This is a genomic window from uncultured Caldilinea sp., from assembly GCF_937128415.1.
GTDB lineage: Bacteria > Chloroflexota > Anaerolineae > Caldilineales > Caldilineaceae > Caldilinea.
Genome location: NZ_CAKZMJ010000066.1, coordinates 1 through 57,671 on the forward strand (window position 1 = coordinate 1; position 57,671 = coordinate 57,671).

At 60.2% G+C, this 57,671-nt stretch carries 52 protein-coding genes (1 of these 52 running past the window's edge); 28 read left to right on the top strand and 24 right to left on the bottom strand.

Annotated elements, in window-relative coordinates; translation table 11 throughout:
• Both Q0367_RS10795 and dnaA read right to left on the bottom strand, forming a co-directional pair.
• Positions 1-431 (bottom strand): ATPase domain-containing protein (locus Q0367_RS10795; RefSeq protein ID WP_298982202.1); only part of this gene is annotated, 431 nt, incomplete at its 3' end.
• A gap of 180 nt (positions 432-611) precedes the next feature.
• Entirely contained in the window at positions 612-2,171 is a 1,560-nt protein-coding gene (dnaA, locus tag Q0367_RS10800; protein ID WP_298982204.1) for a chromosomal replication initiator protein DnaA, read from the bottom strand.
• Positions 2,172-3,182: 1,011 nt separating this feature from the next.
• Between dnaA and Q0367_RS10805 the strand changes: the two genes are divergently transcribed.
• From Q0367_RS10805 to rpe, 5 genes are all read left to right on the top strand, one after another.
• Positions 3,183-4,304 (top strand): GNAT family N-acetyltransferase, encoded by a 1,122-nt coding sequence (locus Q0367_RS10805; RefSeq protein WP_298982206.1) that lies wholly within the window; start codon positions 3,183-3,185, stop codon positions 4,302-4,304.
• A 6-nt stretch (positions 4,305-4,310) separates the two neighbouring features.
• The gene (locus tag Q0367_RS10810) at positions 4,311-4,685 is read left to right on the top strand and encodes a DUF971 domain-containing protein (protein ID WP_298982207.1); all 375 of its coding nucleotides are present in this window, start codon (positions 4,311-4,313) and stop codon (positions 4,683-4,685) included.
• Positions 4,686-4,810: 125 nt separating this feature from the next.
• The gene (locus tag Q0367_RS10815) at positions 4,811-5,983 is read left to right on the top strand and encodes a site-2 protease family protein (protein ID WP_297635349.1); all 1,173 of its coding nucleotides are present in this window, start codon (positions 4,811-4,813) and stop codon (positions 5,981-5,983) included.
• Positions 5,976-6,806, top strand: a complete 831-nt coding sequence (locus Q0367_RS10820; RefSeq protein ID WP_297635352.1) for an alpha/beta fold hydrolase — start codon at positions 5,976-5,978, stop codon at positions 6,804-6,806. Before Q0367_RS10815 ends, Q0367_RS10820 begins: the two co-directional genes overlap by 8 nt.
• Positions 6,807-6,846: 40 nt before the next feature.
• The gene (rpe, locus tag Q0367_RS10825; RefSeq protein WP_297635355.1) at positions 6,847-7,527 is read left to right on the top strand and encodes a ribulose-phosphate 3-epimerase; all 681 of its coding nucleotides are present in this window, start codon (positions 6,847-6,849) and stop codon (positions 7,525-7,527) included.
• Between the two features lie 8 nt (positions 7,528-7,535).
• Here the strand turns inward: rpe and Q0367_RS10830 are convergent, their stop codons facing one another.
• The 9 genes from Q0367_RS10830 to Q0367_RS10870 form a co-directional block, all read right to left on the bottom strand.
• Positions 7,536-8,402 (bottom strand): phosphatidate cytidylyltransferase, encoded by an 867-nt coding sequence (locus Q0367_RS10830; protein WP_297635359.1) that lies wholly within the window; start codon positions 8,400-8,402, stop codon positions 7,536-7,538.
• 52 nt (positions 8,403-8,454) lie between these two features.
• Entirely contained in the window at positions 8,455-9,204 is a 750-nt protein-coding gene (gene uppS, locus Q0367_RS10835; protein ID WP_297635363.1) for a polyprenyl diphosphate synthase, read from the bottom strand.
• Between the two features lie 19 nt (positions 9,205-9,223).
• Complete coding sequence (frr, locus tag Q0367_RS10840; protein ID WP_297635372.1) at positions 9,224-9,781, bottom strand: ribosome recycling factor; 558 nt, start codon at positions 9,779-9,781, stop codon at positions 9,224-9,226.
• A gap of 195 nt (positions 9,782-9,976) precedes the next feature.
• The gene (gene pyrH, locus Q0367_RS10845; RefSeq protein WP_297635375.1) at positions 9,977-10,696 is read right to left on the bottom strand and encodes a UMP kinase; all 720 of its coding nucleotides are present in this window, start codon (positions 10,694-10,696) and stop codon (positions 9,977-9,979) included.
• A 105-nt stretch (positions 10,697-10,801) separates the two neighbouring features.
• Complete coding sequence (tsf, locus tag Q0367_RS10850; protein WP_297635377.1) at positions 10,802-11,401, bottom strand: translation elongation factor Ts; 600 nt, start codon at positions 11,399-11,401, stop codon at positions 10,802-10,804.
• Between the two features lie 17 nt (positions 11,402-11,418).
• Positions 11,419-12,297, bottom strand: a complete 879-nt coding sequence (rpsB, locus tag Q0367_RS10855; protein WP_297635380.1) for a 30S ribosomal protein S2 — start codon at positions 12,295-12,297, stop codon at positions 11,419-11,421.
• Between the two features lie 240 nt (positions 12,298-12,537).
• Entirely contained in the window at positions 12,538-13,263 is a 726-nt protein-coding gene (locus Q0367_RS10860; protein WP_297635382.1) for a response regulator transcription factor, read from the bottom strand.
• A 159-nt stretch (positions 13,264-13,422) separates the two neighbouring features.
• Positions 13,423-15,792: a glycoside hydrolase family 2 TIM barrel-domain containing protein gene (locus tag Q0367_RS10865; protein ID WP_298982212.1), complete on the bottom strand. Its 2,370-nt coding sequence runs from the start codon at positions 15,790-15,792 to the stop codon at positions 13,423-13,425.
• 83 nt (positions 15,793-15,875) lie between these two features.
• Entirely contained in the window at positions 15,876-16,889 is a 1,014-nt protein-coding gene (locus Q0367_RS10870) for a LacI family DNA-binding transcriptional regulator (protein WP_298982214.1), read from the bottom strand.
• A gap of 370 nt (positions 16,890-17,259) precedes the next feature.
• Here Q0367_RS10870 and Q0367_RS10875 point away from each other — a divergent pair, with 370 nt between their 5' ends.
• From Q0367_RS10875 to Q0367_RS10930, 12 genes are all read left to right on the top strand, one after another.
• Entirely contained in the window at positions 17,260-18,618 is a 1,359-nt protein-coding gene (locus Q0367_RS10875) for a sugar ABC transporter substrate-binding protein (RefSeq protein WP_298982216.1), read from the top strand.
• A 351-nt stretch (positions 18,619-18,969) separates the two neighbouring features.
• Positions 18,970-19,899, top strand: a complete 930-nt coding sequence (locus Q0367_RS10880; RefSeq protein ID WP_298982218.1) for a carbohydrate ABC transporter permease — start codon at positions 18,970-18,972, stop codon at positions 19,897-19,899.
• Between the two features lie 35 nt (positions 19,900-19,934).
• Positions 19,935-20,861: a carbohydrate ABC transporter permease gene (locus tag Q0367_RS10885; RefSeq protein ID WP_298982220.1), complete on the top strand. Its 927-nt coding sequence runs from the start codon at positions 19,935-19,937 to the stop codon at positions 20,859-20,861.
• 70 nt (positions 20,862-20,931) lie between these two features.
• Positions 20,932-22,977, top strand: coding sequence for a beta-galactosidase trimerization domain-containing protein (locus Q0367_RS10890; protein WP_298982223.1), 2,046 nt, complete (start codon positions 20,932-20,934; stop codon positions 22,975-22,977).
• An 8-nt stretch (positions 22,978-22,985) separates the two neighbouring features.
• Complete coding sequence (locus Q0367_RS10895) at positions 22,986-24,377, top strand: alpha-L-fucosidase (protein ID WP_298982225.1); 1,392 nt, start codon at positions 22,986-22,988, stop codon at positions 24,375-24,377.
• 193 nt (positions 24,378-24,570) lie between these two features.
• Positions 24,571-25,626, top strand: a complete 1,056-nt coding sequence (gene argC, locus Q0367_RS10900) for an N-acetyl-gamma-glutamyl-phosphate reductase (RefSeq protein WP_298982227.1) — start codon at positions 24,571-24,573, stop codon at positions 25,624-25,626.
• 41 nt (positions 25,627-25,667) lie between these two features.
• Positions 25,668-26,471: a [LysW]-aminoadipate kinase gene (locus tag Q0367_RS10905; RefSeq protein WP_297635388.1), complete on the top strand. Its 804-nt coding sequence runs from the start codon at positions 25,668-25,670 to the stop codon at positions 26,469-26,471.
• Between the two features lie 27 nt (positions 26,472-26,498).
• Positions 26,499-27,725, top strand: coding sequence for an aspartate aminotransferase family protein (locus Q0367_RS10910; RefSeq protein WP_297635391.1), 1,227 nt, complete (start codon positions 26,499-26,501; stop codon positions 27,723-27,725).
• A 3-nt stretch (positions 27,726-27,728) separates the two neighbouring features.
• Complete coding sequence (locus Q0367_RS10915) at positions 27,729-28,985, top strand: M20/M25/M40 family metallo-hydrolase (RefSeq protein ID WP_297635394.1); 1,257 nt, start codon at positions 27,729-27,731, stop codon at positions 28,983-28,985.
• Positions 28,986-29,325: 340 nt separating this feature from the next.
• Positions 29,326-30,405 (top strand): glycosyltransferase family 2 protein, encoded by a 1,080-nt coding sequence (locus Q0367_RS10920; RefSeq protein ID WP_297635397.1) that lies wholly within the window; start codon positions 29,326-29,328, stop codon positions 30,403-30,405.
• Positions 30,406-30,417: 12 nt separating this feature from the next.
• The gene (locus Q0367_RS10925) at positions 30,418-32,163 is read left to right on the top strand and encodes a chloride channel protein (RefSeq protein ID WP_297635400.1); all 1,746 of its coding nucleotides are present in this window, start codon (positions 30,418-30,420) and stop codon (positions 32,161-32,163) included.
• A 51-nt stretch (positions 32,164-32,214) separates the two neighbouring features.
• A complete protein-coding gene (locus Q0367_RS10930) occupies positions 32,215-32,991 on the top strand; it encodes a sulfite exporter TauE/SafE family protein (protein WP_297635403.1) in 777 nt (258 codons plus the stop codon).
• A 392-nt stretch (positions 32,992-33,383) separates the two neighbouring features.
• On the opposite strand, the gene Q0367_RS10935 is transcribed toward Q0367_RS10930, so the two are convergent.
• A complete protein-coding gene (locus Q0367_RS10935; protein WP_297635406.1) occupies positions 33,384-35,681 on the bottom strand; it encodes a YfhO family protein in 2,298 nt (765 codons plus the stop codon).
• Between the two features lie 188 nt (positions 35,682-35,869).
• On the opposite strand from Q0367_RS10935, the gene Q0367_RS10940 reads away from it, so the two are divergent.
• The 3 genes from Q0367_RS10940 (at position 35,870) to Q0367_RS10950 (ending at position 38,006) form a co-directional block, all read left to right on the top strand.
• Entirely contained in the window at positions 35,870-36,238 is a 369-nt protein-coding gene (locus Q0367_RS10940) for a Trm112 family protein (protein ID WP_297635409.1), read from the top strand.
• Between the two features lie 398 nt (positions 36,239-36,636).
• Positions 36,637-37,122, top strand: a complete 486-nt coding sequence (locus Q0367_RS10945; protein WP_297635412.1) for a MaoC family dehydratase — start codon at positions 36,637-36,639, stop codon at positions 37,120-37,122.
• A gap of 8 nt (positions 37,123-37,130) precedes the next feature.
• On the top strand, positions 37,131-38,006 hold the full coding sequence (locus tag Q0367_RS10950; protein ID WP_297635415.1) for a CoA ester lyase: 876 nt from the start codon (positions 37,131-37,133) through the stop codon (positions 38,004-38,006).
• On the opposite strand, the gene Q0367_RS10955 is transcribed toward Q0367_RS10950, so the two are convergent.
• The 11 genes from Q0367_RS10955 to Q0367_RS11005 all read right to left on the bottom strand — a co-directional run bounded on the left by Q0367_RS10955 (position 37,999) and on the right by Q0367_RS11005 (position 50,903).
• Positions 37,999-38,487, bottom strand: coding sequence for a biotin/lipoyl-containing protein (locus Q0367_RS10955; protein ID WP_298982232.1), 489 nt, complete (start codon positions 38,485-38,487; stop codon positions 37,999-38,001). The genes Q0367_RS10950 and Q0367_RS10955 overlap by 8 nt on opposite strands.
• Positions 38,488-38,501: 14 nt before the next feature.
• Positions 38,502-40,076, bottom strand: coding sequence for a bifunctional GNAT family N-acetyltransferase/carbon-nitrogen hydrolase family protein (locus tag Q0367_RS10960; protein WP_297635420.1), 1,575 nt, complete (start codon positions 40,074-40,076; stop codon positions 38,502-38,504).
• Positions 40,073-40,708, bottom strand: coding sequence for a RecX family transcriptional regulator (locus Q0367_RS10965; RefSeq protein WP_298982234.1), 636 nt, complete (start codon positions 40,706-40,708; stop codon positions 40,073-40,075). The genes Q0367_RS10960 and Q0367_RS10965 overlap by 4 nt, the downstream gene beginning before the upstream one ends.
• Complete coding sequence (locus Q0367_RS10970; RefSeq protein ID WP_297635425.1) at positions 40,708-41,961, bottom strand: MFS transporter; 1,254 nt, start codon at positions 41,959-41,961, stop codon at positions 40,708-40,710. The genes Q0367_RS10965 and Q0367_RS10970 overlap by 1 nt, the downstream gene beginning before the upstream one ends.
• A 165-nt stretch (positions 41,962-42,126) precedes the next feature.
• The gene (locus Q0367_RS10975; RefSeq protein WP_298982238.1) at positions 42,127-42,741 is read right to left on the bottom strand and encodes a hypothetical protein; all 615 of its coding nucleotides are present in this window, start codon (positions 42,739-42,741) and stop codon (positions 42,127-42,129) included.
• Positions 42,742-43,021: 280 nt separating this feature from the next.
• On the bottom strand, positions 43,022-43,948 hold the full coding sequence (locus Q0367_RS10980) for a PD-(D/E)XK nuclease family protein (protein ID WP_298982240.1): 927 nt from the start codon (positions 43,946-43,948) through the stop codon (positions 43,022-43,024).
• 16 nt (positions 43,949-43,964) lie between these two features.
• Entirely contained in the window at positions 43,965-45,146 is a 1,182-nt protein-coding gene (locus Q0367_RS10985) for a glycosyltransferase family 1 protein (protein ID WP_297635434.1), read from the bottom strand.
• Positions 45,139-45,783: a uridine kinase gene (gene udk / locus Q0367_RS10990; RefSeq protein ID WP_297635831.1), complete on the bottom strand. Its 645-nt coding sequence runs from the start codon at positions 45,781-45,783 to the stop codon at positions 45,139-45,141. Before udk ends, Q0367_RS10985 begins: the two co-directional genes overlap by 8 nt.
• A gap of 103 nt (positions 45,784-45,886) precedes the next feature.
• Complete coding sequence (locus Q0367_RS10995; RefSeq protein ID WP_298982242.1) at positions 45,887-47,482, bottom strand: hypothetical protein; 1,596 nt, start codon at positions 47,480-47,482, stop codon at positions 45,887-45,889.
• Positions 47,475-50,339 (bottom strand): helicase C-terminal domain-containing protein, encoded by a 2,865-nt coding sequence (locus Q0367_RS11000; protein WP_298982244.1) that lies wholly within the window; start codon positions 50,337-50,339, stop codon positions 47,475-47,477. The genes Q0367_RS10995 and Q0367_RS11000 overlap by 8 nt, the downstream gene beginning before the upstream one ends.
• An 81-nt stretch (positions 50,340-50,420) precedes the next feature.
• Entirely contained in the window at positions 50,421-50,903 is a 483-nt protein-coding gene (locus tag Q0367_RS11005; RefSeq protein WP_297635445.1) for a glyoxalase/bleomycin resistance/extradiol dioxygenase family protein, read from the bottom strand.
• Positions 50,904-51,047: 144 nt separating this feature from the next.
• On the opposite strand from Q0367_RS11005, the gene Q0367_RS11010 reads away from it, so the two are divergent.
• From Q0367_RS11010 to Q0367_RS11040, 8 genes are all read left to right on the top strand, one after another.
• Positions 51,048-52,109, top strand: a complete 1,062-nt coding sequence (locus Q0367_RS11010; RefSeq protein WP_297635448.1) for a glycosyltransferase — start codon at positions 51,048-51,050, stop codon at positions 52,107-52,109.
• A 116-nt stretch (positions 52,110-52,225) separates the two neighbouring features.
• A complete protein-coding gene (locus Q0367_RS11015) occupies positions 52,226-52,714 on the top strand; it encodes a hypothetical protein (RefSeq protein ID WP_297635451.1) in 489 nt (162 codons plus the stop codon).
• 6 nt (positions 52,715-52,720) lie between these two features.
• Positions 52,721-54,508: a M14 family zinc carboxypeptidase gene (locus tag Q0367_RS11020; RefSeq protein ID WP_297635455.1), complete on the top strand. Its 1,788-nt coding sequence runs from the start codon at positions 52,721-52,723 to the stop codon at positions 54,506-54,508.
• Positions 54,505-55,389: a cytochrome c oxidase assembly protein gene (locus tag Q0367_RS11025; protein WP_297635458.1), complete on the top strand. Its 885-nt coding sequence runs from the start codon at positions 54,505-54,507 to the stop codon at positions 55,387-55,389. The genes Q0367_RS11020 and Q0367_RS11025 overlap by 4 nt, the downstream gene beginning before the upstream one ends.
• Complete coding sequence (locus tag Q0367_RS11030; RefSeq protein WP_297635462.1) at positions 55,386-55,574, top strand: hypothetical protein; 189 nt, start codon at positions 55,386-55,388, stop codon at positions 55,572-55,574. Before Q0367_RS11025 ends, Q0367_RS11030 begins: the two co-directional genes overlap by 4 nt.
• Positions 55,574-55,705: a hypothetical protein gene (locus Q0367_RS11035; RefSeq protein ID WP_297635465.1), complete on the top strand. Its 132-nt coding sequence runs from the start codon at positions 55,574-55,576 to the stop codon at positions 55,703-55,705. Before Q0367_RS11030 ends, Q0367_RS11035 begins: the two co-directional genes overlap by 1 nt.
• A gap of 102 nt (positions 55,706-55,807) precedes the next feature.
• The gene (gene vapB, locus Q0367_RS21095; RefSeq protein ID WP_363325857.1) at positions 55,808-56,041 is read left to right on the top strand and encodes a type II toxin-antitoxin system VapB family antitoxin; all 234 of its coding nucleotides are present in this window, start codon (positions 55,808-55,810) and stop codon (positions 56,039-56,041) included.
• Positions 56,038-56,436 (top strand): type II toxin-antitoxin system VapC family toxin, encoded by a 399-nt coding sequence (locus Q0367_RS11040; RefSeq protein ID WP_298982251.1) that lies wholly within the window; start codon positions 56,038-56,040, stop codon positions 56,434-56,436. Before vapB ends, Q0367_RS11040 begins: the two co-directional genes overlap by 4 nt.
• 189 nt (positions 56,437-56,625) lie before the next feature.
• Here Q0367_RS11040 and Q0367_RS11045 read toward each other — a convergent pair whose 3' ends face one another.
• Positions 56,626-57,671, bottom strand: partial view of a glycogen/starch/alpha-glucan phosphorylase gene (locus tag Q0367_RS11045; protein ID WP_298982254.1) — the end only. The gene runs 1,432 nt beyond the window's last position; 1,046 of the gene's 2,478 nt are visible here — the last part of the coding sequence; its start codon lies off the right edge, out of view; its stop codon occupies positions 56,626-56,628.

Sequence of the window (57,671 nt, forward strand, 5' to 3'; positions counted from 1 at the left end):
TCCACCACCACGACGTCCATGGCGTTGGAGCGCACCAGCGCCTCGGCGATCTCCAACGCCTGCTCGCCGGTGTCCGGCTGGCTCACGTAGAGGTTGTTGAGATCCACGCCGACCTTCGCTGCGTAGGTTGGATCGAGCGCGTGTTCGACGTCGACGAAGCCGCAGATGCCGCCGTTGCGCTGCGCTTCGGCGATGACATGGAGACAGATGGTTGTTTTGCCCGAACTTTCTGGACCGTAGATTTCGATGATGCGCCCGCGCGGCAGGCCGCCGACGCCGAGCGCAATATCCAGGCTTAAACTTCCGGTGGGGATCGCTTCCACCTGCAGCCGGGTGGCCTCACCCAGCCGCATCACGATGCCTTCACCGTAGCGTTTATTGAGACCAGCCAGGGTCGTCTCCAGAGCTTTCTGGCGACCATCTGCACCCATGAGCGACTCCAGGAAAGCAGTCGAAAGGCGCTAATAGAACCGGCCGAGCGCCAGACCTTGCAAGCTTTGTCACACGCTTCATTGCTGCTGTAGCGTTAGCCTGTAGTTTACCGAAACGCCGACAATCTTGCAAACGTTCGCGTAGCTATTTTCATTTTCTGTCAAATTGTCCGCTTCGCTTCACGGCAGGTAGAGCTGCTCTCGCAGACGCACGATCGTCTGCCGCACGGTTTCGCTGCGTTGAAGCTCGACAGCGATTTTGTCAATGCCATGGCTGACGGTGCTGTGGTCGCGTCCACCCAGGTGCTCCCCAATGGCGGGCAACGAGAGGTTGTTTTCCGTGCGCAGGAGATACATGGCGACCTGACGCGCATGCGCAATGTCCGCGGTCCGTCGTCTGCCGGTCAGATCGGCGGGCGTCAGCCCAAAATAGGCGGCGACGCGTTCGATGGTGCGAGCGGGCGCACAGACGCTGCGCTGCGGGGCCACTCTATCGAGCACGCTGGCGGCGAGCCTGCTATCCACCGGCTGCGCCTGCATCACGGCGTGCATCCAGACATGATTGAGCGCGCCCTCCAACTCGCGCACATTGCTCTCGATGCGCTGCGCAATCAGTTCCAGCACCTCTTGAGGCACGTGCATCCCCTGACGGTCCGCCTTGGTGCGCAGGATCGCCAACCGCGTGTCAAAGTCTGGGGTCACGATGTCCGTCTTCAAGCCGCCCTCAAACCGGTTGCGCAAACGCTCCTCGATGCGCGGCAATTCGCTTGGCGGGCAGTCGCTGGTGAAAACGACTTGCTTGCCTGCCGCATGAAGGTGGTTGAAAGTGTGGAAAAGCTCTTCCTGAGTGCTCTCCTTGCCCACGATGAACTGAATGTCATCCACCAGGAGCACATCGATCTCTCGATACTTCGCTCGAAATTGATCGGTGGCGCGATCGCGGATGGCGTTCACCAAATCATGGGTGAACTGTTCAGCCGAACAATAGAGCACCTTGCAACCGGTCTCCACGAGTCGGTTGCCGATGGCGTTCAACAGGTGCGTCTTGCCCAGCCCCACCCCACCGTAGATATACAGCGGGTTGAAGCGTTGTCCCGGCTCGCGCACAACCATCTCCGCCGCAGTGAAGGCCAGACGATTGTGCTTGCCCACGACAAAGGACTCAAAGGTGTATTTGCTGTTCAGCATCCCTACGACGCGGGAAGAGGCAGGCGTCGTGGACGGCGTTGGACGTTGCGCCTGCACCGACTCTGCAGCGTGGGGTTGCGCGCTGCTCGACGCTTCATACAACGGCGCAGGTTTATTGGCATGGGCAGGCTGCGACGCCGGCGCCACCCGGAACGAAACATCGACCGAGCTGCGCTGCATGATGCTCGCCAGTTTGCGCTTGATTTTCGAGCGCAGCCTCGCCTGCGCCCAGTCCAGATAATAAGCGTTGGGCAAGCCGACGATGAAATGTCCATCCTCATAATGCAACACTTGGCTCGCCTGAATGCAAGCGTCGAGTTGGCTAGAGGGCATTTCCAGTGCAAATTCAGCCAACACCTGACGCCAAACCCCATGCGGATCTACGGCGGTCTCCGCCTGCGTTGCGTTCGCTGGCGTTCGCAGCGCCTCGCTCAACAGAGAATCGGCGCTGAATCCATCCTTCTCCGGGCTGAGGCTGAGGGAGCCGTCCAGCTCGTGATCACCATGCTCCAGCGCAACCTCTTTGGCTGCGCTGTCCCTGCAGGTGGACAACAAACCTCGAGCAGCGTCATCATGAGGCGCAACTTCAGGAGCTTCTTCCGACCATGAGCGTTTTCGCTCCCAAGCATTGGTGTGTAGAGTGTCCATAAACGACGCCTGATAGTGGAAGTGCGAAAGGATCGACGTCCTGTCGCGCCGGGCTCGGTGCAAACGGTTCGAATGTGCTTTGACAACTTCACGGTTCAGGTTTGCACGGTTCAGGCTTGTTCGCAAAGTCCCGTCCCCTTCTTTGTCGACACAAATCGAGCCAGCTTAAGTTGGTCCCAAATTTCAGGCCGCGATCAGCCTGGCTCTGGAAGCACAGCTTCCTCCAGAGACAAAGAAAGCGCATGCAGACCATACGCTTTGCGATGTTATGTAGATTCGGTGCGCAATGTCCGATATATTACGAACGCTGGCGGTTCGTCTTTGATAGCGACCGTGCGTTGTGGAGATGCATCCCAAGCGACGCATCCCAAATGGCGAAGTTGGCGCCGACTCCGATGTTGTGCTGCTTTGGCGCTAAATATCGTGGGGCGAACTTCGTCGTTTCATTTCATGGTCGTTTCATTTCATGGTCGTCTCATTTCATGTTGGTCAGTGTACCAAAATCCCGGCAAGATGCCAATGCAGGCGAGAGGGCGTTTGAGGGGGGATTTTGCGCATTATCGTCAATCCAAGCGAATCAGAAAGTTTGTGCTACACAAAATGTAGCCTCGCTGCGATCGAACATCTCAATCTGTGTCTATCGGTGTGTCATGAACGGTGCGCAACTTTTAAGGAAGGAATCTTTTTTGCAAATCCGCCGTTAACCTGCTGTTATAATTGTCCACATTGACATTTTCATGTTCCAGCGACAACGCAATATTTCCACAGAGTTATCCACAGATCGAAGCTGTTTTGCAAGAAAGAATACAAAAATGAAGCGCAATTCAATTTCTATTGCACATTCTGTAAACGTTCTTTTAACGAGCGCGGTGGAACCAACCAATTCACCGCTTCTCTCCGTTAACATTGAGGCGTATGGCGTATTTCAACTATAGAACTTACTGGCCCGCGGACTGGGGGGGCCGTCGCGCTTTCAGCGCTGCATGGTGGAAAATCTATGCAGACGATCCGCGCTGGCCTCCTCCTCACATTGCCGCCTGGAACTTCCTTGTGCGCGGGAGCGCTGCTTATCACCGCCGCGTTGCGGCGCGCTTGCTCTATATGGAGGCGCTTCCCCGTCGCTCTCGGTCGCCTGGCGCTTGGCCGTCGCAGCCCGTCATCGCCGGCGCCGTCTTCGAGGAGCCGGTCGCCGCCGCAATTGTACTATGCGAACCCTCTGCACAGGGCGCGCTTTACCTCAGCATGTTGCACTGCGTCAACGATGAAGAGACGCTCGACCGGCTGCTGGGAGCTGCGCTGGAGTACGGCGCAGAGATGAATTGCACTCGCATTGTCGCGCCGGTCGATATTCTTCCAGGGTGGAGCGACGGCGCCCTGACCAACTGTTTTCACTTGCCCCCTCCCTTGCACACGCCGTACAATCCGCCTTATCTGGCCGATCTGTTAGGCGCCAGCATGACCTCTTCCCGGCAGACAGTGCTGCTGCATTTGCCGGTGAAAGCGCAGCCAGAGCCGGTGGAGGGGCCAGCGACGCTGCGGCCGGCGACGCTGGCCGAACTCACCGACGCGTTGTCGCCGCTGCTGGCCGCCGCCATTGCGCCCCATGCGGGAATGCCAGGACTGAGCGCAGACGCCGCCGAACTGCTGGTGCGGTGGATTTCCGTCTATCCGGCGACCGGATGGGTCGCGCTCATCGAAGGGGAGGCGGTCGGCTGCATCTTCGTGCAAGCGGACCTGGCGCCTTTGCTGCAGCGTCTCAAGGGAGGTCGCCCGCTGTGGCTGCGGCCGCTTCTCTCTCTTATGCGGCAGCGGCGAACCACGCGGGGTCGGTTGCTCTTCGGCGCCGTTGCTCCTGCGTGGCGACGTCGCGGCGTCGGCCGGCAGCTGTTGGGGCGGGCATTGAGTTTCGCGGCGGAGGCCGGCTGGCGCACGCTTGTCTGCGGGCCATTTGTCGATTCGTCTCCTGCTGTGACATGCTTACAGAAAGCAGGCGCTCACATTGAACAACGCTATGAGCTCTTTGAACTGGATGGATGAACGAGCATGCTGACGACGAATCCAGAAACGCGGCCTCAGGATATCACCATCGACCGAACCGCCGGTGTGATGAAAATCCTCTGGCTGGATGGCCATACAAGTGAATTTCCCCTGCGCTGGCTGCGCGCCAACTGCCCCTGCGCAACCTGCCGCGAGGAGCGACGCGCAGCCGCCCTGGCGGTCGCCGATCCCCTGCGCCTGACCGCTGCGCCGCCGCCGAGCACGGAGGTGACGGGGGCGGAATTCGTAGGCCAATACGCCATCCGCCTGACCTGGAGCGACGGTCATGCGACCGGCATCTTCCCCTTTGCGGCGTTGCGCGCTTCCTGTCCTTGCCCGGCCTGCAATCCAGAAGGCGCGCCGCCGCTGGTGATGGACTGAGCAGCGGGCGCGATTTGTAGCGCAGTTGACACACTTTCGCCCTCGAATCTGTCAAGATGATTCTGTCGAGAGGATAAAGACAGGCTTAGCTCCTCATCGGCGATGGGCGGGCAGAGGATGCGCACATGAACGTCAACCTGGCGGAATTTAAGCTTCTTGGCATCGATGTGAAGGTGCACTGGTCGTTTGTGCTGGTGCTTGCCTTCGGCGCTTTCCTTTATGGCGCCGGACCCGCCGGATGGCTTGTCGGCGGCCTCTACGGCGCGCTGACGATTGCGCTGCTTTTCGTTTGTGTGACAATGCACGAATACGGCCACGCGCTGGCGGCCCGACGCTTTGGCATCGGCACGCGCAGCATCCTGCTTCTGCCGATCGGCGGCGTCGCCAACCTGGAGCGCATTCCCGAAAAGCCTGCGCAGGAGATCATCATCGTCGCCGCCGGCCCCCTGGTCAATCTGGCGCTGGCGATTTTGCTGTTGCCTCTGGCGTTGGCGCTGGGCGATGGACAGCGCATCTTCAGCCTGAACGCCATGGCCGCCAACATACAAAATCCGGGCGTCTTCAACCTGATCGTTTTTCTGATCTCAACCAACATCCTGCTGGCGCTCTTCAACCTGCTGCCCGCCTTTCCGCTGGACGGCGGTCGCCTGTTGCGCGCAGCGCTGGCTTACGCCATGCCCTATCGCCGGGCGACCCAGACGGCGGTGGCGGTCGGGCGGATGTTGGCGGTGCTAATGGCGGTCTTCGGCATCTTTACGGGGGCCATCGGGTTGTTGTTGATCGCCTTTTTCGTCTATATCGGCGGCTCGGCGGAGCTGGAGGCGGTGAGCAGCCGCGCCGTACTGCGCAATTTCCGCGCCGGCGACGCCCTGACGCACAACGCCGTCAATCTCTACACCAGCGAACGCCTGGAGCGCGCCACACAGTTGATCATGAGCTCTTATCAGACGGACTATCCTGTGCGCGATCTAGCGGGCAACTTCGTCGGCGTGCTGACGCGGCCGCGGCTGATCCATGCGCTGCGCGAGCAAGGGCCTGAGGCGCGCATCGTCGACGTCATGCAGCCTGCCGCCGACGTGCCTCGCTCTTCGCCGCAGGACGACCTGGCCACCGTCTGGGAAATGATGAGCCAGAGCGGCAGTCGCGTCGTCGCTGTGGCGGAGCAAGGTCAGGTGTTGGGCATCATCACCAGCGACGACATTTCCGAGGTCTTTCAGGTGATGGGCGCCATGTTGGAGCGCCGCCCTTCTCCGGCCTCATTCGGCGGCGAAGACCGCGAGCGGGGCACGTATGTCTGAACCCTCCGTCATGCGCGCCTTGGAGACCGACGCAGGCGTCATTGCGTATGAAGTGATCGCTGCGCGAACCGGCGCGCAGGCGCCGACGCTGGTCTTGTTGCACAACTTCATGAGCACGGGGCGCGCCGCCTGGGGTCCTTTGCTTGAGCCGTTGAGCGAGCGGCACCGCATTCTGTTGCCCGACCTGCCCGGACACGGACGTTCGATCGGTCATCCTCCTGGTTTTCACCATCGCGCCATGGCGCGGCAGCTCGCTGCGTTGCTTGAGCATGAAGGGGCGACGAAGGCGCACCTGGCGGGCTGCAGCAGCGGTGGAATGTTGGCGCAATTGATGGTGGTCGAAAAGTTGGCGCAGCCGGCGACGCTTACGCTGATCAGCACGACCTACAGCGTCAACCCCGCCACCACCGGCCACGTCGCTCCGCTGGAGCCTGCGCATTTTCAGGCCGGACGACGCTGGATGGAGGCGACCGCGCGGCTGCATGACCCCTATCGTTACGATGGTTACTATGAGGAGATTCTACTCGCCGGCTTTCGTCGCCTGCGGCCGGAGACATCGATCGATCTACAGCTCGAAGACCTGGCGCGCTTCCCCATGCCGGTCTGCTTGATTCACGGCGCAGAGGATGAATTCTTTCCTGTCGCCATCCCTCAGGCCATGGCGGCTGCGCTGCCTCGCGCCGAGCTGCATATCCTTCCTCGACAGACCCATGCACTTCTTTTTCGCCAGCCATGGCGCGTCGCCGAGATTATGGTACAATTCTTAAACACCCACGCGGCGGCCGATGGTTCTCATCTGCTGCGCGCCGCGCCGGCGACCTGACAAAATCAACCATTCTCTCCGTCGAACGAGGGAGCCTTATATGAGGACGACGAAGCCGATCCGGCTGGCGCCATCTATTTTGACGGCGGATTTTGGCCATCTTGCAGAGCAGATTGCAGCCGCCGAGGCGGGCGGCGCCGATTATATCCATCTTGACGTCATGGACGGGCGATTTGTGCCCAACATCACCTTTGGTCCTTTGATCGTGCAGGCGGTGCGGAAGGTCACGACGCTGCCGCTTGATGTGCATTTGATGATTGAAGAGCCTGAGCGCTACTTGAATGAATTCGCCGAGGCCGGCGCAGACATCATCACCGTGCACGCCGAGGCGACGGCGCACTTGCATCGCACCGTGCAGCAGATCGTTCAACTAGGTCGCAAGGCGGGCGTCGCCATCAATCCGGCGACGCCGGTGGAGGCGCTCCGGGAGGTGGCGCCGTTCGTCGATCAGGTGCTGGTGATGACGGTCAACCCCGGCTTTGGCGCGCAGCGTTTCATCGAAACGATGACGGCCAAGATTCGGCGCATGCGTCGCCTCATGGAGGATCTCTGCCCGCTGGCCGATCTAGAGGTCGACGGCGGCATTCATCCGGAGAACATCGCCGACGTCGTCTACTCCGGCGCCAACGTCATCGTGGTCGGGAGCGCTGTGTTCAACGACAAAGACACGCCGGCCGCCAATCTGGCGCTGTTGCGCAGCCAGTTGCTCGAAGAGGTGTGACGCACTTTTTACAGAAAAAAGCGTTCGTAAAACAACACCGACTGGTAGATGAACGGCAGCGTGAAGAGCAGGCTATCGAGCCGGTCGAGCATGCCGCCGTGCCCGAGGAAGAAGGTGCCGCTGTCCTTGACGCCGAACTGGCGCTTGAGCATGCTGATGGAGAGATCGCCGAAGAAGGCAAGGACGCCGGCGACCAGTCCAATGAAGGCGCCGAAGAATGGGCCGTTGCGCACCGGCAACACCGCCGCCAGGATGGCGCCCGCGACGGCTGCGAAGATCCAGCCGCCGATCGTGCCCTCCCAGCTTTTTTTAGGGCTGAGCCGCGGCGCAATTTTATGTTTGCCGAAGGTGACGCCTACAAAAAAAGCTGCAGAGTCATTGGCCCAGGTCACCAAAAAACCGAACAAGAGATAGGCGAAGCCATTTTCCAGAAAGCGCAGCGAAACGATCTGTCCGAGCATGACGCCCAGATAGATGGCGACAACGCTGGTGGAGAGCCAGGCATTGACCGGGTTCTCGTGCAGAAAGAGGCAATAGGTCAGCGTCACCAGAAAACCTGCAACCAGCACGGCGTCGGTCGGGAAGGAGAGCAGCTCGATGAGGCGCATGGTGGGTTCCGTCAGCAGATTGGTGAGCGGGACCGAAGAGCGCTGAACCTGCACAGGGTCCCACCCCGAAAGAAAGAGCAACACCGCCCACGGCACGCCGATCCAGCGCACAGGGTGATAATCGCCCCTGGAGAACATATGATACATCTCCAGAGCGCCGACGATGGTGACGGCGACGCCGAGCACCAATCCCCAAACGCCACCCAGATAGATTGGAACGACGACAATTGGAATTGCGATCAAAGCGGCGATGATTCGTGTGCGCACAGGGAAGCTCTCGCCAGAGGAGGTCGCCGTCTGGATTGAAAAACGGCGGATGCTATTTGTTCAAGACGCGACCAAAGCGTCGCTCTCGACGGCTATATTCGATCAAGGCGCGGTCTAGCTCGGCTTCATCGAAGTCTGGCCAATAGGTCGGCGTCGTGTAGTACTCGGCGTAGGCGGCCTGCCAGATCAGGAAATTGCTCAGGCGCCACTCGCCGCCGGTGCGGATGATCAGGTCCGGATCGGGCAGTCCCCCGATGTACATGTAATTGCTCAACGTCTCTTCCGTCAGCTTTTCAGGGGGGATGCCGTCGCGGATGATGTGACGAACGGCGTCGACGATCTCGGCGCGACCTCCGTAGTTGAAAGCGACGTTGAGGATGATGCGATCGTTGTTCTTGGTGACCTCCAGCGCATGACGAATCTGTTTTTGCAGATGTTGGTTGATGCCTTCCATGCGACCGCTGTGCAGAATGCGCACGCCGTTGCGGTTCAACTCATCCAGTTGGCGCTGAATCGTCAGCCCAAGCAAACGCATCAGACCGCTGACTTCATCCGGAGGCCGATGCCAGTTTTCGGTGGAGAAGGCGTAGATGGTCAACACCTTGACGCCGCGGCGCACACAGTGTTCAAGAATGCGTCGGATGTTGTCGACGCCCGCCTGATGGCCGGCCAGCCGAGGCAATCCGCGCGCCTGCGCCCACCGGCCATTGCCGTCCATGATGATGCCGATATGATGGGGCACGCTGGTGATTTCAGGCGGCAGCTCAATTTGGCTTTGAAGCGATTCGGTCTGAGTCGTCACAGACGAACATTCTCCTGCGTCAGACGGTCATGATCTCCGCGTCTTTTTCTTTGACGATTTCATCCACGCGCTTGATGTGCTGGTCGGTCATCTCTTGAATTTTTTCCTCGGCGCGTTTGCGTTCATCTTCGGAGATCAGGCTCTCTTTTTCGAGTTCAGCCAGATCCTTGTTGGCGTCGCGCCGGATGTTGCGGATCGCCACTCGGGCCTCCTCCCCGCGCTTGTTGACAACCTTTGTCAACTCACGTCGGCGCTCTTCGTTGAGGGGGGGAATGACGAGCCGAATGACTTGCCCGTCGTTGGTGGGCGTCAACCCCAGATCGGATTTGGCGATCGCCTTTTCAATGGCCGGGATGTCCCCGCGCGTGTAGGGGCGAATCAAAATCTGTTGCGCTTCGGGCACAGAAATCGTGGCGAGCTGTTGCAGAGGGGTTGGAACGCCATAATAGTCGACCATGATGTGCTCCACCAGCGCCGGAGAGGCGCGGCCGGTGCGAATCGTCATCAGGTCATGACGAAGCGCTTCGATCGCTTTTCCCATGCGTTCTTTCGCATCTGCAATGACGTCACTGATCATATGTGCACTCCTCTTCTGGGAGAATCGGTGAAAAGTCTGCTCTCTTCTGGTCGCCGGGCCTGGCCACCAGGGCAGGAAAGACGGTCAATAGCTGCTATTGTAACAAATTCCGCCGGAAGTGAAAACCAGCCATGCGTATTTTTGCAAGGGAGCCGTCAATTCGCCTGGATGACTGCGAGCCGAAGCGGCTTCAGCTCATGCTGTGATGGTGGTGCCGACAGGCTCGCCGAGCACGACGCGTTCCAGCGCCCCTTCTTCCCAAAGATTGATGACCGCAATCGGCAGGTCGTTGTCCATGCACATCGCCATGGCCGTGCTGTCCATGACGCCCAGCCGCATATTGAGCGCCTCGATGTAGGTCAGATGCTCGAAGCGCTTGGCGTCTCGATCTTTCTTCGGGTCACGGTCGTAGACGGCGTCCACCTTGGTGGCTTTGATCAAGATTTCGGCGTCGATCTCCATGGCGCGCAGCGAAGCGGCCGTGTCCGTCGTAAAGTACGGGTTGCCGGTGCCGGCGCCGAAAATAATCACGCGCCCCTTCTCCAAATGGCGCACAGCGCGGCGTTGAATGTACGGCTCCGCCACCGCGCGCACCTCGATGCCGGTCATCACCCGCGTCGGAATGCCGATGCGCTCCAGCGCGTCTTGCAGCGCCAACGCGTTCATCACCGTCGCCAGCATTCCCATGTGGTCGGCGGTGACGCGTTCCATGCCGTGGTCGAGACCATCTTGTTTGCCGCGCCACAGGTTGCCGCCGCCGATGACGATGGCGACCTGCACCCCCATGTTGACGACGTTGCGCACCATGCGCGCCACAAACTCCGCCTGGCGCGGATCGATGCCGAAGCCGCCTTCGCCGGCCAGCGCCTCTCCTCCGAGTTTGAGCAAGATGCGTCGATATTTGAGCTCCGCCATAGCTGTTCCTTTATCACTCTCTCAATCGGGTTTTCAACTCTGCGTCGATCCTCCAGAACCGGATAAAGAAACGCCCAGCCTGCTCAATCGGCTGGGCATCTCCGATTACTCTGCACCGACTTCAAAGCGACAGAATCGCCTGACCTTTATGTTCTCTCCCAGCGAAGCGATGCGGCTGGTCAGCAGATCCTTGATGGTGATCTGGGGATCTTTGATGAAGGGCTGCTCGAGCAGACAGACCTCCTCGTACCACTTCTCGAGCTTGCCGTCGACGATGCGCTCGATGACCTCGGCGGGCTTGCCGCTGTTGGCCATCTGCTCCCGGTACACCTCGCGCTCCTTGGCGATGACGTCGGCAGGCACGTCTTCGCGTGAGATGTATTGCGGGCGAGAGGCCGTCACGTGCATGGCCAGGTCGCGCGCCAGCTGTTGGAACTCCTCGGTGCGCGCCACGAAGTCGGTCTCACAGTTCACTTCAACCAGCGAGGCCACTTTGCTGCCCGGATGCACGTAGGAGCCGATCAGTCCTTCATTGGCCTCGCGACCGGCTTTCTTGGCGGCCGTGGCAAGACCTTTCTTGCGCAGAATTTCGACGGCTGCGTCGAAGTCGCCGTTCGTCTCGAGCAGCGCTTTTTTGCAGTCGAGAACGCCGGCGTTGGTCGCCTCGCGCAGTTGTTTAACCATTTCGGCGGTGATTTCAGCCATAGTTGAGTCCTCTTGATTTATTCTTCTTCGTCTGCAAGTTCTTCTTCAAATTCTTCTTCAGCTTCCTCGTATTCCTCTTCGATCTCTTCGTATGCCTCAAACTCCTCATCGTCGAGGCTCTTGAGTTTGGCCAGCACGCTCGGGCCAAGGTACTGCTCCATCTCCGCCAGCTCTTCGCTGCTGACCTGGCCGGTTTCCACCATTTCGACTTCGCGGATGCGCAGGCCTTCCTCGGCTGCATCGGCGATGGCGCCGACGATCAGCTTAATGGCGCGGATGGCGTCGTCATTGGAAGGAATCACGTAGGTCACCGGCTCCGGATCGGAGTTGGTGTCGACCATGCCGATGACGGGGATGCGCACCTTGTTGGCCTCTTTCACCGCCAGCTCTTCAACGGTGGTGTCGACGACGAAGAGCAGGTCGGGCAGGCTGCGCATGGTCTTGAGACCGCCGATGCGTCGGTTGAGCTTCTCCACCTCGCGCTGGATGCCGAGCCGCTCTTTCTTGCCCAGATTGTTGAATTCCCCGGCGTCGATGCGGCGCTCCAGCTGCAACAGATAGGTGATGCGCTGCCGGATGGTCGTCCAGTTGGTCAGGGTGCCGCCCAGCCAGCGCTGATTCACATATGGCATGCTGCAGCGCAGCGCCTCCTGTTCGATGGTGGCTTGCGCCTGGCGCTTGGTACCGACAAAGAGGACCGTCCCCCCCTTGGCGACCGTGTTGCGCACCACATCGGTGGCCCTGTTGAGCGCCTCCAGGGTCTGCTGCAGATCGATGATGTGAATCCCGCTGCGCTCCGTAAAAATGTAGGGGCGCATTTTGGGATTCCACCGCCGCGTGCGGTGCCCGAAGTGGACGCCCGCCTCCAAAAGCTGTTTCATGGTGATGTTTGCCATACAATCTCCTCTTGGGTTAGACTTCCGCCTTCTTCATTCCGAAGAGCCGACCTCCAGACGCGCTGCTGGGGGCACCCATTCTCCGGTCGGAAGGCGTGATAGATTCTCGAGGCGCCGAAAACGCGCCAAGCAGAAATGATACCATAGCTCAAGAATTGCATTCAAACGGCGAGCGGCGAAAATTGCAACAATTCAAAGGGGCAGAGAGGGAAGAGGCGTGGACGGCGATCGCCAGACGTTTCAGGAGACGTCTGACGCGTTGTCGCGGTTTTTGAAATCGACGAAACGATAGCCCAACCCTCGTTCTGTGAAAATATAGCGCGGATTGCTGGGGTCTGGTTCGATCTTCTGACGCAAGTAGGTGATGTAGAGTCGCAGCAGATGGTTGTCGTTGGCGTATTCGTGGCCCCACACTTTGGTGAGCAATGTTTCGTGAGGCAACACCCAGCCGGCGTTCTGGATCAGATGATAGAGCAGGCGATATTCGGTCGGGCGCAGGTTGATGCGCTTGCCCTCGACGATCACCTGACGCCGTTGGAGGTCGACCTGCAGCCGATCGTCGATCGTGATGATCTGGTCTTCCGGCCGGCCTTGCGGCTCAAAACGGCGCAGCACGGCGCGGATGCGGCTGGCGAGTTCGCGCGGGCTGAACGGCTTGGTCACATAGTCGTCGGCGCCGAGGTCCAGCCCCTTGATGCGGTCGTCTTCATCCGCACGCACCGTGAGCATGATCACCGGCGCATCGGTGATCTCGCGGATGCGTCGCAAGGTCTCAAAGCCATCCATGCCGGGCATCTCCACATCGAGCAAGATCAGGTCCGGCTGATGGTCGCGCACCTTTTCCAGCGCTTGAAAGCCGTTGTTGGCCTCCAGTGTGATATAGCCTTCGAGATCGAGGTTCATCTTCACAAAGCGCACGATGCGCGGCTCGTCGTCGACAATCAGGATGGTTTTGGGCGTGCTCATAGTTCGGTAGTGTACGTCAAAGCCTCAAAATTCGCCAACGATGCTTGCCTGATAATTCTTTTCACCACTGTTGCACGCACCCGCCCCTACGTTGACCCTGAGAACAGAGAAGAGGCGTCAGGGGGTGCGCGACTGCAGCCGCGCACCCTTAGCGGCCATCTATTTCACAGCTTCCATCCTGACCTGGGCGGGCGACATCCCCTCCGATTGCGCCGTGAGGACAATTTCGCCGGGTTCGCCGTTGCTGCGAACCACGGCGAACAGATGTCCCCGGTATGCTCTGCGACGATTGCCCACGTACGGCTCTTCAGAGAGGGGATTGCCTGTCCCGATTGCCAACAGCTCGCCGACGCCGCTGACCGTCACCGTAATTTCCGGCTCGCGGTGTTTCACCAGCCTGCCTTCAGCGTCTCGGACAGTGACATCGACGTAGATGATTTCGCCGATGTCCGCTTTGATGATCGTGCGATCCGCAGCGAGCTGCAATGCAGTCGGCTCAGAGGTGGTCTCAAGCGTATAACGACCGCTTTCTCGACCGTTCTTGTAGCCGATCGCCTCGATGACGCCGGGTTGATAGATGACCTCAAAGCTGACCTTGTTCTCAGCCGCTGCGCCTGCAGGCTTGCGCCCTACATGCTGTCCGTTGAGGCGCAATTCCACCTCATCATCGACGGAATAAACGTCCACGCGCGTGGGTTTGCCCTCTTGTCCTGGGAAAGTCCACGTGTCCAGAACCGGGTCCCACGCCCATGGGTTGAACGCAATGTTTTGGCCGAACAATTCCGGCGGAAGCACGGCGATGAAGGGATCGGTGCGCACGCCCCACAACAACTCGCGATAGTAAGACTGAGGACGCTTTACACCGCAGATGTCGAAATCTCCGCAGCCGTATAGATGATATGGGTACGGCGCGCCCATCGACGGCGAACCGTCGGTCGTAAATGCGCCGAAGCCCGCTTCGCCGATGTAGTCCATGGCGACCCAAATGAAATCGCCGATGACGTGGGGCAGCCGAGCGGTTTCCGTCCAGAAGAAATAAGAGCGATGTCCCCAGCTCTCCGTCCCGACGATAATGCGGCCCGGAAAGCGTCGCTGATCCACTGCATAGCGCTGCGGCATATAATTGTATCCAACCACATCCAGCGGCCTGACGAACGCGGCGGTGAGCTTTCCCCATGCATCCCTGGCCGGGTCTTCGGGGATGGACGGCAACTTGAAAAACGCCCCTGGATCGCCGGACTCGATGAATTCGATGAAGTACGGCATGACGCCGGAGGTGACAGGGCGGGTGTTGTCCAGGCTGCGCACGAAGTCCGCCTGGCGTTGCGCCAGCTCCGCGCCGACGGGCGAGCCGAACGCCTCCAGGATTTCATTGCCGATCGACCACATGACGACCGACGGATGGTTGCGATCGCGCTTGACCATCGCTTCTGTGTCGCGACGCCACCAATCGTTGAAATACAGGTGATAGTCGTTGGGCGTCTTGCTCAGTGTCCACGCGTCGAAGCTTTCGTCGATGACGAGCATGCCTATGCGGTCGCAAGCGTCCAACAGCGCGGGTGCAGGGGGGTTGTGCGCGCAGCGAATGGCGTTGTATCCGGCCGCTTTAAGCAACTCCACCTTGCGTTCTTCCGCACGGTCAAAGCTGGCGGCCCCCAGCGGGCCGTGATCATGATGGATGCAGCCGCCCTTCAGCTTCATGGGTTCGCCGTTCAACCGAAAGCCGCGTTCGGCGTCCACCTGAATCGAGCGAATGCCAAACGGGGTGGTCTCCGTATCAACGACCTCGCCGTCCACAAGCACTTCGCTGAACAGCGTATAGAGGTGAGGCTCTTCCACGGACCAGAGCTTGGCGTCTTTCACCAATAGGGTGTGCTGCACTGCAGCATAGCGCGTCGGCGTCTCTATCTGCGCCGCCACCGCGCCGTTTTCGTCCAGGATGGTGCTGCGCACGAGCACCGGCTTCAACCCATCCACGCCCGTCAGCTCGGTGTTCACCTGCACCACCGAGAGCGCTGGATCGACGACAGGCGTCGTAACGAACACGCCCCATGGCTGGATGTGCACCGCGCCGCCCACGCGCAGCCACACGTGGCGATAGATACCGGTGCCGGTGTACCAGCGGCTATTGGGTTGAGCTGTGTTGTTCGCCACGACGCTGAGCGTGTTTTCTTTTCCGTAGAGAAGGTAAGGGGTGATATCGACGATGAAACTGGTGTATCCGTATGGGTGAAAATAGACGAGCTGGGTGTTCACCGAAATCTCGGCGTTCATGTAAACGCCTTCAAACTCAAGCAGCACATGCTGACCTTGCCACGCCTCAGGCGCCACAAATTTTTTGCGGTAGTGGGCGACGCCGCCGGGGAAATATCCAACGTGGGCGCCGCCTGGGTTGTTGGTGCTGCGCGGCTTGCCGATCATGGCGTCGTGCGGCACATTCACCGGCCGCCATGCCGAGCGATCGAGAATGGCCTGAAAACCTGTCGCCTCTGAAAATTCCCAACCCTGGTCGAAATTGTATTTTTGCATTATCCCTTCTCCAATTCCGTGTTAGGTTGCTGAGTCGATTGAAGGCTGCACAGAGAGGTGCGGCAATTAGCCGCCTGACAGCATTATGTCATGATTGAACGCGTGGACTGTCGAATAATTATCTGAACTGGCAAAATGACATCGCAGACATCGTTCATCTTTGTCGCAGGATGATTAATTTTTTGCAACAGCCGTTGTGCAGCAACCTGCCCTAGTTCATAGGCAGGTTGGACGGCTACGGTGAGCTTAGGCTCGAACACGTAAGGGTCGGGAAGATCATCAAACACTACGACAGAAATATCCTCCGGCGTGCGCAGCCCTGCTTCTCGCATCACTGTCAAAGCGCCAGCGGCAATAAAGTTATTGCCAGCAAAGATTGCTGTGGGTCTTGGTCGTCGGGCCAGTAATGCTTGCATCCTGTCACGGCCGCTCTCAATTGTGAAGTCGCCGAATGTGACCAACGAAGGATCGATGGTCAAACCAGCCTCGTTTAAGGCCTGGGCATACCCTGCCACACGATCTTGGCTGACTGAAAGATTGGCGGGACCTGAAAGAGCAGCAATTTGCCGATGACCAAGATCTATCAGGTGCCGGACAAGTTGATAGGCGCCACCTATCGAATCCCCGCGCACGGTATCAACTTCTATATTTTTCACCTTGCGATCGATCACGACAACACCAACATTTTGGCGCAGTAACATTTGCACGGTTGTTCCGTCATTCGTCACCGGCGCAAGGAGCACGCCATCGACGCGTCTGCGCAGGAGCGCGGCTAGATAGCGGCTTTGTTTGGTTTCATTTTCATCCGTGTTGCAAAAGAAGACGCTGAATCCCTGTGCGCCGGCGACATCCTCGACGCCCCTGGCCACAGTGGTCCAGAAGGGATTGGTAATGTCGGGCAGCACAAGCGCAAGCGTGTTGGTTCGCTTCGATCGGAAGCTATGAGCTAGCATGTTAGGCACGTAGTGAAGTTCAGCGGCGGCTTCCTCCACGCGACGCCGCGTTTCTGGCTTGACGTAGCCAGAATTGTTCATCACCCTCGATACCGTGATCGGCGCTACCCCGGCGCGTTTTGCTACATCTCGAATCGTTGCCATCTTCTCCTCAATTTCCACCTTTCAACAAAGCCAAAAGAAACAACAACATCGTTTGGTTTTTCTATAGCGAAAGAGTTATGAAAAAAACGCTTGACAAAACCTCGTTCTGTGGATATTCTATACACAAATATATGGTACGCGTACCATTAAGTGGTTACGCCAATAGACACTCGTAAAGTTTGCTCCCAAATCCTGGTCAAGCCAGATTCGTTTAAATAGATCGCATATTCCCTTATGTGCGTAAAATGAAGCGCACCTTACGTTTTCAAAATAAAGTTTTTCGTGATCTGTGCTCTTGAATCGGCCTCTTGTCACGCAAGTGCTCTGGTATTTGCATTATCTTCAAACACAAGGTAAGGAGGAAACAACCATGCAATCTCACCAACTATCACGGCGAAGATTTCTGCAGTTAGTTGGGGCCGGTGCCGCCAGTGCCGCTGTATTGGCTGCTTGTCAGGTGCCAGGCGCCGCCCCCTCTGTTGTTGGGGAGACGGGAGCCGCTCCTACTCAGGAAGGGGTGACGCTCAGTTTCGGGCATCACTGGGAGGCAGCCTTCCGTCCCCGGCAAGAAGAATTTGATAGAAGATATGCAGAGAGACATCCTGGCGTCAGATTTGAGTACACTTACAACACTTGGTCTGAACACAATCAGATTGTTCCGACTTGGGCCGCAGCAGGAACACTGCCAGATATCATCTACGTGCATGGACGTTATGCATTCCCCTGGAATCATGAGGGAATCATGATTTCCACTCAAGATTTCATTGACAATGACCCAGAATTCAATGTTGCAGGGATTTGGGAAGAGGCGCTTCGCCTTTACCGATACAACGGGAAGCAATATGAAATCCCTTACGATCATGGGCCCATCATTCTTGGCTACAACAAAGATCTTTTTGACGAGGCAGGCCTTGACTATCCCGGCGAGAATTGGACATGGGACGATTTTTTAGAGGCGGCGATAGCGCTCACCAAGGAAAATCAATGGGGATATGGCGGCTATTATAACCAAATAGTGCAGATCGGAGGGAATGAGCTGGGAATCTCTTTGATTGGACCGTGGGGAGGCGAGGTATTCGACGAGACTGAGACGAAGATCTTAATCGATTCAGATGAAGCTAGAACTGCTATAAAATGGTGGGCGGATTTAATCCACGTTCACAAAGTGGCGCCTCAACCGGCCCAAGCGCAGGCAATTCCGGCGGGGCCGTGGGTTGCTGGCATGGCCGGCATGTTCGCATTGGCCTCGTGGGGAACCCCGACATTGATACAGTCAGCAAACTTTGCTTGGGACGTTGCGCCGTGGCCGATCGGCCCAGTCCGACGCATTTGCGGATCGTTTGGCAGCGGATTTGGCATCACGCGTGATTCCAAACACCCAGAGGCGGCGTGGCAGTATCTGCGCGAATATCTCTCCAAAGAAGGCATGGAGTTTATGTGGGGAGAGTCGGGGCGGGGCAGCCCTGCCCGCAAAGAGGCTTATGAGAGCTGGCTGAATTCACCGGGTGCTCCAGCCCATGCGAAGTATTATCTGGATGCATTGGATAATTACGCTGTGACCGGTCGCCCTTACCAAACGCTGGGTAGCGGTGAGGTGCAAGACGTGTTTAGCAGGAACATGAGCCTTGTAGAGTCTGGCGATATGACGGTCGATCAAGCAATTGAGAACATCATTGCTGAAGGGACTCCAATACTTGAAGCCGCAGCTAAAAGGCTGCAAGGCAGCTAATCGCCACAGATTTAGCTAGCCATGAAATTCGGTAGCATCACCTTGCAGGAGTAACTCTGGCAGGAGTGACTTGCCATGTAGTAATAGGGCTAGGTAAAAAAGCAGCAAGGATGGGGGCAATTGCGTTGGATGTGCTATGACTGCAACCGATCATTTGCTCCCATCCTGGACACAGCAATGTATTGTCTAAACAGGTTCTCAACTTGATCATGGTGGAGCTCAATTCCCTTGATTTTTGTGAAAGCGCGCCTCGCTGCCAGACAACTGCGCCTGATAACAACTGCGCCTGATAGAGGGAGGCGTTAGGAAGGTGAGCGTTTTGCGTTTCTTGACAGCGGAGATGAATATTTCATGAACTCTACAAACCTATTACCACAACGTCCTCGCAGCAAATTTTCGTTGCGTCAACGCGAAGAGAGAGATTTCTATCTTTTTATTGGACTCTGGCTAATCGGTTTCGTTTTGTTTACTGCTGGCCCGATTATAGCGTCGTTAGTTTTCAGTTTCACAAATTGGACTGGTCTTACAACGCAGGAATGGATCGGTCTCGAAAATTACCGCAAACTCCTCCTGGAAGACAAGCTTTTCTGGGTTGCAACTCAAAACACGTTCTTCTATTCATTCGGCAGTGTTACGCTTGGCACCCTAGGTGCACTTTTTGTTGCGCTCTTACTCAATCAAAAGCTTCCCGGCACAACGTTGATGCGCGTTTTATATTATATTCCCTCGATTGCCAGCGGTGTAGCGGTTTCGATTCTTTGGATATGGATGTTCAATCCACAAGTTGGATTGGTTAACTATTTACTGTCACTAATTGGGATACAAGGACCAATGTGGCTTGGTAGTCCGCAATGGGCGTTACCTGCACTGATCATCAAGAGCACATGGGCCATCGGCGGGAACATGATCATATTGTTAGCAGGATTGCAGGCCATACCAACATCGCTTTATGAGGCAGCCAAAATTGATGGCGCTAACCCCTGGAATGAATTTCGTCATGTTACGATCCCCATGCTGTCACCGGTGCTTTTTTTCGTAATCGTGATTTCAACCATCGCCTCTTTTCAGATCCTGACCGACGTTCTTGTCATGACGCAAGGGGGTCCTGGCACAGCCACGCTTGTGTACGTCTACTATATCTATCAGAACGCTTTTCAATATCTCAAAATGGGATATGCATCAGCAGTGGCATGGATTTTGTTCATCATTATCCTCATACTCACGCTCTTGCAACTCTGGGGTAGCAAGAAGTGGGTGTATTACGAAGAGCAAGGTACATAAGCGCAGCGTCGCACTCGCACAGGACAAATTGAACGATGAGCCAGTTAACCGGTCAAGGGCAACAATTTCCACCTACCTCTATGCTCGCAGAACGCGTCATACGGACGACGCCTTGGTATCAAAGACGTTGGATACGGCGGATTGCACATGCAAGTCTCGTCTATATTCTGGCTGTGCCCGGGGCCATTTTATTTACCCTTCCCTTGCTTTGGATGCTTTCGACAGCGCTAAAGGAGTCAAGGCAAATTTTCGTCTATCCTCCACAATGGATACCTGACCCCATCATGTGGAGCAATTTTATTCGGGGATGGAACGACTTTTTACCCTTCAATCGATTTTTTCTGAACACGACGATCATCACCGTCGGCAACATTATCGGCAATTTGATTTCATGTAGCCTGGCCGCCTTTGCCTTCGCTCGACTGCGTGCGCGAGGCAAAAATTTCTTCTTTATTTTAGTGCTTGCCACCATGCTGCTTCCACAGGAAGTGACGGTCATCCCACAATACGTGCTGTTCAGTAGAATCGGTTGGAGCGACACCTGGCTGCCATTGATGGTGCCGCCATGGTTTGGTTGGCCGTTTTTCATCTTCCTGTTGCGTCAATTCTTCATGGGCATTCCACGTGAACTCGACGAGGCCGCGCGCCTCGACGGCGCTTCATCGTTGCGTATTCTGTGGAATATTATTTTACCGCTTTCAAAGCCGGCATTGGCCACGGTTGTGATCTTCGGCTTCATCGGCAACTGGAACAATTTTCTGTATCCACTCATCTATATCCGCACGATGGATAAACAGGTGTTGTCCGTTGCGCTCAACATGTTCCGGGGCGCCTATGGTGCAGCCAACTACGAATATATGATGGCTGTAGCGTTGATTGTTCTGCTGCCGGTGCTGTTGGTCTTCTTCTTTGGTCAACGCCTCTTCGTGCGCGGAATTACGTTGACCGGCCTCAAAGGATAATTCGCTGCTGCGCAATAACAGAGTCTTGACCTGATCTTGAACTACATTCAAAGTTTTACCTGAGGAGTTGATGGTGAACCGTGCAGATTTCTTGCCTTTTCGTGGAATTCATCTCGATTTCCATACCAGTGAACAAATTCCCGATATCGGCGCCGACTTCGATCCAGAGGAATTCGCCGACACACTGGTCAAAGCGCATGTCAACTCGATCACTTGCTTCGCCCGCTGTCATCATGGTTGGATCTATTACGACACCGCACTCAACCCCGAACGTCGCCATCCGCACCTGAAACGCAACCTGCTGCAGGAACAGATCGAGGCTTGTCATGCACGCGGCATTCGCGTGCCCATTTACACAACTGTTCAGTGGGATCATTTTACGGCGCGCCAACATCCTGAATGGCTTTGTACGGATGAGCGTGGGTGCATCATCGGAACGCCCCCTTTTGAAGCCGGTTTCTACCGAGAATTGAATATCAATTCACCCTACGTTGAGGAGTTTCTGAAGCCTCATGTGCGCGAAATCATGACGACGCTGCCCGTGGATGGCTTTTTCTTCGACATTGTGCGTCCTGTCCCATCGACTGACCCATACACCCAGAAGAAAATGCGCGCTACAGGGCTTGATCCCGCCAACGCCCAACATCGAGCGCAATTTGCGCTTGAATCGCTCAACGCTTTCAAGCGTGAGATGAGCGCATTTGTATGGTCGCTCAATCCGGAGGCGAGCGTTTTCTTCAACGCCGGCCACGTCGGCACGCGGCATCGCTCTGTGGTCGATGCGTACTCGCACTGGGAGCTGGAAACGCTGCCGAGCGGCGGCTGGGGCTATCAGCACTTTCCTGTAACGGTTCGCTATGCTCGCACGTTGGGGCTCGATGTCCTTGGCCAGACCGGAAAATTTCACACTTCTTGGGGCGACTTTCATTCTTTTAAGAATTTGGCAGCATTACAGTTCGAGGTCTTCCGAATGCTGGCGTTGAACGCCAAGTGCATGATCGGCGATCAGTTGCCTCCACGGGGTCGCCTCGAACCCCATGTTTACGAGTTGATCGGCAAGGTCTATGCCGAAGTCGAACAAAAGGAGCCATGGTGCCGTGGCGCCAAACCAATCACGGAGATCGCAGTCTTCACGCCGGAGGAATTTGCGGGGGCCAGCGCCGGACAGCTTCCTGATGCTATCAAAGGCGTCACGCGCATGCTTGAGGAATCAGCGCATCAGTTCGACATCGTTGACTCCCATTCCGACTTATCGTCTTATCGAGTTGTGATTCTACCGGATGCGATCCCAGTCCATGCTGAGCTGGCGACGAAACTCAACGCTTATTTGGCCCAAGGAGGCAAACTGATCGCCACCTTCGAATCCGGTCTCAATCCAGAGAAAACTGCGTTTGCGTTAAAGGCTTTAGGCGTCGAAATCGCCAGCCAGGGCCCGCGTGACGCTAACGGTGAACTTGTGCGCGGTCGCTACTACGAACGCGGCGACTATGTTGAATACGTGCTGCCCCATGAAGCGATCGGGCGTGGTGTGCCGCCCACCGAACATGTCATGTACATCCGTGGCATGGACGTGCGGGCGCTGTCTGGCGGCGAGGTGTTGGCCAGCATCGTTCCGAGCTATTTCGACCGTTCGTGGGAGCATTTCTGCTCCCATCGACACACACCTTCGGCCGGGAAACCCGGCAGCCCTGCCATTGTGCGCAATGGAAACGCCGTTTACTTCAGCAGCCCGATCTTCACAATGTATCAGAAGCTGGCGCCTTTATGGTGCAAGCGGTTGTTCCTGAACGCGCTCGACCTGCTGCTGCCAGAGCCATTGGTTCGTCATGCGGGCCCGTCCACACTGCTTGTTGCGCTCAATGAACAACCGTCTCAACGGCGGCAAGTGCTGCATCTTTTGCATTATATTCCAGAGCGGCGCGGCGAATTGTTCGATGTCGTCGAAGATGTCATCCCGCTGCATCATGTTTCGGTTTCTGTACGCGTTCCTCAGCAAGTAAAGCACGTAGCGACAGCGCCGCAGGGCGAGATATTGTCTTTTACAATGCAAGGGGAACGCGTCGAGTTTGTTGTTCCCATCATTCACGGCCATCAGATGGTCGAACTACGTTTTTAAGGTTGCTTATGCACTATCAACCCACCTACGAATCTGTCTCCAGGCATCCGTTGCCTGCATGGTTCGATAACGCCAAATTCGGCATTTTCATTCACTGGGGGCTGTATTCCGTGCCGGGATGGGCGCCGTTGGCCGGCGAACTCAGCGAGACGCTGGCGACGGGCGATTGGGCAAAATGGTTTGCCAACAATCCATACGCTGAGTGGTACATGAACTCGATGCGCATTGAAGGCAGCCCAACTCAGCGTTATCACCAGCAGACCTATGGCGCAGATTTTCGTTATTTTGACTTTGTAGAAGAGTTCAATGCCGCGGCCCAGCAATGGAACCCTGATGCATGGGCGGAGCTGTTTCAACGCGTTCATGCTCGCTATGCGGTGCTCACAACGAAACATCACGACGGCTTTTTGCTCTGGCCAAGCCAGACGCCCAATCCCTATCTTGCCAACTATCACGCCCGGCGCAATCTGGTAAGTGAATTCGTGAATGCAATCCGCAGGCGCGGATTGAAAGCTGGACTCTATTATTCCGGAGGACTGGACTGGACTTTTAACGATACCGTGATTCAGCACATCGCCGACATCCCAAAGGCTGTGCCTCAGACGAGCGACTATGTCAATTACGCCAACGCGCATTGGTACGAACTCATCGATCGCTATGAAACGATGATCTTGTGGAATGATATTGCCTATCCGGCGGCGGCGAACCTGAACGAACTCTTCGCCTACTATTACAACAAATTGCCGGAAGGCGTCGTCAACAATCGCTTCACCCAGCGATTTCAACTAGGAGCAGACGGGAATATCGCTGCAGATAACTTCTATGACTTCGAGACGCCGGAGTATTCCTCTTTCTCTGAAATTCGCGCCAAGAAATGGGAGACCTGTCGCGGCATTGGCGCTTCTTTCGGCTACAATCGCAATGAAGGGCCAGAACACCACATTTCTGTCGAGAATCTAATCCGCCTGCTCGTCGATATCGTGAGCAAGAACGGCAATCTCCTATTGAACGTGGGCCCCATGGCCGATGGGACAATTCCTGAACTTCAGCGTGAGCGCCTGCTGGGTTTGGGTGAATGGCTGGATGTCAACGGCGAGGCCATTTTCGACACGAAACCCTGGATCGTGGCAGATGGTTCCACAGACGATGGAGTTGCTGTGCGTTTCACATGCAAGGAAACGAATCTCTTCGCAACTTTGCTAGATACGCCCAAATCGCATGTTTTCGAGATCAAGGGACTTCGCTGCACGGACGGGACCGTCATCCAGCTTCTGGGTAGCTCGGCGCCTCTCGAATGGCATGCCACCGATGCCGGCATCGTCGTGACGCTACGAGAGAAATTGCCAGCAGCGCCGGCGCATGCACTTCGCATCACCCCAATCCCAACCTATCGAGCGTGATTGCTTTTTCAGATTGCGCGTGTAGATTCTGCGATCTGCCCAATTGGCAAAATTTTGATATATTGGTGACGATTGGAACTGCATCAGGTTCGCCGGAGGCGAGGCTAGACTTCCGGTGGGCTCGATGCAGTTCTCTCGTTGAATTCGGAACTTTTGCCATGGGCAAACACAATCGAGAGTCTGATTACACATCATGCACACTCCAATCTCCGTTTCCATCATCGGCGCCAGCGGCTACACCGGCGGCGAGCTGCTGCGCCTGCTGCTCGATCATCCGCACGTCGTCGTCAAGCAGGTGACAAGCGAGCGCAACGCCGGCAATTTCGTCCATTTCACCCATCCCAACCTGCGCGGGCGCACCCGGTTGCAGTTCGTCAGCGCCTCCGAAGTGGAGCCATGCGATCTGCTCTTCCTTTGTCTGCCGCACGGAGGCGCGATGCAGAAGATCGAGCACTACGCCGCCCTCGCCGAGCGCATTATCGACCTCAGCGCCGACTTTCGCCTGCGCAATCCCGACGACTATGTGCGGTGGTACGGCAAACCGCACGCCAACCCCGCCTGGCTGGAGAAGTTCGTCTATGGCCTGCCCGAACTTCATCGCGAGGAAATGCGCACGGCGCGCTACATTAGCGGCGTCGGCTGCAACGCCACTGCAACGAATTTGGCCATTTACCCACTATTCGCCAATGACCTTGCCGACGCAAGCCGCGACGTCATCTGCGAGGTTAAAGTTGGCTCCAGCGAAGGCGGCAACCAGGCAAGCGAGGCTACGCACCATCCGGAACGCGCCGGCGTGATGCGCAGCTTTGCGCCGACCGGCCATCGCCATACGGCGGAGGTGTTGCAGGCGTTGGCGCGCGTCGGCGCACAACCGCGGGTGCACCTGAGCGCCACAGCGGTCGATAACGTGCGCGGGGTTCTGGCGACGGCGCATGTCTTCGTGAAGCCGGGCGTCGAAGAGAAGGATATCTTCAAGGCGTACCGACAAACCTATCGCAACGAGCCGTTCGTGCGCATCGTCAAGGAGCGCACCGGCGTCTATCGCTACCCTGAACCGAAAATTCTGGCCGGCAGCAACTACGCCGACGTCGGCTTCGAGTTCGACCCTGCCACCGGCCGCGTGGTCGCCCTCGCCGCCATCGACAATCTGATGAAGGGCGCCGCCGGCAGCGCAGTCCAGGCGATGAATATCATGTACGGATGGGAAGAGACGACCGGATTGACTTTCCCGGGATTGCATCCGGTGTGAGGTGGATAAACGTTGAAAGTTTTTGAGCGGAGAGACAGTTCATGATTGTAGTAAAAGTAGGGGGCGGCAAAGATCTGAACGTCGACGCCATCGTCGCCGATATTGTCAAGCTGCGCAGCGAGGGCCGCGAGCTGCTGCTCGTTCACGGCGGCGCAGAGACGACCAATGAAGTCGCCGAGGCATTGGGTCATCCGCCCCAGTTTGTGACGAGCGAGAGCGGTTACGTCAGCCGACGCACCGATCGGCGCACGCTAGAAATCTTCGAGATGGTCTATTGCGGCCAGCTCAATAAGATGTGGGTGGAGAAGCTCCAGATGGCAGGCGTCAACGCTGTCGGGCTGAGCGGACTGGACGGTCGTATCTTTGAAGGCGTGCGCAAAGATACGCTGCGCGTGCGCATCGACGGCAAACGCATGGTGCTGCGCGATGACTGGACCGGCACAGTGGAGCGCATCAACACGCATCTGCTGCGCCTGCTGCTCGACGCCGGCTATTTCCCGGTTTTGACCCCGCCCGGCGCATCGGACAAGGGCGAGGCGATCAACGTGGACGGCGACCGCGCCGCGGCGATGGCGGCGGCTGCATTTCAGGCGGAGGCGCTGGTCATCCTCAGCAACGTGCCCGGCCTGCTGCGCAACTTCCCCGACGAATCGACGTTAATTCGAGAAATCCCCAAGGCGAAGGCCAACGACTTCATGCAATACGCCGAAGGTCGCATGAAAAAGAAGGTCATGGGCGCAGTGGAGGCGATCGAGGAGGGGGTGCGGAAAGTGATCTTTGCCGATGGCCGCATCGACGCCCCGATCTCGGCGGCGCTGGCCGGCGGTGGAACGCAGATCGGATGATCCACTTTGAAATTTTGGACGAATAACATGCCCTACACATCCTCGATATCGAGTTTCCATCTAGAGAGCGACTCATTTTCTGCGCTCGAAGAAGCCATTCTCGGCGGGACGACGGCGCGGCGCAACCAGGCGGTGATGGCGCGCGGCGAGGGCTGCTGGCTTTACGACGTCGAGGGGCGGCGCTATCTCGACCTCGGCTCGGCGCAGGGGGTGACGCTGCTCGGCCATTGTCATCCGGCCTTGAGCAGCGCGATCGCAGAGCAGGCGCAGAGGCTGATCTCCTGCCCCAATTTTTTGTACAACGACATGCGCGCCCGCTTTGCCGCCAAACTGGTGGAAGTGCTGCCGCCCCATCTGCATCACATCTTCCTTGCCAACAGCGGCGCCGAAGCCATCGACGGCGCCATCAAGTTTGCGCGCCTGACGACCGGCCGCACGCGTCTGATCGCTTTTCGCTCTGCGTTTCACGGTCGCACGGTCGGCGCCCTTGCACTGACCTGGGAAAAGAAATATCGCGAGCCGTTCCTGCCGCTGCTGGATGTGGTGCATCTGCCCTACAACAACCTGGCCAAAGTCGATGAGGCGCTGGACGAAAGCGTCGCCGCCGTATTCGTGGAGGTCGTGCAAGGGGAAGGCGGCGTCCACCTCGGCGACGGCGATTTCCTGCGCGGGGTGGAGCAGCTCTGCCGGGAGCGCGGCGCCCTCCTGGTCATCGATGAAATTCAGACCGGCTTTGGGCGCACCGGCCGCTGGTTCGGCTTTGAGCATCATGGCTTGCAGCCGGACATCATCTGCCTGGCGAAGGGGCTGGGCGCCGGCTTTCCGATGGGCGCCATCGCCTACACCGAACGCGTGCAGGAAAAGCTCTACGTCGGCGCACATGGCAGCACCTTCGGCGGCAATCCGCTCGCCTGTGCAGCCGGCCTGGCCGCCATTCAGACCTACCAGCGCGAGGGGTTGATCGAGCGTTCGGCGCTGTTGGGCGACTATTTTCTGCGTCGTCTGCGCGAGGAGCTGACCGGACTGGCGTTGGTGCGCGAAGTGCGCGGCCTCGGCCTGATGCTGGCCGTGGAGCTGCGGCAGAAAGCTGGCCCTTACCTCAAAGCGCTCATGGAAGAGCACGGCGTGATCGCTCTGCCCGCCGGCCCTAACGTGATTCGCTTCTTGCCTCCGTTGATTATCACCGAAGAGGAGATCGAGTTCGGCGTGCAGGCGACGGCCAACGTCCTCCGGCAGGAAACAAGCGCGGAGTGACCTATGGATCGAGCAGCGGCTATTGAATTATTGCGAGGATTGGTGGCCATTCCTTCGCTTTCGCATCAGGAGGCGGAAGCCAGCGCCTGGCTCGTCGCACAGATGGCGACCGGCGGCTTTGAGCGGGCGTTCGTCGATGCTGCGGGCAACGCCGTCGGCGAGCTAGGGCCAGCGGACGCAGCACAGACCGTGGTGCTGCTCGGCCACATCGACACGGTTCCAGGCGACATTCCGGTGCGCATCGAGGCCACGCCCGCAGGAGATGCGCTCTACGGTCGCGGCAGCGTGGACGCCAAAGGGCCGCTGGCGACGTTCGTCGCCGCCGCAGCGCGGCTCGGCGGCGCATGGGCGCACGCCCACAACCTGCGCCTTGTCGTCGTCGGCGCCGTAGAGGAGGAGGCCGCCAGCAGCAAAGGAGCGCGTTTTATTCGCGACCGCTTCAACGGCGTTGGAGAGCCGGAGCCTGTCGCCTGCATCATCGGCGAGCCGAGCGGCTGGAATCGCATTACGCTGGGATATAAAGGACGCCTGCTGGTGGAAATGGAGGCGTCGCAGCCGATGGCGCACACCGCCGGACCGGACGCGGGCGTGGCGGTGGTGGCCGTGGATTTCTGGAACTGGCTCAGCGACTACGCCGCGCGCTTCAACGTTGGCCGCGACAAAGCCTTCGAGCAATTTCAGCCGAGCTTGCGCCGTCTCGCCACCTTCACCGACGATGCCATGCGCGATCACGTGGTTGCAGGCGCGGGCATCCGACTGCCGCTCGATTTTGACGCCGAGGGCTTCGCCCAAGAGTTGCGCAGCTGGGCGCGAGAGAGAGTGGGGGAGCGGGAGAGCGGGAGAGCGGAAGAGCGGGAGAGGGAGCAGGAGCAAGCCCGTGAGAGTCGATTGCGGGTCATCTCTCCCGGAATTCCTGCGGCGTTGACGGTTGCAGGCGCATCGATGAGGATTGCGCTGCGCTTCAGCTCCTATGAACCGGCCTGGCGCGGGGATCGCAGCAATGCGCTCGTGCGCAGCTTTTTACAAGGATTGCGCGAGGTGGCGCCGGAGGAGAAGCTCGGCTTTGTGCTTAAGACCGGCACCAGCGATATGAACGTCGTCGGGCCGGCGTGGCGTTGTCCTGTCGTGGCCTATGGCCCCGGCGACAGCAGCCTCGACCACACGCCGCACGAACATGTGCTGCTGGACGAATACTGGCGAGCGGTGTTGGTGCTGGAACAGACGTTGCGCACGTTGGGCCAGGTGGTTTCCCGGACGTGAAGATAGACGCAGCCCAGAAAGACGCAAAGGCGCCGGGCATTGTAAGAGCGTGCGCTTTCTCACATTCCACCTTGCGTTCCATCGAGAGCGTGCGGCTGCGAGCCGCACCTACGACGTTCCCTTCTCCCCCTCTCCCAGCCTTGGGAGAGGGGGCAGGGGGTGAGGGTCTCCGTCGAGGACGTGCGGCTGCGAGCCGCGCCTACCTGCGGAAGGTGATTCCTGAAAAATAAAGTCAACACGAAGACGCAAAAAAGCCAGAGCGGTCTTTGTAGACAATTGTAAGGCTTCTGTCAGCAGCCTTTAGCTTGACCTTCGGAGAGGCATCGTATACGATACGAGCATGGATCCGCGTGAATCTCAACTCCGACCAACATTCTCGCTCGTCATTCCTGTCTGGAATGAAGAGCAAGTGATCCCTGTGCTGTACGAACGCCTTGTCCAGGTGATGAAGGGCGTGGGCGATTCCTGGGAAGTCATCTTCGTCAACGATGGCAGCACCGATCGCAGTTTAGAGCTCCTACTCGAGCTGCATGAGCGCGACCCGCGCATCAAAGTGCTCAACTTCAGCCGCAATTTCGGTCATCAGATTGCGATCACGGCTGGGTTCGACTACGCCGACGGCGACGCTGTGATCGTCATGGACGCCGATCTGCAGGACCCGCCGGAAGTGCTGTTGCGCATGATCGAGCGCTGGCGCGAAGGATACGACGTCGTGTACGCCGTGCGCACGAAGCGAGAAGGGGAAAGCAAGTTCAAGCTTTGGACGGCGGCCGCCTTCTATCGACTGATTCATAGCATCGCCGATGTGGACATCCCCCTCGACGCCGGTGACTTCCGCCTGATGGATCGCAGGGTGGTGCTGGCGATGCGTCGTCTGCGCGAGAAGAGTCGCTTCATGCGCGGGCTGAGCAGTTGGGTGGGCTTCAAGCAGATCGCCGTTGAATATGAGCGAGCCCCGCGCTACGCGGGCGAGACCAAATATCCGCTGCGCAAGATGGTGCGCCTGGCTTTCAACGCTATCACCAGCTTCAGCCATGTGCCGCTGCAGCTCGCCACCTACACCGGTTTTGTCTTTGCCGGCGTCAGCGGCGTCGGCATCATTATCGCCATCTTTATGCGCCTGATGGGCAACGCCCAACTGCTCGGTCAGGCGACGACGCTGGTGAGCGTGCTCTTCCTCGGCGGCGTGCAGCTGATCTTCCTCGGCATCATCGGCGAATACCTCGGCCGCATTTACGACGAGGTCAAAAATCGCCCGCTGTACATCGTCGCCGATGCCTATGGTTTCGATCCGCCCGCACAGCTTATGTTTCACGCCAGCAGGCGCAGCCAGGTGGTCTCCTCTTCTTCTGAATCTACGCAGAGCGCCGTGCACGCAGAAGCGACAACTAACCGCGCTCCCTCCGCCGATAACGCCTGAGTTTGGGCAGCCATGCGTGGGTCGCTGCTGCGCGCGCTGATCAAGCGTCAAAACCTGTTTCCCCACCATTTTGACCGCCGCGAACAACATCTGGTGATCGCCTCGGTCGTAGTCGGCGCAGTCGTGTGGGCGGTGGTGCACACCCTCAAGCTCTCGGTGCATTTTGTCTTCGAGCATGTCCTCGACTGGGCGCAGCAGGCGGCGACGCCGCTTGTGATTCTGCTTCCGCTGGTTGCAGGCAGCCTTGTCACCGCTTTCCTGGCTTCATGGCGCGCCAGCAACGTCTACTACCGCGATGAAAGCGGCCGCGTCCATGCCTTGAACGATATTGTGGGCGATGGCTTGGAGCGCACAATTGCGCTCTATTACACTTCCGAGCCGGCTCTGGACCGCGCTCTCTACGGCGTCCAGGGCGTGCGCGCGCGTTGGGAGCTGCCGACCTTCAGCCTCGCCTTACGCAAATTCCTCGCCACCTTGGCCACACTGGGAACCGGCGGCTCCGGCGGGCTGGAAGCCAGCGTCACGCTGATCGGGGAGAGCCTGGCCGTGGGGCTGTTCAAGCCGCGCTTTCATCTGCTGCCTCATCGTCTGTGGGTGTTGCGGCTGTGGCGTTGGTGGCGAACGCTTGACCCTGATGAATTGCAGACCGTGCAGTTGAGCGGAGTGGCGGCGGCGGTGGCGACCTTGGTGGGCGCGCCGCTGGCCGGGGCCTTTTTTGCAGTCGAAGCCATGTATCGCCGTCGCCCCGTGATCGAAAAGTTCATCTATGCGCTGGTGGCGGCCCTGACCGCCTTTTTCCTGGGGCGTTTGTTCACTCCTCACGCCGGACCTTTTCTTCGGGTTGATCAGGTCATTGATCCACCTGCGCACTGGCGCTACTATCTTTTTCTGGTGACGCTGGCCGCGCTGGTTGCGCTCGTAGACTTCTATCAACGCCGGCTGCGCAGCGCCATGTCCAACTTTTTTCGCAGCCGGGTCGGACTGAGCTGGCGACGACATGCGCTGGGCGCGCTGCTGACCGGCGTCATCGGCCTGCTGGCGGCGTGGCTCACCGCCGAGCCGCTCGATCTGGCGCTCGGCACAGGCGATCGCATCGTGGCCGAGGCGCTGGGAGGACAGCTGACGCTCCAGGTGGCCATCGTGGCGCTGATCGGCAAATTGTTGACCACCATGAGCACGATCACCTCAGGAGGCTCGGCCGGCATGTTGATTCCTTCCATCTATCTTGGCAGCATGGTGGGCGTGATCGTCGCCCAGATGGGCGGTTACCCCGCCGCCATGCTGGTGATTCCGTCAATTACGGCCAGCCTGGTTTCGCTGATCAACGTGCCGCTCACTGCACTGCTGATGACCGTGGAAATTTTCGGCGTCGGCTATCTGTTGCCTGCGCTGGTGGTTTTGCTGGTCACGCTGCTGCTCTCTCATCCGACCAGCGTCTATCGCACCCAGCGCGATCGGGACGAAAGCCGTGAAATCCTGCCCGGCTACACCGTGCGACGCATCATTGCGCCTCCCGCCTGGGAAGGTCGCACGCTGCGCGACCTGGACTTGCGGGCGCGCTACGACGTCAATGTCATCGGCTATGTTGCACAGCGCGAGCAGACGCAACAGCTTGTGCCTCACATCCCGGCCACGCAGCCGCTGCATACAGGCGACCGGCTGGTCGTGTTGGGGTCAAATGAAGCGATCGGCCGTCTGCTCGCCGATCTCCTCAACGCGCCTCGTCTCCAGGAAGAAGTGATCCAAGAGGAGGCGTGATTTCTCCGCAATCGCTGCGGCGATTCGCCGCCAGATGAACGGAAAGTGGATATGGATGGAGCCTTCAACCTCATCGACTTCGTGCTGATTGCCCTGGCGGCGATGGCGGCCGGATTCGTCAACGCCATTGCGGGAGGAGGCACTTTGATCAGCTTTCCGGCGTTGATCGGCGTCGGCGTTGCGCCGGTGGCGGCCAACGTCACCAACACGGTGGCGTTGGTGCCCGGCTATCTGGGCGCCACATTCGCCCAGTTGAAGGACCTCTCCGGCCAGGAGCGCAGGCTGCGCCTGTTGCTTCCCACCGCCGTGTTAGGGGGCGTGGCGGGCGGCGTGTTGTTGCTCAACACCAGCGAACGGCTGTTCAGCTTCCTGGTGCCTTATCTGATCCTGCTGGCGGCGTTCCTGTTAGCGATCCAGGACTGGGTGCGCAGTTGGGTGGCGCAACGCATCGAAGCGTCGGGTGGCTCTGCAGCCGACGAGGCATGGTCGATCGGGCCAGTCTTCCTTGCATCCATCTACGGCGGCTACTTCGGCGCCGGCCTGAGCGTCATCATCCTCGCTGTGTTGGGCCTTGTGCTCGACGACACCCTGACGCGGCTCAACGGGTTGAAACAGATCGTGGCCTTTGCGGTGAACGTGGCGGCGGCCATCTTCTTCCTCTTTTCCGACCAGGTGGTGTGGCCGGCGGCGTTGGTGATGGCCGCAGGCTCGGTAGTGGGCGGCCTGCTGGGCGGTAAACTGGCGCGCTTCGTGCGGCCGCGCACCCTGCGCATGGTCGTGGTGACAATCGCAGTGATCGTGGCGTTGGTATATCTGGTGAGGAGGTGATCCGTTCGTGAGGCGCCCAGGGGCGGATGGTGCAGGGCTGCACAACTCCATTTCGTGTCCTAACTCCTGGCATATAGTCAGGTGAAACCGTTCTCGGAGAATGCGACCTTTCCGGGATGCGCCTCCTCGAATTCCCCAAGATTTGTGGTCCATCGAGGACGTGCGGCTGCGAGCCGCACCTGCGAAAAACCATCATTGCTCCGTAGGCGCAGCTCGTAGCTGCGCTTCCTTGGATTGCCCGAGACCTTACTGGCTGTCGAGGATGTGCGGCTGAGAGCCGCACCTACGAAAAAAAACGGAGCCGCACCGACGGCGCCCCTTCTCCCCCTCTCCCAGCATTGGGAGAGGGGGCCGGGGGGGTGAGGGCCTGCAGCTGCGAGCCGCAGCTATCCTCACGGAAAGACGGAAGGTCTTCTGAAGCGCGCCGACCAGAGCAGAGCCGCCAGGCCTGCGACGCCTGCACCGGCAAGCGCCAGCCCCCATGTGAACGAAGCAGGCCGATACGTCAAGATCACCTCTGACTCACCGGCCGGGACAGCCAATCCACGAAAGGCGCCGTTCACCGGTACGATGGAGGTCGGGGCGCCGTTCACCTCAGCGCTCCAGCCTGGATACCAGAATTCGCTGACGATCAGCCAGCCGGGTTCATCCGTCTTCACGCGCAAGCGCATCTGCGTCGGCGTATACGTCATCACCTGCGCGGGCGTCGGCTCTGAGGGCGGCAGCACGTTATTCAGGTCCACATCTGCGGGCGCCACCCAGGCGCGCGGCGCAAACGATCGGTTTTCATAGACCTCGATGCCTCTCACCGGCCCGAAGACCTTTGTGAACTTGCCCTCCGGCAGCGGCGTCCCCTCTCGCACCAGCACATACTTGACGTTGAGCAGATCGTAGCGCCGCTCGCCGCGACCGCCGAGCGATTCCCAAAAATCTACAAAGCTGCGCAGCGCCAGTGGATTATCGACGCCGCCGACGTCCTGCAGACCGGCCAGCGCCGCCGTGTCGGGCTGCCAGAGGCCTTGCAGGTCGGTGCGGGTGTCGATGCGAAACAGGTCAGGGTCGCTGCGCAAAAACGCAATGATCTCTTCATGCTGAAACCCCTGCGTGGGATCGGTCTCGCTGATGTCGGTGTAAGCGCCGGCGGCAGCCAACTCGATGAACAACAGCGCCGCAATCAGCGTCGAGAAGGCGCCAAAGGAGAGCGCCCGTCGTTGGCGCGCCGCCAGCAACGCCCAGCTGCCCAGCCAGGCGGCGAAGGCGATCGTCAGCGCCAGCGCAGCCAGGGAAGCGCGCAGAAAGGACGTGGGATCGGCCTGCGTCACGAAGAGCAACGCAAAGCTGAGGAGCGTCGCCGCACCCAGCAACGCTGCGCCGCTGCGCAGAAAGCTCGTCAGGGTGTTCGTGCGCGCCATGCGCGCGGCGATGGCGTCGAAGCCGACGGCGGCGATCACGCTTACGCCGATCGCCCAGAGCACGACGGCGCGCGCCGGTGCACGGAACTGATCGAACATCGGCAGAAGCAACGTCAGCCAGCCGTGCACCACCGTGTAAATCCCGAGCGCCAGCAAAAGGCCGAAGAGCGCCAGCGCGACCCACATCCATATCCGCCGGCGCTCTTCGGGCAGCGCCAGGGCAAGGCCGCAGAAGGCCAGAATGAAGGTGGGAACGCCCAGATAAGGCAGCTCGACGCGCTCCCACAGGCTCCAGTGGAGGCCGGGGCCGCGACCGAAGAGCGAAGGGGTGACCAGGCCGGCAAGCATTTGCGTCGGCGCCAGCGAGAAGGCCACGGTGTCCTGATAGGTGAAATCGCTGCGCACAGCGTAGCGCGTCAGCTCCAACGCAGGCAGCAAGATCGGCGCCAAAAGCAGAGCGGCCAGGAACGCAGTTGCAAGCAACATGCCAAGCGGCCGAGCCAGCATGCGGTCGAATCGCCTTCGCTCCTGAAAATCGGTCACAAGCCAGCCGACGGTCAAAACAGTCAGCGCCAACCCGATGTAGAGGGTGCTCTGGGCGTGCCCGGCGTAGCTGCCGACCGCAAGCAGCGCGGCTGCGACGCCTGTCCATCCCCAGTGTGCGTGCATCACGCCTCTTGCAAACGCCGCCAGCACCCATGGCGCCCAACTGAGCACGGCGATCAGGTTGAGATTGCCAAAGTGGATCAACAGCGGGTCGGCGAAGGCGAAGGCGACCGCGGCGAAAAAAGCGGCGGGGCGGCTGACGCTGCGCATCGGCCAGCGCAACGTGCGCAGCAACACATACATGCCTAGCCCAGCCCAGTACAGGTGAGCGGCGCTCATCCATTGCAACGCTGTATAAGGGAACGTCGGATTGATCAAAAAAAGCAACAGGTTCGGCGGATAGAGAAAGCCCGCCTGAATGTCGCCGATGAACGGCGCGCCTCCATACAGCGTGGGGTTCCATAGGGGCAGGCGGCCCTGGCTCAACTCGGCGGCGGCGAAACGATAGGTGGGGAAGAGAAAACTGACCAGATCGCCGCCGTCCGCAGGCTGAAAGGCTGCGCCGCTAAGCGTGCGCCAGAAAAAGCCGCAGACGAGCAAGGCGAGCACCCCTCCGGCGAGGACATCTTTCCACAGGCCGACGCTGCGCCCCCGCTGCTGCTCACGCCAACGCAGCCAGCCGATGAGCAGCAGCCACAAGACGACCAGAAGAATCAACCAAAAGGAACTCATTCCGCACAACGCCGGATGGATTGACGACTTGTCATGTGTATAGTATACAATTGTCATAAATGCACTGCAAGAGAAGACCTGACGTTCATAGCCCATTCTGACGTCGAAATTTCAACGCGACGTCGATGCTGTGATAACATGCTAAAAGCTGTAGGCTATGCTAAGTCGATGACAAGCGGAGTTGCAACATGAAAAACTTTCTGAAGTTCCTCTTTTTCGCCGTCATTTTTGCGGGCGTGGTCTACGCCCTCAAGCAGATTTTTGCGCCATCGAATCAGGGTTCGGCTGCGACCAGCGGCGTGCTGCCCTCTCAACCGGTCAAGTCGCTCGACGAGGCGCCCCTGGGCGGAAAGATCAGCGAGGAACTGCTCAAAATTCTGGTCTGCCCAGAAGACAAAGGCCCGTTGGAGTTGGTGGACGACGGCAAATTCTTGCTCAACCCACGCAACGGCTATAAATACCCGATTCGCAACGGCATTCCGGTGATGCTGATCGAAGAGGGCAAGAAGTACCGCGATCCCAACTTTGTCCCGAAAAGCGACAGCGCAACCGCCTGAGTGCAATCATCTTCCAGGAAGCTTTCTAGAATTCGACGAAATTACTTCTGGCGACCCGCAGACGCTGTTCATAGCTGCGCTTTCTTGATTCAATCAAAGTCTTGGGGCTGGCAGAAAACGCGCGGCTAGAGCTGTTGCAGCGATTGCCAGATGAGTTTGTGAAAAACCTGGAGCTTCCTGGAAGAAGATGGCGGCGAACACGCCGCATGATCCAGGAACCAGTAAATTCCCAAAAAAGGGGCTAAAGGCGCAAGACATCCATCCTCCTTCTCTGTTTTTCCTGTCTGCGCCGAGGTCGAGGCTTGCGATGGAGACGAAGGCTCCCCTGAATCCTGGCAACGCAGTCCGCTCCATGTTTTCGACAAGCGGCGCCGGAGCGCAATTCCCGAGGTGACATCATGGCCGGGCGCTATTTCGAGGAGCTGCTCGTCGGCGAGGTGATCGAGCACCGTCTGGCGCGCACGATCACGGAGATGGACAACGTCCTCTTCTGCGCCTTGACGATGAACACACAGCCGTTGCACCTGAACGAAGACTACGCGCGTAAACATTCCGAGTTCGGTCGGCGCATCGTCAACGGCATTTTTACGCTGGGGCTGGCCGTCGGCATCACCGTGCCAGAGCTGACCGAAGGCACGCTGGTGGCCAACCTGGGCTATGAACGCGTCGTGCATCCGCACCCGCTCTTTCATGGCGACACGCTCTACGTGACCACAGAAGTGCTCGAAAAGCGCGAGTCGCGCTCGCGGCCCGGCCAGGGGATCGTCCGCTTTCGCCATGTCGGGCGCAATCAGGATGGGGTCGTCGTCATCGAATTCGAGCGCACGGCGCTGATGTGGAAGCGGCGTCCTGTGGATGCGCACGACGCCGCTGCGCCAGAGTAGGAAGGAATATGGCCGTCAGAAACGTGCACTTTCCCCGCAGGTCTCTGCTCTTCATGCCGGGCGACAGCATGCGCAAAATGCAAAAAGCCGCCGGGTGGGAGGTGGACACCGTGATCCTCGACCTGGAGGACGGCGTGGCGCAGAATCGCAAAGTCGAGGCGCGCCTCGCGACGGCGGAGGCGTTGCGCACGCTGGATTTTGGCGGCCGCGAACGGTTGGTGCGACTCAATCCCATCAACACCGGCCTTCCCCACGAAGAGATCGAAGCGACCGCTCCCTGGCGGCCTGACGGGTACATTGCACCCAAAGCCGAAGATGAAAGCGATCTACGCAGCATCGACCGCTTGCTGGAGTTGGCGGAGCAACGGTTGGGCATCGAGACAGGTTCATTTCGTCTCTTCGCCATGATTGAAACGGCGCGCGGGGTGATGAATCTACGCGAGATCGCACGGGCGACCCTGCGGCTGGAGGGGCTGATTTTCGGCGCCGAAGACCTGGCCGGCGACGTCGGCGCCATTCGCACGCCGGAGGGATGGGAAGTCTTCTACGCACGCAGCGCCATAGTCACCGCCGCTGCGGCCTACGACCTGCAGGCGTTCGACATGATCTACGCCGATTATCACGATCTGGACGGACTCGAAAAAGAGAGCCGCTTTGCACGTCAGCTTGGCTACACCGGCAAGACGTGCATCCACCCCAACCAGACGCCCGTCGTCAATCGCGTCTTTTCGCCCACGGAGGAGGAGATCGAGCGCGCTCGACGGTTGGTGCAGGCGTTCGAGGAGCAACAGGCGGCGGGCGCCGGCGCGTTCTCGTTTGAAGGAAAAATGGTCGACATGCCGATGGTGGTGGCCGCGCGCAAAGTTCTGGCGCGCGCTAGGTGATCTCCACCAGACGCTGCCCGCGTTCGACCACCTGGCCGGGACGCACCCACACGCTGCGCACCACCCCTTCCTGCGTCGCCTGGATGCGCAGCTCCATCTTCATGGCCTCGAGCAGCACCAACACCTGGCCGCGTTGGACCGCATCTCCTTCGGACACCAGCACGTCGAGCACCTTGCCCGGCATGGCGGCCTCGAGCGAACCGCGGACGTCGCCCGGCCGCGCGCTGCGTCGACGCAGATCGGTCTTGACCAGCGTGTACGTCTCGCCATCCAGCCAGACATAGACGCGGTCGCCCTGCTGGACAGCGTAGGCGCGGCGACGGCGCCCGTCGATGCACAGGTCCAACCGTCCCAGCGCCCCCTGCTGCGCAGCCACCACGTAGCTCCGCTCACCGACCTGCACATGAAAATGGTCTCCCTCCGGCGTCACCTGAACGCTGCGCACCTGCTCGCCGATCTTGAAATGAACCGTTCTCGGCATTGCATGCTCCTCGCTCATTCGGTTCGCACGATCTTCACCGCCCGTTTGGCGCGCACGTCGTAGAGATCGGTGCGGCGGTCATACAGATGGCGCACCGTCGCCAGGTCGCGCTGCTGCACGAGCGAGGTGAGGTCGAGGTCGGTGATCAGCACCGTTTCGACGTTGGCCTCACTCTCCCCCGCCGTGGCGAAGGGAGGAAAGGCGAAGTCGCTGGGCGTGAAGACGGCCGCCTGTCCGTAGTTGATCAGGTAATTCTTGGCTGCGGGCAGATTGCCCACGTTGCCCGCGATCACCGTGTAGACAAAATTTTCCACCGCGCGCGCTTGCGCCGTGTAGCGAATGCGGTCGAAGGCCTTGCGCTCGTCGGTGGAGTAGGGGATGAAGATCACCTCGGCGCCGGAGAGCGTCTGCAGGCGCGCCAGCTCCGGGAACTCGACGTCGTAGCCGACCTGGATGCCGATGCGCGCCAGCGGCGTGTCGAAAACTTTGATGTCCTCGCCCGGTTCGATGTCGAAATCGGTGCGCTCGATGGGCGGGATGTGCAAGGCGTCCTGGCTGTAGTAGCGACCGCTCGGCGTGAACAGATAGGCGACGTTGTAGATCTCGCCGTCGCGCAGCTCAGGCTGCGAACCGGCGATGATGTAGAGGCCATGTTTTTCCGCCAGGTCGCTGAAGAGGTCGATGTAGCGCTCCGTCATCGAGGCCAGACGCCGAATCGCCGCTCGCGAATCGAGGTCGGAGGGCATGATGGTGAACAACTGCGCCGTAAAGAGCTCCGGGAAGAGCAGAAAATGACAATGGTAGGTGTCCGCCGTGTCGACGAAGAAGTTCACCGTCTGCTCGAATTCGTCCCAGGAATGGACCGGGCGCATGAACCACTGGGCGGCGCAGACGCGGATGCGCCGCACCACGCGCTGCAGCGGTGCAGCGGCGATTTTGCGCTTCTCCGGTTGATAGTTGGGATTGGGCATCTCCAGCAACGTGGAGTAGTTGAGGCTGGAGTCGTCCCATAGAAAGTCGAGCAGCACGCGGCGCACCGTGTAGCCGGCGCGCAAGTGGGCGGAAAGCGCCGGATCGCTCAACTCGCCGGCCACGACCTTTTGCACGTACTCTTCGGCGGTCATCTTGCCGGCGTAGTCGGTGTAGCCGGGGATGCGACCATAGGCGACCATGCGGCGCAGGTTGTAGCGCTTCATCAGCGCAATGCGCTTTTCATAGAGCAACTTGGAGATGCCCATGCGGCGATATTCCGGTCGCACGGCGATGTCGGCGCCGTAGAGCGTGTCGCCCGAAGGGTCGTGCGTGCTGAAGGTGCCGCCCCCCGTGATCTCCTCGTAAGTGTACCAGTGCGCTTCATCATCAAGCTGAACGATCAGGGAAGTGGCGTAGCCGACGATCTTGCCGTCGACCTCGGCCAGAAACTGGCCTTCGGGGAAGGCCGAGTATTGCATTTCGTAGAAACGTTCGGTGTAATAGGCGTTCTTAGGATATTCCGGGTAGGACGCGCGGTGGCATTCCACAATGCCGGGGATGTCCTCCGGCGTCCACGTGCGGACGATGATTTTGGGTTTGCGTTTGCGAGCACTCATAAATCGTTGGGCGATTGAAGCTGCGCCCAGGCGCGGCGCGCAGTGCGTTGCGCAATTTCGTAACCGAAGCCGCGACGGGCGAGATAGTTCATGATTTTCTGCGTAAGCTGCTCTTTTGTCAATCCTCGCCAGCGCTCGAGCCGCTGCGCCACTGCGGCCCAGGCGGCCTCGTCTTCGTCGAGTTCGCCCAGCGCCGAACGGATCGTCTCTGCGTCCACGCCTTTCTGACGAAGCTCATGGCGCACGGCGGCTGCACTGCGGGGACGGAAGCGGCTGCGGTTCTCCACCCAGTAGGCGGCGAAGGAAGCGTCATCCAGATAGCCGTGCGCCTCGAGGCGTTCCAGGGCGGGCGCAATCGCTTCCGCCGCGTGACCTTTCGCCGCCAGCCTGCGCTCGACTTCGGCGCGGCTGCGCGGGCGAGAGGCCAGAAAACGCAGGGCGGCTTGATAGGCTTTTTCCACCGCATCCTGGCTGCGCAGGGCGGCGATTTCGTCGTCGCTCAGGCGCTGTCCCTTGCGCAACGAAGCCGCAACATCCAGCGTCACGCCGAAGGCGAACTCGCCGTCCAGAAAAACATTGATGCGCTGCGGGTTGTTCTTTTGCACCTGCAACCGCGTGATGACGCCTGCCATCAACCGACTCCCACCGTATGGGCTGTGCGACGTTGATTCAACCAGGCCGCCAGCGCCGTAAAGGCCAGCGTCAACGCAAGCCCGACGGCGCCGACGGCGATCATGCCGCCGCCCGCAAAAATGGCGCCGGTCGAAAGGCTGCCCGCGCCCGAGGCCAGCGCCACCAGCATATCGTTGGCGCCTTGAATGCGGCCGCGTTCGATGGGATGCAGGGCTTCGGTGAGCAGCGCCGAGCCGGCGACGAAGCAAAAGTTCCAGCCCAACCCCAGCAAAAAGAGCGCCACCGTAAGCGCCAGCATGTTGGCGGCCACAGCCGACATCACGCTGGAGACCGCCAGCACCGCTGCGCCGAAAGCGATCATCGGCCGCGCGCCCAGCCGACCGACGAGCCAACCGGTGAAGAAGGCGAAGCCGAACATGCCGAGCGTATGCGCCATGAACACGAACGAGATTTCGCCGTTGCTGTGGTTGGCGTGGTGCATATAGACGGGCGTAATCACCATGATCAAAGTCATGACGAGCTGGCCGATCACCATCGAGGCCACGGCGAGCTGCACCACGGGGTGGGCGAAAATGGTGCGCACGGAGCGAGCCTTCACTTGATTTCCCTGCGCATCCACTGTGGGCGAGTCAAACTGTTTGCCGATTTGCAACGGATCGGGACGCAGCAACAACCAGGAAAGCAGCGTCGCAACCGGCAACAACGCAACGCCGAAGAAATAGGGTCCGGCGTTGGCGTCATATCCCAATCTTTCCGCCAGCGCTGCAGTTGGCCCGACCAGAAGTGGACCTCCCACTGCGCCGATCGTGCCTGCAAACACGATCAGGCCGATCACCCGCGCCCGGCTGTCCGCAGGCCAGACTTCGGCGGCCACAAAGCGCGCTTGCTGACTGGCTGCATTGTTGGCGCCGATCACGGCGGCGCTGAGACATAGCAAAACGAACGACGCGCTCTGCACGGCAAGGACGCCGGTCGCCATGCCGAGCGCGCCCAGCGCATAGCCGAGCGTCAGCCCTGCGCGACGACCGACGCGATCCATCAGCCAGCCGATCGGCACAGCCACCGCCGCGCGGCCAATCAGGCCCAACGTCGCCGGAAGGCCGGCCAGGGCGTCGCTTCCGCTCAGGAGCGAAGCGTTGATCGAGAGCAGCGTGAACGTGGCGATAAACGCTGCACTGAACAGGCTCTCGTTCAGAAAGATGCTCCAGGTGATCCGCTGCGAGACGCGCAACGGACTGTTGGTTGTTTGCATACGCTCCTTCGTTCAATTATCGATGAAAGTAAAAAGTCTGCTGGTTTAGTATAGACCAGCCCACGTGGAGGAGGAAACCGGAGAAAAGGAAAAGCTCCGATGTTTCCATCGGAGCTTTTCCTTTAATTCAACCCACACACCACGAAGGAGAAAGGAGAACCCAGATCAGGCGGTGACTGCTTCTTCCGCCGCTTCTGCAGGGGCTTCAAGCAATGCATCAATTTCGCGCAAGACGGTCACGCGGTTCTTGTTGGCGGCTTCGTACTCGCGCAGTTTCCTCAACGTTTCCTTGGAAAGCGAAGGCAACATCGCAATCACGTCCTTCGCCGGCATCTCGTCGTACCCTTCGACGACAGCCTCAATTGCAGCCGCCTTCACCTCGATCGCCACGTCTTTCACCGCCGACTGCACCTGGCCGGCTGCGGGCTGGAAGTGCGCCAGGAACTTTTCAACTTCCGCCACGATCGACTTGGCGTTCTTGCTTACATAGTCCACCTGGTCTTCAACGTAATCGACCACGCGCTTCACTTCGGGCTTTTCTTGCACCTTGTTCAAGCGCTCAAGCCACTCGGCCTCAATGTCCTCGCCGCGCTTTTCGGCCTTTTCCAACAGCTTGGCGCCCTCGTTCAGCATCTCCTGCGCCTTATCGTACGCAAGGCCCCACATCCCCACGTAGGCCAGGATCGCCTTGCGGCTCAACGTGCGCACCTGCTTCACGTTGTCCTCGATTTGCTCCTGCAAATTGCGCAGGTCAATGGTCATCGTCACTTTCTCGCTCATTATCGGCACTCCTTTTTACGTTCAAATTTACGGCCCAAAGGGACCCGTCCACTCGTTTTTCACCTTTCCATCCATAACGCAGTGCGTTACAACTCCCATTATAACGCAATGCGTCATGGATGTCAACCCCTCAATTTGTGTGAAATTCATTAGCGTTGGATGTAGTCTGTGGAGAGGAGGAGTCTGTGGAGAGGAGGAGTCTGTGGAGAGGAGAAGGGAGAGAAAGAGACGCGAGCGAAACAGAACAGGAGAAAGCGAGAGAGAAGAACAGATGCGCCCACTAAAACGCCAGCTCTTCGACGTCGGCGAGCGTGAATTCCAACGCCTTGTCCAGATCGACGGCGAAGAAGGTCTCCGGGTCGTCGAGTTCCTCCAGGTCGCCCGCCTTTTCTCCGCGATTGCAACGGCTGCGATAGACGCAGAAGGCGCAGAAGCGTTTGCGGTTGATCGGCGTGTCCGCCACTTTGGGAAAGTCCGCCTCTGCGCGCCCTGCCAGAATCTGCGCCAGGGTGCGCTCCAGCCGTCGACGATTGGCCTCGTGTTGGGCGGCGTCGTAGCGAAGGACAATGGGCTGGGCCGGCGCAGCTGTGAACCAGTAACGCATTTCAACCTGCTCCGGGCGCACCGGCCCCCAGGGCAAGGCGACGCTCGCCTCCACCAGCACAAAGGGGTAGACGATGCTCTGCCAGCGCAGGCGCAGCGCGGCGGGGTCAGGGCGCCGTTTCGCCGTTTTCCAGTCCACAATGATGACGCGACCGCCCGGTTCGGCGGCGATAAGGTCATATTTGGCGGCGAGACGCCAGGAAAGCGGTTGGGCCTCTGCACGAGGGGCTGCAACGTCGGCGGGCGCCTCATCCTGGACTGCCAGCGTCGCCGACAGCACGCGCTCGATTTCGATAAACGCCTGCGGCAGGTCGGCGGGGCGATGGCGCAGGTAGGCGTCAAACCAGGTGGAGAGCGGCGGCTCCAGGCCGGCGGCCACCACCGTCGGGTCGATGCCGATCTCCGTGCGCTGAATCAGACGATGAAAGCGCTCGCCCAGGCGCAGCAGCGCCTCGTGCTCCTGCACCGGAGAGGCCTCCACCGCCGGCCATGGAAGCTGCTCGACGTAGGCCAGCCAGAAACGGCGCGGGCAGTCTTCATACGCCTGCAGGCTGGATTGAGAAAAGGCGAAAGTTGGCGGCAACGGCGTTGACATGAATTTCATTGTAACACCCATCCTCCTACATGACGCAGCCATCATGCAAGCGCGTCGCCGTACGATACACTTCCACCGTCTCTGCTGCGCAGCGTTCCCAACGAAAGCGCCTGGCTTGAATTGGGCCGCGGCGGCGCAGCGCATCGGCGAGGGCGGGCTGCGCAAGCACCAGGCGAATCGCGGCAGCCAGCGCATCTACGTCGGCCGGCGGAACCAGCAGCGCTGCGTCGCCGACCACCTCGGGCAGGCTGCTGACGTTGCTGCAGACGAGCGGCGCGGCGCACGCCATGGCTTCCAGCGCCGGAAAGCCGAACCCCTCATAGAGGCTGGGGAGCAACACACAATCGGCGGCGGTGTACAGCGGCGGCAGATCGGCGGCGGGGACGTAGCCGGTGAACAATACATCGTCGCGCAGCCCCAGCGCATCGACCAGGCGGTGAATCGGCTCAAACAGCCAGCCGTTGCCGCCGACGATGACCAATATGTGCGGGCGCCCTTCCGCTTTCAGACGGGCCAGCGCCTGGAGGGCGGCGGCGTGATTTTTACGCGGCTCCAGCGTGCCGACCATGAGCAAATAGGGGCGAGTGAGGCGATAATGCGTGCGCACGCGGGCGACTTCCGCCTCGCTCGCGGGTTGAAAGCGAGGGTCGACGCCTTCATAGACGACATAAATTTTGTCGGCGGGCGTCGCATACAGGTCGATGAGATCGCGACGCGTCTGTCCGCTGACGGCGATGATGGCGTCGGCGGCCTGCGTGAAAAGACGCATGCCCACCTTGAGAAACCAGACGTTGCGCCGCGTGTGATGCTCTGGGTGGCGCTCGAAGATCAGATCGTGGACGGTGAGCACGGTCGGGGTGCGCAGCCGCGGCAACAGATGCTCGGTCGCGTGGTAGAGCATCGGGCCCGCTTCCGCAAGGCGTGCAATCGGAGCATAGGGACGGCGAACGATCTGGGTGGCGAGCACGCTCAGCCGCCAGGCGAGCTGCCCCAACGGCAGCGTGTGCACCGGCGCGCCGTGCAACGAAGCCGGGAGCCGATGGCCGCTGTGCGCGTTGTAGAACAGATGGAGATCGACGACGTCGCTATGCGCGTTGCGTAGATGGACGGCGAGCTGCTCCGCGTAGCGCGCCAGCCCGGCGCCTTGATGGACGGCGGGGCCGATGTCGTACAGGACGAAGAATTGCCTCCGGCGTCGCTCACTCATTCAACACCGCTCGAATGCGACTGACGATCATTTCCATCGCCACGCGGTTGTCGCCTCCTTGCGGCACGATGATGTCGGCGTAGCGCTTGCTTGGCTCCACAAACTCCATATGCATCGGACGCACCGTGGACAGATACTGTTTGACCACCGAGTCGAGCGTGCGGCCGCGCTCCACCATGTCCCGACGTAGACGGCGAATAAAGCGAATGTCGGCGTCGGTGTCCACGAAGATGCGCATATCCATCATTTCGCGCAGCGCAGGCTCGACGAAGATCAGGATGCCCTCGACAAGGATCACCCTGGCCGGCTCCACGCGCAGAGTCTGTTTGCTGCGGTTGTGAATCGCAAAGTCGTAGATGGGGATGTCGACCGGACGCCCTGCGCGCAGCTCCTTCAAATGCTCCACCAACAACGAGGTCTCCAGGCTGTCGGGGTGATCGTAGTTCGTCAACGCCCGCTGCTCCGGGGTGAGATGGCTCTGATCCTTGTAATAGTTGTCATGCTGGATATAGGCGATGCGCTCGCGGCCGACGGCCTCCCAAATGCGCCGGCTGACGGTCGTCTTGCCGCTGCCGGTGCCGCCCGCCACGCCGATGATAAAAGCGCGGAAATCTGTGTTGATCGGAATCTCCTCCATCACCCTTCTCTCTTCTCCCGCTCTCACCCTCTCCCGCTCTCACCCTCTCCCGCTCTCACCTTCTCCCGCTCTCACCCTCTCCCGCTCTCACCCTCTCCCGCTCTCACCTTCTCCCGCTCTCACCTTCTCCCGCTCTCACCCTCTCCCGCTCTTTTCCAGCTTCGCTCATCTGGTCGAGCCGTTCTCGCAACGCAGCCAGGAGCGCCAGCCGATTGCTTTGCAACACGACGACGCTGCGCTCCACCGGCCAGGGGCCTGCCTGAACCAGTGCGAAGGCTGCGCTGCGCCGAAAGCCATAGGCGCCTGCGAGCATCAACAACAGGGCAGGGAGCAACAGCCAGAGGTGCGGCGCCGTATACGCATGCACCTGAAACATGGCAATAGGGACGAACGCAAGCGGAACCGGCCGCTCTGTCGTCTCAATGGCGACAACCCGGCTCTCGGCGACCGTGAAACGCTGCGTCGGCGTTTCATCCTCGCCTTGGAACACTTCGACGAGGAACTCGACGCCCGTCGCCCCACTGTCCTGACGAACGATGCGCATGCCCACGCCGTAACGGGGCGCCACCAGCGCCTGCTCGCCGCCTGGATGCGGAAAGCCCAACCCCACCTCGTTGACGCCAAACGCCTGGCCTGGACGCGCCAGCAGGGGAGCCTCGTCCAAAGTGCGCACGAGCAGCGCCGGCGCGCCGGGTCGGACATTTACGATCACGTCGTTGAATCTGACCTCCCCAGGCGCAAGCGGCAGAGTGCGCTGCGTTTCCCCTTTACTCACCTGCAACGCTGGGGCCACCACCCCGGATTCAGGATATAGAAGCCGGTACTCGACCGTGACGCCGAGCGTGGCGTCCGAAGCGCGCTCGCCAGGCGACAAGGCTGGGGGAAGAAAAGAGAAGCCAGCGACGCTGTGCCAACCCACCAATGCCAACGCCAGCGCCATGCCGGCAGGGAGCAAGGGTCGGAGCGCGCTTTCCAGTTGTCCGCGCACGCCCAGCACTCGCTCTTCTTGAACCTCCTGAGAAGGTTCAACGCCGCCGGATGCAAACGCCTCCGCCTGCAAGGCAGACAAAGAAGTGCGCACTGTGCGCCGTTCAATACGCTCCGCCCACTGCTGCATCTGCGCTTCGCACAGCGTTGCGATGGCGAGCGTCGGCGCCGACGCCGTTCCGCGCCAGCGAAAGATGCGTTCGGACAGAACGACCGGCGCCGCTTCGCCGCAAGGGCGTCCGACGTCTTCAAGGGCGTTCGACAGACGATGAAATAAGAACACCGTCGAGGCCAGATGGGCGACCTGCATGAACGACAGAAAGAGCGTCGCCCAAAGCAAAAATCGAAACACCGGGCTACGCAAAACATCAAACGCGCCCAGGCTGCGCAACAGCCCGCCCAGCGCGCCATAGCCTTCCGCCGTCGCCGTCAGCCAGCGGTCGGCGGCGAGCGCCTCGTTGCGCAGCTGACCGGGCAGCTGCGGCAGCAGGACGCCAAACAGTGCAAACGCTGTCAACAGCGCTCCGAACGCCGCCAGGGCGCGCGGGTCGATCAACGCTTGCCAGAGGACGTCCGGCCAGCCTGCGGCCAGGCGGCGCGCCCCTTCCATCGAGGCAATGGTCTGATCGCTGCGTTGAGGCAGCCTGCCTGAAGAGATTTCCGGCGGAGCCGGCGCCTCTTGGTTCGGCGCCGGCGCACTCAAATCACTCATACGCTAGATTGAACCACGTTTCGATGGCCGCCGCCAGATTCGAGAGCGGCGCGCGTCGCAACGTGCACTCCGGCAACGAGTCGAGAAAGGCCTGTCCGTACGCTTTGCGCCAGATGCGACTGTCCAGCAGCACGACGACGCCGCGGTCGCCGGCGCGGCGGATCAGTCGACCAAAACCCTGGCGGAAACGCAGCACGGCGTCCGGCACCATGTACTCATTGAAGGAATCCTCAAAGTCGGCGCTGCGCGCAGCCACCATCGGGTCGCCGGGGACGGCGAAGGGCAGCCGGGCGATCAGCAAACAGCGCACCTCGTCGCCGGGCAAGTCGACGCCCTCCCAAAAACTGCGCGTGCCCAACAAAACGGCTTGCTCGGCTGCGCGAAATTCGCGCAGCAGCCGGCTGCGGCTCCCTTGCCCATGTTGGAGCACGGCGATCCCCAGCCGCTCCAACGCAGGGCGGATCGCCTCCGCCGTGGCGCGCACCTGTTGATGGCTGGTGAAGAGCGCAAGCGTGCGGCCGCGGCAGGCGATCGCCGCCGTCATCACCGCCTGCTCGACCATGCTCTGATAGCGGGCGTCATCGGGCGGCGGCATATCGGTGGGCAAATAGAGCAGCACGTTGCGTCGATAGTCGAAGGGGCTATCGACGGTGGCGACTTTAACGTCCCACAGCCCCAGGCGATCGCGCAGGTAGGCAAAGTTGGCGCCGATGCGCAGCGTGGCGCCGGTGAAAACGATGCTTTTGCAGCGATGCACCAGGCCCTTCTCGATGACGGCGTTGACGGTGCGAGGTGCAGCGGCGATGACGATGTCGTCCTTCTCCTCTGGACTCACCTCGAGCCAGGCGACCAGGTTGGCGTCCCCGCCGCGGGGAGCGAGCACCAGCTCGTCGAGCCGCCTGACCAGTTCACCCAGCATTTCGGTGAGGTTGCGCCAATCGGCGCAGCGTTGATAGGCGCCTTCGCTCTGTCGCCAGTGGGCGGCGTCCAACAAGTCGGCGACTGTGGCCAGCGCGTTGACCAGCCTGCGCAGCGCCTGAATCAGACTGTCGCATTCGATCTCGACCCGGCTCCACATCGGCTGGCTGCGCGTGCGGCCATCCAGGGCCAGGCGCTGCGTGTAGCCTGCGTCGCTGCGCACCTGGTTATGCATGCGGGCAAACGCAGCCAGCGTCGAGACGCACTCGTTCAAGCGCTGTTCGACAGCTTGCGCCGACGCCGCGACGGCGGGGAGCTGCGCCAGCACAGCCTCGTGTCGGCGTTCAGTCGCCAGCCGCTGCACGGCCTCCAACAACTCGCCTCCCTGCATCACCTGCTGCAGCGCGTAGCGCACCTCCGGCCACGCGATGCGATAGGTGAACTGGTCGGTCGCCGCCTCCTCCAGCCGATGGGTTTCATCCACAACGAGATGGGTGTAGGGCGGAAGGATGCGCCCTTCGGTGGCGAGATCGGCCAGCAGCAACGCATGGTTGACGACGATGATATGGGCGCAGTCGCTGCGGCGTCGCGCTTCCAGATAAAAATCGACGTCCGGCAGACCCAGCCACGCGCCGTGCGAGGGGCGATTGCACCGCTCGAAGCTGCACGCGCCTGCGTCGGAGCAGATGCGCTTCCAGATGGCGCGCTCGGCGGCGGTCGCCAGGGTGAGCTCTGCATCATCGCCCGTCTGCGTGAAGGGCAGCCATGCGAGCACCTTCGCCAGCACCGTCAATTCGGTGGGCGAGAGGCGGTGGCTGGTGCGCCACTCGTGGAAGCGTCGCGTGCACAAATAATGTTCGCGTCCCTTGAGCAGGGCGCTGCGCAGCGGCGGCAGCCCCAGCTCTGCCAGCAGCGCAGCGGTCTGCGGCAGGTCTTTTTCCAGGAGCTGCTCTTGCAGGTTGATCGTGTTTGTGGCGACGACGACGCGGCTGTCGTTGGCGACCGCCCACAGCGCGGCGGGCAGCAGATAGGCGAGACTTTTGCCGGTGCCTGTGCCCGCCTCGATCAGCAGATGATCGCCCTGGTTGAAGGCTTCGGCGACCTGCATCGCCATCGCCGCCTGACCGGCGCGAGGCTCGAAGCGATCGCCCAGCAGCCGATGCAGCGGACCGTTCTCGGCGAAGATCTGACCAACCAGGTGCGGCGAGATGGCGATGGCGTTGTCGTCATCTTCAGGACGATTCAATGCAAGAGCACACCCTTCAGAAAGGGCGAAGTGAAACGTGGGCGCCTCGGGCCTAACGGCGAGCGCTTGTCTCGGTCGCGCCCCTTCTTCAGCTTCGGCCTCTGCGGCGACGTCGGCGAAAAGCGTGGCGAGCGCCCATGCGCTCTCCTCGCTGCTTTGGGCGATCAGGCGTAGAATGGTCGGCGGCAACTGCAGCAGGCGACGGTGCAGCGTGCAGAAGAGCTGCGCCGTCGCTTCGGCGTCGCCCGCCGCGCGATGGGCGTCGCTCAGCGGGATGTCCAACCGCAGACAAAGCTCGCCCAGGTTATAGCTGGCCTCGCCCGGCATAAGGATCTGCGCCAGCTCCACCGTATCATAGGCGGGGCGCTGAAAGCGCAGGCCGGCCGCCGTCAAAAAACCGAGGTCGAAGCCGGTGTTGTGCGCCACCACCGCGTATACATCTGCATCGACGAAGGCGCGCAGCTCCGGCAACACGCGGTCGAGCGTCGGCGCATGCGCCACGTCCTCATTGCGGATGCCGGTGATTTGGGTGATGCGCGGCGGAATCGGGCGTCGGGGATTCACGAGCGTGGCGAAGCGTTCGAGCACGCGTTCGGTCGTGAACTTGACTGCGCCGATCTCGATGATGGCGTCCTGATTGGCGTCCAGGCCGGTGGTTTCCAGGTCAAGCGCGACGTAAACGCGCGCGGGCATAGAGATAGGATATCCTTTCAAGCATTTCGCAGAATCTTCGGCGCAGCTCGAACGGGAAGATGACGGAGTCGTTCGTTGCGCTTACGTTTTTGCACTTGGCGTGGGGCGCAGAGGACCTTTAGCCGGAGGGATCAGCACTCCGACCGCCCATTCGTAGCCGTCCGGATCGCGCACATAGGTTTCGCGCCAACCGTGTCCCTTGTCCGTGGCCGGCGCGGCCACCACGGCGCCGTAGGCTCGAGCGCGCTGCTCAACGGCGTCCGGGTCCATCCCTAAAATGCGCACCTGCAAACCAATGCCGCGCTTCACCCCCGCAATTAATTCGGGGTGCCAGGGATGCTCTTCGTGCGTATGGTCGGCGTGCAACATGATCTCCGCCGGCCCCACGCGCAAGGCGGCGAAGTCGACGTCATAATAATGCACCTCCGCAAGAAACACCTCCTGATAAAAGCGCACCGACTGTTCCACGTCGCGCACCAGGAGATTCAGCGCAAGCGGCGGCATCAACGCAGCGTATCGATATCCGGGCATCCAGGGATCGCCCTGGCGCAATTTCTTTCCCATTCGCTTCCTTCCTTACTGCATCAAAGCTGGCGGTTTCGTACACGGTTATCTTATGAAAAAACTTGCATCCTGGGAAATTGTAAATTTCCACTGCTGCTATTTTGTGATTGCCAATTGCGTCGGTTCTGCGGCACAATGGCGCGCATGAACGTATCCGTGATCGCCACCGTCTACAACGAGCGGAAAAGCATCGAACGGCTGCTTGAGTCTCTGGCCAATCAGACGCGACGCCCCGATGAAGTCGTCCTCTGCGACGGCGGCAGCACCGATGGCACGGTGGAGGCGATACGCGCTTTCCTGAACCGACATCGCGATCGTCTGCCCAACGTGCGCGTGATCGAAGCGCCCGGCGCCAACATCAGCCGTGGGCGCAACCTGGCCATCGCCGCTGCGCAGGGCCCGATCATCGCCGCCACCGACGCCGGCGTGCGCCTGGAGCCGACCTGGCTGGAAAAGCTCGTCGACCCCTGGACGCGCGAGCCGGAGACGCTGGCGGTCGCCGGTTTCTTTGCGCCGGACGCAGAGGGCGTTTTCCAGATCGCTATGGCCGCCACCGTCCTGCCGCTGCGCGACGACATCGACCCCGATCGCTTCCTGCCCAGCAGCCGCTCCGTCGCCTTCACCAAAGAGGCGTGGGCGCGCGCGGGCGGCTATCCGGAATGGTTGGATTACTGCGAGGATTTGCTCTTCGACTTCGCCATCAACGCCCAGAAGCCAGATCGCCCGACCGCCTTTGTTTGGGCGCCGGAGGCGCTGGTGCATTTTCGCCCGCGCGAGTCGCTGCGTCAATTTTGGACCCAGTATTATCGTTATGCACGGGGAGACGGCAAGGCCGATCTCTGGCGCAAGCGTCACGCCATCCGCTATGCTACGTACTTTGTAATGCTGCCGCTCTTGCTCGGCCATGCCTTTTGGGGCTTCTTCGCCCGCCCGCTAGGGTGGTTGGGGTTGCTGGCCGGCGTCTTTCTCTATTGCCGACGCCCGTGGCAGCGGCTGCGCGTGCTCGGCGCTTCGCTCCACCCGATGGAATGGATGGCGGCGGCTGCGCTTGTGCCGGTGATTCGCCTGACCGGCGACCTGGCCAAAATGACCGGCTATCCCGTCGGTCTGCTCTGGCGTTGGCGCCATCGCCGCGAGATTCCGGATTGGAAACGCGATCTGGAAAAGGTGAGGCGGATAACGGGAAATTTGGACAAAGTGAGGTAGATTGTAGCTATGCTGCGTGATGCGTGTTTCGTGTTCTGGATTCGAGGGTTCGTAATGGCCCAGGTTCGTAATGGCTTACGCACCACGCAACACGCACCACTTCCTGAGGTGAACGATTGAGCGCTGCAAACATTGAACGCCGAGAAGTGCCCGCCGATCTGATCGAAGCGACGCCTGGCGCGCTGGGAATGTGGCTGCTGGCGTCGCCGCTGTTGCTGTTCATTCTCTGGGCGTGGGTGGACATTTTTGCGTTTCTCAGCCCCATCCCCTGGTACTGGCTCGACGCGTTGATCGGCGCACTCGTCTTTTTGTTTATCGTCGTGCTGCCCTTCGGCTGGCTGGCGCATCGGCTGGTGACCTCTGCGCCAAGGCTCTTTCAGCACGCCGGCTGGGATGTGCAGCCGCTGGAGCCGGTGAGCGAACAGGAGATGTATTTGGTGCGTTACCTCTACCGGGCGAAACATCGCGCACCGGGCGACTGGCGGCGACAGTGGCTGCGTGCGGCGCAAGGATGGGTCTACATCGAAATCGCCGTGATTCTCCTCGGCGGCGTGCTCATGATTCCACTTTTCTTTAGCGCAGTGGATTTTGGGTTTGGACGATAAAACGACATGGCTCTAGTCCGTTGGGCGTGGGTGGTCGCATTGACCTTGATCCTCGCCATTACGCCGCCCAGAATCGTCGAAGCCAATGTGGAAGCCGGCAACGATCCGCCGGCGCCGCCGACCCCCGACGCGCCGCCAGAAGGCGTCGTCGCATCCATCTCCTTCGCCGATCAGGCCGATCTGCAATGGTTGGTCGCCCATTACGACGTCTGGCGCGTCGATCATGCGGCGCAGCGGGCGATGGCGTGGCTGACGCGCGAACAATTGCTTTGGCTGCAGGCGCAGGGGCGTGAGGTCACGGTGGACGAGCAGACGACGCGGGACCTCTATGCGTCCATCGCCGCTGTGAGCAGCGCGGCCAACGAAAGCGGCATCCCCGGCTTTCCCTGCTACCGCACGGTCGAGGAGACGCACGCCGACATGGCGCAGCTCGCCGCCGCCTTCCCCACGCTCGTGCGCGAGGTCAAACTGGGCGAGAGCTGGCGCTACGCGCAGAGCGCAGGCGCAGAGGGCTATGAACTGCGCGGGCTGGCGCTCACCAACCAGGAAAGGCCGGGCCCCAAGCCCATCTTCTTTTTGATGGGCGCCATCCACGCTCGCGAATACACGACGGCGGAGGCGGCCCTGCGCTTCGCCGAGCAGCTCGTGCACGCATACGGGGAGGACCCCGACGCCACCTGGCTGCTCGACTACACCGAAATCCACGTGGCGCCCCAGACCAATCCCGATGGACGCAAGAAGGCGGAGACAGGGTTGCTGTGGCGCAAGAACACAAACAACAATTTCTGTCCGCATGAGAGTGGGCCTCACAATGGCTTTGCTGCCCATTATGGCGTCGACCTCAACCGCAACAGCAGCTTCAAGTGGGCGCAGTGCACCGGCTCAAACTGCTCCAGCGCCGACCCTTGCTCTGTGCTCTATCGCGGCGTCGCCCCCGCCTCGGAGCCGGAGACGCAGGCGCTGGAGAGCTACATGCGCTCGATCTTCGCCGATGTGCGCGGCCCTGAAGACGACGACCCTGCGCCTGAAGATGCATCGGGGCTGATGATCTCGCTGCACAGCTTCTTCCCCAAAATTCTCTTCCCATGGGGCTGGAAGTCGACGCCGGCGCCGAACGGGGCGGCGTTGCAGACGCTGGCGCGCAAATTCGGCTATTACACAGGCTACCCCGCCTGCCAGTCCGGCTCTCCGGGCTGCATCTACATGACCGACGGCACAACCGACGACTTCGCCTACGGCGAGCTTGGCGTAGCCGCCTTCACCTTCGAGCTGGGCTGGGCCTTCTTCGAGTCGTGCGATATGTTCGAGTCCTCGATCCTCACGCCCACGCTGTCCAGTCTGACCTACGCGGCCAAAGCCGCCGTCCGCCCCTACGTTGCGCCCGCCGGTCCGGAGGTGATCAGCGTCACGCTCTCCGTCACGGCGCCCGTTGCAGCCGGCGCGGTCGTCACGCTGACCGCCACCGCCGACGATACGCGCTACTATTCCGGCGGCTACGGCGAGGAGCCGGTGCAGCCGATTCAGGCGATGCGCTATACGCTGAACGCGCCGAGCTGGATCACCGACGTCGTCGCCCACCCGATGACCTCGACCACCGGCGTTTTTACAGCTTCGGTGGAGACGGCCTTTGCACGCATTGACACGACGGGGTGGGCGCCGGGGCGCCATCTGCTCTTCGTCGAAGCCCAGGACGCCGACGGCGTGTGGGGCGTCCCGACGGCCATCTTTCTCGATGTCGATGATGCGCCGGTGGCGGAGGAGCGACGGTATTTCTTCCCGATGGTGACGCGATGAATGTTCTGACGTTTTTGCTCGGGCTGCTGTTGATTGCCGTTGCGTTCTTCTATCTGCGCGGCTGGGTGCGGCTGCGTCAGCGCAAGGTGCGCTTTGCGAGCGCGCCGCGGCTGCTGGTCTTTGTCTTCGCCGTGACGACGACGGCGCTGGTCTTTCTTTCGCCGCTCAACTGGCTCAATCGCGAATATTTCTTTGTGCGCACAGGGCAATATGTGCTGCTCTGCCTCTTCGCCATCCCGGCGTTTTTTATCAGTTGCGCGTTTGACGTTGCGCTGTGGGGGCTGCCGACCTCTATGCGCAAAGCCGTCGTTCGCTGGATGCGCAGCCGCAGCCTGCTGCGCCGCGCCGTGCACAGCCTCACGCGGCCCTGGATTATCTTTTTCTTGTTCATTGCGCTGTTCGCCAGCTGGTACGATGCGCGCGTTGCGAGCTGGCTGTTGCGCGACGACCTGCTCCACACCGCCTCATTGCTGGCGCTAGGCGTCGGCGCCATGCTGACCTGGTGGCATCTGATCGGCACAGGCCCACGCCTGCATTGGGAGCTTTCCCCCTGGCTGGCTGCGCTCGCCATCGTCTTGCTGGAGCTGGTGAACATGTCGGTCGCCGTGCCGCTGGCTTTTTCCACAGAGCCGGTCTATCCTCACTACGCAGCGGCCTCGAATCGTCCCGATCGTCTTCTCATGCTCACCATCGCCGACGACCAATCCTTAGGGGGCGGGCTGCTTTGGGTCGGCGGAAGCGCCGTCTTTCTTTCCAGCATCGTGCTTATTCTCAATCGGCTTTTCGAGCGCCACGGCATGAACCGCGCCGACCCCTGGCCCGATTGGGACGCAGACGAGAAGATGATCATGCCGGGACTGGAGCATCGGGTGAAAAAATGAGAGCGCACATCCCATTCCCTGAACAGGACTGGAAACATCTTTCTCGGCTCCAACCGCTGGCGTTGGAGCGGCTGAGCCGACGCATCCTCGAGGAGGCGCAGGCGATGATCGCCGGCGCAGCGGAAGGCGAACATCATCGCGTCTATCTGGACCTGATCGTTATATCCGCGAGCAGGATCGGGTGATGGCCGACTGTTTTGACCGCTGGAGTCGCTCGAACGCTCTGATGATCCTGCTGTTCTGGCGCCGCTACAACCTGATCACCGACGAAGGGTTCGCAGGCTTTAGCCCCGAAACGCGCGCCAGAGTGGGGTAGGGAGTTCTTCGATTGCGCTTCAAGCGATGGAGCGTCTGCATTTGACAGATTAAGAAAGCTCCTGTAGTATATATGCTGGCATATATACTACAGGAGCTCAAAATGGAGACCGCCAGGCTATTCTACAGCGGCAACAGTCAAGCTGTCCGTCTGCCTAAGGAGTATCGATTCGACGGGGATCGAGTGTATATCAAACGCCTGGGCAATGCTGTAATCTTGTTGCCCTTCAGCGATCCCTGGCGTTCGTTGCTTGACAGTCTAAACCGTTTTTCAGATGATTTTATGGCGACCCGACCCCAAGGGGTTGTTGAGGAGCGAGCAACGCCGTTCTCATGAGGTTCCTCCTTGATACAGACATTTGCATCCACTTGATCCGCCACCGGCCAGAAGGGCTGTTGCGTAAGCTCACATCGTTATCGGTGGGCGAGGTTGGCGTTTCGACCATCACGGTCGCCGAGCTGGAGTACGGCGTATGGCGGAGCAGTCGACCTGAGCAGAACGCTGAGGCGTTGACGTTGTTCTTGCTGCCGCTCGCTTTAGTGGATTTCGACTATCAGGCGGCGAAGGCGTACGGTCGCGTTCGTGCATATCTGGAGAGCATGGGGACGCCGATTGGACCCCTGGACACCCTGATCGCGGCGCAGGCGCTGGGCCTGGGCGCCACCCTGGTCACCCACAACATTGCAGAGTTTCGTCGCGTGCCGGAGCTGCGCGTCGAAAGCTGGTTGTAACAAGCATTTCTTTCACCGGCTCGTAGAACGCAAGCTTACAGAAAGCAGGATGGAACTTCACAGACAATTCTGGCCTTTGGAGGCGTAGCTATGAGCTGCGCCTCCAAAGGCCCATCGAACACGTGGCGGCCGGGAGCCGCACCCACCGTCGCCGCCTTTTGAAGCCTGACCCGGTGCGCACGACGCGCCCTACTCCACCTTCACCGGTTTTAACCTCCAGATGTCTTGCGCGTACTCTCGGATCGTGCGATCGGAGGAGAAGTATCCCGTGCGCGCCGTGTTGAGGATCGACATGCGCGTCCAGGATTCCTGGTCGAGATAAGCCTGCGACACGCGCTCCTGGCAATCGATGTACGCCTGGTAGTCGGCGAAGACTAGATACTCATCCCGGCTCAGCAGCGACTCGACCAACGGGCGGAAGAGCGAGGCGTCCCCGCGCGAGAAGACGCCGGAGGCGATCGCATCGACGGCGCGCTTCAACGCCGGATTGCTCGCGTACCAGTCATACGGACGATAGCCGCGCGCCTTGAGCTCCATCACCTCCTGGGCGTTGAGGCCGAAGAGGAAGAAATTCTCCGGGCCGACCAGCTCGCGAATTTCGATGTTGGCCCCGTCGAGTGTGCCGATGGTGAGCGCGCCGTTGAGGGCGAACTTCATGTTGCCCGTGCCGGAAGCTTCCTTGCCCGCCAGCGAGATCTGCTCCGACAATTCGGCGCCCGGATAGATGATCTGCCCCATCGTCACGTTGAAATTAGCCGGGAAGACCACTTTCAGGCGGTCGCGCACGACGGGATCGTTGTTGACGACCTCGGCCACGCTGTTGATCAACTTGATGATCAGCTTGGCGGTGGCGTAGCCGGAGGCGGACTTGGCGCCGAACAGGAAGGTGCGCGGCACGATGTCGAGGTTGGGGTTGTCTTGCAGCCGCTGATAGAGCGTCACGATGTGGAGCAGCTTGAGCAGTTGTCGTTTGTATTCGTGCAGGCGCTTGACCATGGCGTCCATCATGGCTGCGGAGTCGAGCGCCACCCCCGTGCTGCGTTGCGCAAATGCAATCAGGTCGGCTTTATTCTGTTGCTTGATTGCCCGCCAGCGCTGACGGAACGCCGGGTCGTCCACATATTTCTCCAGCTCGCGCAGTCGGTCCAGCTCGTTGATCCAGCCTTCGCCGATGGCTTCGGTGATCAGGTTGCACAGCCGCGGATTGGAGAGCAGCAGGAAGCGCCGCGGGCTGA

What these genes read in the sequence shown, in the direction of transcription:
- Q0367_RS10975 (WP_298982238.1), bottom strand. Translation starts at nt 42,741, where the DNA reads ATGAGCGAGAAAGTGACGATGACCATTGACCTGCGCAATTTGCAGGAG.
- Q0367_RS10965 (WP_298982234.1), bottom strand. Translation starts at nt 40,708, where the DNA reads ATGGCAGGCGTCATCACGCGGTTGCAGGTGCAAAAGAACAACCCGCAG.
- Q0367_RS11035 (WP_297635465.1), top strand. Translation starts at nt 55,574, where the DNA reads ATGGCCGACTGTTTTGACCGCTGGAGTCGCTCGAACGCTCTGATGATC.
- Q0367_RS10860 (WP_297635382.1), bottom strand. Translation starts at nt 13,263, where the DNA reads ATGAGCACGCCCAAAACCATCCTGATTGTCGACGACGAGCCGCGCATC.
- Q0367_RS11005 (WP_297635445.1), bottom strand. Translation starts at nt 50,903, where the DNA reads ATGGGAAAGAAATTGCGCCAGGGCGATCCCTGGATGCCCGGATATCGA.
- Q0367_RS10895 (WP_298982225.1), top strand. Translation starts at nt 22,986, where the DNA reads ATGCACTATCAACCCACCTACGAATCTGTCTCCAGGCATCCGTTGCCT.
- Q0367_RS10940 (WP_297635409.1), top strand. Translation starts at nt 35,870, where the DNA reads ATGAAAAACTTTCTGAAGTTCCTCTTTTTCGCCGTCATTTTTGCGGGC.
- Q0367_RS10885 (WP_298982220.1), top strand. Translation starts at nt 19,935, where the DNA reads ATGAGCCAGTTAACCGGTCAAGGGCAACAATTTCCACCTACCTCTATG.
- Q0367_RS10955 (WP_298982232.1), bottom strand. Translation starts at nt 38,487, where the DNA reads ATGCCGAGAACGGTTCATTTCAAGATCGGCGAGCAGGTGCGCAGCGTT.
- Q0367_RS10945 (WP_297635412.1), top strand. Translation starts at nt 36,637, where the DNA reads ATGGCCGGGCGCTATTTCGAGGAGCTGCTCGTCGGCGAGGTGATCGAG.
- udk (WP_297635831.1), bottom strand. Translation starts at nt 45,783, where the DNA reads ATGGAGGAGATTCCGATCAACACAGATTTCCGCGCTTTTATCATCGGC.
- Q0367_RS10915 (WP_297635394.1), top strand. Translation starts at nt 27,729, where the DNA reads ATGGATCGAGCAGCGGCTATTGAATTATTGCGAGGATTGGTGGCCATT.
- Q0367_RS10820 (WP_297635352.1), top strand. Translation starts at nt 5,976, where the DNA reads ATGTCTGAACCCTCCGTCATGCGCGCCTTGGAGACCGACGCAGGCGTC.
- Q0367_RS10880 (WP_298982218.1), top strand. Translation starts at nt 18,970, where the DNA reads ATGAACTCTACAAACCTATTACCACAACGTCCTCGCAGCAAATTTTCG.
- Q0367_RS10805 (WP_298982206.1), top strand. Translation starts at nt 3,183, where the DNA reads ATGGCGTATTTCAACTATAGAACTTACTGGCCCGCGGACTGGGGGGGC.
- Q0367_RS10810 (WP_298982207.1), top strand. Translation starts at nt 4,311, where the DNA reads ATGCTGACGACGAATCCAGAAACGCGGCCTCAGGATATCACCATCGAC.
- Q0367_RS10905 (WP_297635388.1), top strand. Translation starts at nt 25,668, where the DNA reads ATGATTGTAGTAAAAGTAGGGGGCGGCAAAGATCTGAACGTCGACGCC.
- Q0367_RS11030 (WP_297635462.1), top strand. Translation starts at nt 55,386, where the DNA reads ATGAGAGCGCACATCCCATTCCCTGAACAGGACTGGAAACATCTTTCT.
- rpsB (WP_297635380.1), bottom strand. Translation starts at nt 12,297, where the DNA reads ATGGCAAACATCACCATGAAACAGCTTTTGGAGGCGGGCGTCCACTTC.
- Q0367_RS10970 (WP_297635425.1), bottom strand. Translation starts at nt 41,961, where the DNA reads ATGCAAACAACCAACAGTCCGTTGCGCGTCTCGCAGCGGATCACCTGG.
- Q0367_RS11010 (WP_297635448.1), top strand. Translation starts at nt 51,048, where the DNA reads ATGAACGTATCCGTGATCGCCACCGTCTACAACGAGCGGAAAAGCATC.
- Q0367_RS11025 (WP_297635458.1), top strand. Translation starts at nt 54,505, where the DNA reads ATGAATGTTCTGACGTTTTTGCTCGGGCTGCTGTTGATTGCCGTTGCG.
- Q0367_RS10910 (WP_297635391.1), top strand. Translation starts at nt 26,499, where the DNA reads ATGCCCTACACATCCTCGATATCGAGTTTCCATCTAGAGAGCGACTCA.
- frr (WP_297635372.1), bottom strand. Translation starts at nt 9,781, where the DNA reads ATGATCAGTGACGTCATTGCAGATGCGAAAGAACGCATGGGAAAAGCG.
- Q0367_RS11000 (WP_298982244.1), bottom strand. Translation starts at nt 50,339, where the DNA reads ATGCCCGCGCGCGTTTACGTCGCGCTTGACCTGGAAACCACCGGCCTG.
- Q0367_RS10995 (WP_298982242.1), bottom strand. Translation starts at nt 47,482, where the DNA reads ATGAGTGATTTGAGTGCGCCGGCGCCGAACCAAGAGGCGCCGGCTCCG.
- Q0367_RS10950 (WP_297635415.1), top strand. Translation starts at nt 37,131, where the DNA reads ATGGCCGTCAGAAACGTGCACTTTCCCCGCAGGTCTCTGCTCTTCATG.
- argC (WP_298982227.1), top strand. Translation starts at nt 24,571, where the DNA reads ATGCACACTCCAATCTCCGTTTCCATCATCGGCGCCAGCGGCTACACC.
- Q0367_RS10875 (WP_298982216.1), top strand. Translation starts at nt 17,260, where the DNA reads ATGCAATCTCACCAACTATCACGGCGAAGATTTCTGCAGTTAGTTGGG.
- Q0367_RS10865 (WP_298982212.1), bottom strand. Translation starts at nt 15,792, where the DNA reads ATGCAAAAATACAATTTCGACCAGGGTTGGGAATTTTCAGAGGCGACA.
- Q0367_RS10890 (WP_298982223.1), top strand. Translation starts at nt 20,932, where the DNA reads ATGGTGAACCGTGCAGATTTCTTGCCTTTTCGTGGAATTCATCTCGAT.
- pyrH (WP_297635375.1), bottom strand. Translation starts at nt 10,696, where the DNA reads ATGGCGGAGCTCAAATATCGACGCATCTTGCTCAAACTCGGAGGAGAG.
- Q0367_RS10980 (WP_298982240.1), bottom strand. Translation starts at nt 43,948, where the DNA reads ATGAAATTCATGTCAACGCCGTTGCCGCCAACTTTCGCCTTTTCTCAA.
- Q0367_RS10985 (WP_297635434.1), bottom strand. Translation starts at nt 45,146, where the DNA reads ATGAGTGAGCGACGCCGGAGGCAATTCTTCGTCCTGTACGACATCGGC.
- Q0367_RS10960 (WP_297635420.1), bottom strand. Translation starts at nt 40,076, where the DNA reads ATGAGTGCTCGCAAACGCAAACCCAAAATCATCGTCCGCACGTGGACG.
- tsf (WP_297635377.1), bottom strand. Translation starts at nt 11,401, where the DNA reads ATGGCTGAAATCACCGCCGAAATGGTTAAACAACTGCGCGAGGCGACC.
- Q0367_RS10925 (WP_297635400.1), top strand. Translation starts at nt 30,418, where the DNA reads ATGCGTGGGTCGCTGCTGCGCGCGCTGATCAAGCGTCAAAACCTGTTT.
- vapB (WP_363325857.1), top strand. Translation starts at nt 55,808, where the DNA reads ATGGAGACCGCCAGGCTATTCTACAGCGGCAACAGTCAAGCTGTCCGT.
- Q0367_RS11020 (WP_297635455.1), top strand. Translation starts at nt 52,721, where the DNA reads ATGGCTCTAGTCCGTTGGGCGTGGGTGGTCGCATTGACCTTGATCCTC.
- Q0367_RS10870 (WP_298982214.1), bottom strand. Translation starts at nt 16,889, where the DNA reads ATGGCAACGATTCGAGATGTAGCAAAACGCGCCGGGGTAGCGCCGATC.
- Q0367_RS10930 (WP_297635403.1), top strand. Translation starts at nt 32,215, where the DNA reads ATGGATGGAGCCTTCAACCTCATCGACTTCGTGCTGATTGCCCTGGCG.
- Q0367_RS10935 (WP_297635406.1), bottom strand. Translation starts at nt 35,681, where the DNA reads ATGAGTTCCTTTTGGTTGATTCTTCTGGTCGTCTTGTGGCTGCTGCTC.
- Q0367_RS10920 (WP_297635397.1), top strand. Translation starts at nt 29,326, where the DNA reads ATGGATCCGCGTGAATCTCAACTCCGACCAACATTCTCGCTCGTCATT.
- Q0367_RS10815 (WP_297635349.1), top strand. Translation starts at nt 4,811, where the DNA reads ATGAACGTCAACCTGGCGGAATTTAAGCTTCTTGGCATCGATGTGAAG.
- rpe (WP_297635355.1), top strand. Translation starts at nt 6,847, where the DNA reads ATGAGGACGACGAAGCCGATCCGGCTGGCGCCATCTATTTTGACGGCG.
- Q0367_RS11040 (WP_298982251.1), top strand. Translation starts at nt 56,038, where the DNA reads ATGAGGTTCCTCCTTGATACAGACATTTGCATCCACTTGATCCGCCAC.